Origin of the sequence: Arthrobacter sp. MYb214 (assembly GCF_002979865.1) — a bacterium.
In the GTDB taxonomy this organism is placed as follows: domain Bacteria; phylum Actinomycetota; class Actinomycetes; order Actinomycetales; family Micrococcaceae; genus Glutamicibacter.
In genome coordinates, this window is record NZ_PCPZ01000002.1 from 1 (window position 1) to 57,553 (window position 57,553).

At 60.2% G+C, this 57,553-nt stretch carries 51 protein-coding genes, 3 tRNA genes, 1 rRNA gene and 3 riboswitches (1 of these 58 cut by a window edge); of the genes, 32 read left to right on the top strand and 23 right to left on the bottom strand.

What is annotated here, in order from left to right; translation table 11 throughout:
- Positions 1-305: 305 nt before the first annotated feature.
- Both CQ012_RS05810 and rrf read left to right on the top strand, forming a co-directional pair.
- The gene (locus CQ012_RS05810; RefSeq protein ID WP_105659108.1) at positions 306-1,088 is read left to right on the top strand and encodes an SDR family oxidoreductase; all 783 of its coding nucleotides are present in this window, start codon (positions 306-308) and stop codon (positions 1,086-1,088) included.
- A 144-nt stretch (positions 1,089-1,232) separates the two neighbouring features.
- Positions 1,233-1,349: ribosomal RNA gene (gene rrf / locus CQ012_RS05815) — 5S ribosomal RNA — on the top strand.
- A gap of 128 nt (positions 1,350-1,477) precedes the next feature.
- Here the strand turns inward: rrf and CQ012_RS05820 are convergent.
- The 3 genes from CQ012_RS05820 to CQ012_RS05830 all read right to left on the bottom strand — a co-directional run bounded on the left by CQ012_RS05820 (position 1,478) and on the right by CQ012_RS05830 (position 4,895).
- Positions 1,478-2,545, bottom strand: coding sequence for an ABC transporter ATP-binding protein (locus CQ012_RS05820; RefSeq protein ID WP_105659109.1), 1,068 nt, complete (start codon positions 2,543-2,545; stop codon positions 1,478-1,480).
- 65 nt (positions 2,546-2,610) lie between these two features.
- Positions 2,611-3,390: a trehalose-phosphatase gene (gene otsB / locus CQ012_RS05825; RefSeq protein ID WP_146112911.1), complete on the bottom strand. Its 780-nt coding sequence runs from the start codon at positions 3,388-3,390 to the stop codon at positions 2,611-2,613.
- Positions 3,391-3,431: 41 nt separating this feature from the next.
- The gene (locus CQ012_RS05830; RefSeq protein WP_105661586.1) at positions 3,432-4,895 is read right to left on the bottom strand and encodes an alpha,alpha-trehalose-phosphate synthase (UDP-forming); all 1,464 of its coding nucleotides are present in this window, start codon (positions 4,893-4,895) and stop codon (positions 3,432-3,434) included.
- A 400-nt stretch (positions 4,896-5,295) separates the two neighbouring features.
- On the opposite strand from CQ012_RS05830, the gene CQ012_RS05835 reads away from it, so the two are divergent.
- The 5 genes from CQ012_RS05835 (at position 5,296) to CQ012_RS05855 (ending at position 10,208) form a co-directional block, all read left to right on the top strand.
- Positions 5,296-6,162 carry a DsbA family protein gene (locus CQ012_RS05835; protein ID WP_105659112.1) on the top strand — a complete coding sequence of 289 codons (867 nt, stop codon included), beginning with the start codon at positions 5,296-5,298 and terminating at the stop codon, positions 6,160-6,162.
- A gap of 171 nt (positions 6,163-6,333) precedes the next feature.
- A tRNA-Thr gene (locus CQ012_RS05840) sits at positions 6,334-6,407 on the top strand.
- Between the two features lie 164 nt (positions 6,408-6,571).
- Entirely contained in the window at positions 6,572-7,522 is a 951-nt protein-coding gene (locus tag CQ012_RS05845; protein WP_105661587.1) for a DUF808 domain-containing protein, read from the top strand.
- A 122-nt stretch (positions 7,523-7,644) separates the two neighbouring features.
- Complete coding sequence (locus CQ012_RS05850) at positions 7,645-9,279, top strand: HsdM family class I SAM-dependent methyltransferase (protein WP_105661588.1); 1,635 nt, start codon at positions 7,645-7,647, stop codon at positions 9,277-9,279.
- Positions 9,276-10,208 (top strand): hypothetical protein, encoded by a 933-nt coding sequence (locus tag CQ012_RS05855; RefSeq protein ID WP_105661589.1) that lies wholly within the window; start codon positions 9,276-9,278, stop codon positions 10,206-10,208. Before CQ012_RS05850 ends, CQ012_RS05855 begins: the two co-directional genes overlap by 4 nt.
- Positions 10,209-10,212: 4 nt before the next feature.
- On the opposite strand, the gene CQ012_RS05860 is transcribed toward CQ012_RS05855, so the two are convergent.
- Positions 10,213-10,830, bottom strand: coding sequence for a GNAT family N-acetyltransferase (locus CQ012_RS05860; RefSeq protein WP_105661590.1), 618 nt, complete (start codon positions 10,828-10,830; stop codon positions 10,213-10,215).
- 409 nt (positions 10,831-11,239) lie between these two features.
- Here CQ012_RS05860 and CQ012_RS05865 point away from each other — a divergent pair.
- A tRNA-Val gene (locus CQ012_RS05865) sits at positions 11,240-11,316 on the top strand.
- A 56-nt stretch (positions 11,317-11,372) separates the two neighbouring features.
- On the opposite strand, the gene CQ012_RS05870 is transcribed toward CQ012_RS05865, so the two are convergent.
- Positions 11,373-12,419, bottom strand: a complete 1,047-nt coding sequence (locus CQ012_RS05870) for an LLM class flavin-dependent oxidoreductase (RefSeq protein WP_105661591.1) — start codon at positions 12,417-12,419, stop codon at positions 11,373-11,375.
- Positions 12,420-12,620: 201 nt separating this feature from the next.
- On the opposite strand from CQ012_RS05870, the gene CQ012_RS05875 reads away from it, so the two are divergent.
- Positions 12,621-14,291 carry a threonine/serine exporter family protein gene (locus tag CQ012_RS05875; protein WP_105659118.1) on the top strand — a complete coding sequence of 557 codons (1,671 nt, stop codon included), beginning with the start codon at positions 12,621-12,623 and terminating at the stop codon, positions 14,289-14,291.
- Here the strand turns inward: CQ012_RS05875 and CQ012_RS05880 are convergent.
- Positions 14,288-15,061 (bottom strand): uracil-DNA glycosylase, encoded by a 774-nt coding sequence (locus CQ012_RS05880; RefSeq protein ID WP_105661592.1) that lies wholly within the window; start codon positions 15,059-15,061, stop codon positions 14,288-14,290. The two genes, CQ012_RS05875 and CQ012_RS05880, sit on opposite strands and share 4 nt — an antisense overlap.
- Before the next feature lie 156 nt (positions 15,062-15,217).
- Between CQ012_RS05880 and CQ012_RS05885 the strand changes: the two genes are divergently transcribed.
- From CQ012_RS05885 to groL, 3 genes are all read left to right on the top strand, one after another.
- Positions 15,218-15,508 (top strand): DUF3263 domain-containing protein, encoded by a 291-nt coding sequence (locus CQ012_RS05885; protein WP_105659120.1) that lies wholly within the window; start codon positions 15,218-15,220, stop codon positions 15,506-15,508.
- Between the two features lie 42 nt (positions 15,509-15,550).
- On the top strand, positions 15,551-16,156 hold the full coding sequence (locus CQ012_RS05890) for a LytR C-terminal domain-containing protein (protein WP_105659121.1): 606 nt from the start codon (positions 15,551-15,553) through the stop codon (positions 16,154-16,156).
- 296 nt (positions 16,157-16,452) lie between these two features.
- Entirely contained in the window at positions 16,453-18,090 is a 1,638-nt protein-coding gene (groL, locus tag CQ012_RS05895) for a chaperonin GroEL (protein WP_105659122.1), read from the top strand.
- Positions 18,091-18,189: 99 nt separating this feature from the next.
- On the opposite strand, the gene CQ012_RS05900 is transcribed toward groL, so the two are convergent.
- From CQ012_RS05900 to CQ012_RS05920, 5 genes are all read right to left on the bottom strand, one after another.
- On the bottom strand, positions 18,190-19,080 hold the full coding sequence (locus tag CQ012_RS05900) for a DUF4031 domain-containing protein (protein WP_105661593.1): 891 nt from the start codon (positions 19,078-19,080) through the stop codon (positions 18,190-18,192).
- A gap of 43 nt (positions 19,081-19,123) precedes the next feature.
- Entirely contained in the window at positions 19,124-19,414 is a 291-nt protein-coding gene (locus CQ012_RS05905; RefSeq protein WP_038990044.1) for a WXG100 family type VII secretion target, read from the bottom strand.
- 111 nt (positions 19,415-19,525) lie between these two features.
- Positions 19,526-21,064, bottom strand: coding sequence for a sensor histidine kinase (locus tag CQ012_RS05910; RefSeq protein WP_105659124.1), 1,539 nt, complete (start codon positions 21,062-21,064; stop codon positions 19,526-19,528).
- Positions 21,065-21,116: 52 nt separating this feature from the next.
- Positions 21,117-21,824: a response regulator transcription factor gene (locus tag CQ012_RS05915; RefSeq protein ID WP_105659125.1), complete on the bottom strand. Its 708-nt coding sequence runs from the start codon at positions 21,822-21,824 to the stop codon at positions 21,117-21,119.
- A gap of 58 nt (positions 21,825-21,882) precedes the next feature.
- A complete protein-coding gene (locus CQ012_RS05920) occupies positions 21,883-22,101 on the bottom strand; it encodes a hypothetical protein (protein ID WP_105661594.1) in 219 nt (72 codons plus the stop codon).
- Between the two features lie 254 nt (positions 22,102-22,355).
- Here CQ012_RS05920 and CQ012_RS05925 point away from each other — a divergent pair, with 254 nt between their 5' ends.
- Complete coding sequence (locus CQ012_RS05925; protein WP_038990235.1) at positions 22,356-22,739, top strand: cold-shock protein; 384 nt, start codon at positions 22,356-22,358, stop codon at positions 22,737-22,739.
- A gap of 3 nt (positions 22,740-22,742) precedes the next feature.
- The gene (locus CQ012_RS05930) at positions 22,743-23,351 is read left to right on the top strand and encodes a DUF3027 domain-containing protein (RefSeq protein ID WP_105661595.1); all 609 of its coding nucleotides are present in this window, start codon (positions 22,743-22,745) and stop codon (positions 23,349-23,351) included.
- A 74-nt stretch (positions 23,352-23,425) separates the two neighbouring features.
- Here the strand turns inward: CQ012_RS05930 and serC are convergent, their stop codons facing one another.
- Positions 23,426-24,547, bottom strand: coding sequence for a phosphoserine transaminase (gene serC, locus CQ012_RS05935; RefSeq protein ID WP_105661596.1), 1,122 nt, complete (start codon positions 24,545-24,547; stop codon positions 23,426-23,428).
- Positions 24,548-24,807: 260 nt separating this feature from the next.
- Between serC and CQ012_RS05940 the strand changes: the two genes are divergently transcribed.
- The 4 genes from CQ012_RS05940 to CQ012_RS05955 all read left to right on the top strand — a co-directional run bounded on the left by CQ012_RS05940 (position 24,808) and on the right by CQ012_RS05955 (position 28,663).
- The gene (locus CQ012_RS05940) at positions 24,808-25,506 is read left to right on the top strand and encodes an iron-dependent transcriptional repressor DtxR (protein WP_105659129.1); all 699 of its coding nucleotides are present in this window, start codon (positions 24,808-24,810) and stop codon (positions 25,504-25,506) included.
- Positions 25,507-25,610: 104 nt separating this feature from the next.
- Positions 25,611-25,761: riboswitch (cyclic di-AMP (ydaO/yuaA leader) on the top strand.
- Between the two features lie 4 nt (positions 25,762-25,765).
- Entirely contained in the window at positions 25,766-26,812 is a 1,047-nt protein-coding gene (locus CQ012_RS05945) for a M23 family metallopeptidase (RefSeq protein ID WP_105661597.1), read from the top strand.
- 123 nt (positions 26,813-26,935) lie between these two features.
- Positions 26,936-27,106: riboswitch (cyclic di-AMP (ydaO/yuaA leader) on the top strand.
- A gap of 3 nt (positions 27,107-27,109) precedes the next feature.
- Positions 27,110-27,937: a C40 family peptidase gene (locus tag CQ012_RS05950; RefSeq protein WP_105661598.1), complete on the top strand. Its 828-nt coding sequence runs from the start codon at positions 27,110-27,112 to the stop codon at positions 27,935-27,937.
- 231 nt (positions 27,938-28,168) lie between these two features.
- Positions 28,169-28,663, top strand: coding sequence for an HNH endonuclease (locus CQ012_RS05955; RefSeq protein WP_105659132.1), 495 nt, complete (start codon positions 28,169-28,171; stop codon positions 28,661-28,663).
- 38 nt (positions 28,664-28,701) lie between these two features.
- Here CQ012_RS05955 and CQ012_RS05960 read toward each other — a convergent pair whose 3' ends face one another.
- Complete coding sequence (locus CQ012_RS05960; protein WP_105659133.1) at positions 28,702-29,112, bottom strand: NUDIX hydrolase; 411 nt, start codon at positions 29,110-29,112, stop codon at positions 28,702-28,704.
- A gap of 187 nt (positions 29,113-29,299) precedes the next feature.
- Between CQ012_RS05960 and CQ012_RS05965 the strand changes: the two genes are divergently transcribed.
- Positions 29,300-30,529: an ROK family transcriptional regulator gene (locus tag CQ012_RS05965; protein ID WP_105661599.1), complete on the top strand. Its 1,230-nt coding sequence runs from the start codon at positions 29,300-29,302 to the stop codon at positions 30,527-30,529.
- A gap of 121 nt (positions 30,530-30,650) precedes the next feature.
- Here CQ012_RS05965 and CQ012_RS05970 read toward each other — a convergent pair.
- Together CQ012_RS05970 and CQ012_RS05975 are read right to left on the bottom strand one after the other, a co-directional pair.
- A tRNA-Arg gene (locus CQ012_RS05970) sits at positions 30,651-30,724 on the bottom strand.
- Positions 30,725-30,791: 67 nt separating this feature from the next.
- A complete protein-coding gene (locus tag CQ012_RS05975; protein ID WP_105659135.1) occupies positions 30,792-31,454 on the bottom strand; it encodes a hypothetical protein in 663 nt (220 codons plus the stop codon).
- An 83-nt stretch (positions 31,455-31,537) separates the two neighbouring features.
- On the opposite strand from CQ012_RS05975, the gene pcrA reads away from it, so the two are divergent.
- From pcrA to CQ012_RS05995, 4 genes are all read left to right on the top strand, one after another.
- Positions 31,538-33,916 carry a DNA helicase PcrA gene (gene pcrA / locus CQ012_RS05980; protein ID WP_105661600.1) on the top strand — a complete coding sequence of 793 codons (2,379 nt, stop codon included), beginning with the start codon at positions 31,538-31,540 and terminating at the stop codon, positions 33,914-33,916.
- Positions 33,917-34,158: 242 nt separating this feature from the next.
- A complete protein-coding gene (gene sucC, locus CQ012_RS05985; RefSeq protein ID WP_105659137.1) occupies positions 34,159-35,331 on the top strand; it encodes an ADP-forming succinate--CoA ligase subunit beta in 1,173 nt (390 codons plus the stop codon).
- Between the two features lie 16 nt (positions 35,332-35,347).
- Positions 35,348-36,250, top strand: a complete 903-nt coding sequence (sucD, locus tag CQ012_RS05990) for a succinate--CoA ligase subunit alpha (RefSeq protein WP_105659138.1) — start codon at positions 35,348-35,350, stop codon at positions 36,248-36,250.
- 394 nt (positions 36,251-36,644) lie between these two features.
- Positions 36,645-37,034, top strand: coding sequence for a hypothetical protein (locus CQ012_RS05995; RefSeq protein ID WP_146112345.1), 390 nt, complete (start codon positions 36,645-36,647; stop codon positions 37,032-37,034).
- A 78-nt stretch (positions 37,035-37,112) separates the two neighbouring features.
- Here CQ012_RS05995 and CQ012_RS06000 read toward each other — a convergent pair whose 3' ends face one another.
- From CQ012_RS06000 to CQ012_RS06010, 3 genes are all read right to left on the bottom strand, one after another.
- Positions 37,113-38,654: an MFS transporter gene (locus CQ012_RS06000; RefSeq protein ID WP_105661601.1), complete on the bottom strand. Its 1,542-nt coding sequence runs from the start codon at positions 38,652-38,654 to the stop codon at positions 37,113-37,115.
- 575 nt (positions 38,655-39,229) lie between these two features.
- Positions 39,230-39,514 carry a hypothetical protein gene (locus CQ012_RS06005; RefSeq protein WP_146112257.1) on the bottom strand — a complete coding sequence of 95 codons (285 nt, stop codon included), beginning with the start codon at positions 39,512-39,514 and terminating at the stop codon, positions 39,230-39,232.
- 162 nt (positions 39,515-39,676) lie between these two features.
- Positions 39,677-43,024, bottom strand: coding sequence for a DEAD/DEAH box helicase (locus CQ012_RS06010; protein ID WP_105661603.1), 3,348 nt, complete (start codon positions 43,022-43,024; stop codon positions 39,677-39,679).
- An 86-nt stretch (positions 43,025-43,110) separates the two neighbouring features.
- Here CQ012_RS06010 and CQ012_RS06015 point away from each other — a divergent pair, with 86 nt between their 5' ends.
- Positions 43,111-44,301, top strand: coding sequence for an LOG family protein (locus CQ012_RS06015; RefSeq protein ID WP_105661604.1), 1,191 nt, complete (start codon positions 43,111-43,113; stop codon positions 44,299-44,301).
- Positions 44,302-44,364: 63 nt separating this feature from the next.
- Here the strand turns inward: CQ012_RS06015 and CQ012_RS06020 are convergent, their stop codons facing one another.
- From CQ012_RS06020 to CQ012_RS06030, 3 genes are all read right to left on the bottom strand, one after another.
- Positions 44,365-45,468, bottom strand: coding sequence for a VIT1/CCC1 transporter family protein (locus CQ012_RS06020; RefSeq protein ID WP_105657316.1), 1,104 nt, complete (start codon positions 45,466-45,468; stop codon positions 44,365-44,367).
- Between the two features lie 54 nt (positions 45,469-45,522).
- Positions 45,523-45,789, bottom strand: coding sequence for a hypothetical protein (locus CQ012_RS06025; protein ID WP_105661605.1), 267 nt, complete (start codon positions 45,787-45,789; stop codon positions 45,523-45,525).
- 15 nt (positions 45,790-45,804) lie between these two features.
- Positions 45,805-45,918, bottom strand: a riboswitch (SAM riboswitch).
- A 67-nt stretch (positions 45,919-45,985) separates the two neighbouring features.
- Positions 45,986-46,573 carry a DinB family protein gene (locus CQ012_RS06030; RefSeq protein WP_105661606.1) on the bottom strand — a complete coding sequence of 196 codons (588 nt, stop codon included), beginning with the start codon at positions 46,571-46,573 and terminating at the stop codon, positions 45,986-45,988.
- Between the two features lie 133 nt (positions 46,574-46,706).
- On the opposite strand from CQ012_RS06030, the gene CQ012_RS06035 reads away from it, so the two are divergent.
- The 3 genes from CQ012_RS06035 to CQ012_RS06045 all read left to right on the top strand — a co-directional run bounded on the left by CQ012_RS06035 (position 46,707) and on the right by CQ012_RS06045 (position 49,462).
- Positions 46,707-47,273 carry a cupin domain-containing protein gene (locus tag CQ012_RS06035; protein WP_105661607.1) on the top strand — a complete coding sequence of 189 codons (567 nt, stop codon included), beginning with the start codon at positions 46,707-46,709 and terminating at the stop codon, positions 47,271-47,273.
- A 136-nt stretch (positions 47,274-47,409) separates the two neighbouring features.
- The gene (locus CQ012_RS06040; protein ID WP_146112912.1) at positions 47,410-47,826 is read left to right on the top strand and encodes a hypothetical protein; all 417 of its coding nucleotides are present in this window, start codon (positions 47,410-47,412) and stop codon (positions 47,824-47,826) included.
- Between the two features lie 106 nt (positions 47,827-47,932).
- Entirely contained in the window at positions 47,933-49,462 is a 1,530-nt protein-coding gene (locus CQ012_RS06045) for an APC family permease (protein ID WP_105661900.1), read from the top strand.
- 55 nt (positions 49,463-49,517) lie between these two features.
- Here the strand turns inward: CQ012_RS06045 and CQ012_RS06050 are convergent, their stop codons facing one another.
- A complete protein-coding gene (locus tag CQ012_RS06050; protein WP_105661608.1) occupies positions 49,518-51,053 on the bottom strand; it encodes a PucR family transcriptional regulator in 1,536 nt (511 codons plus the stop codon).
- An 81-nt stretch (positions 51,054-51,134) separates the two neighbouring features.
- On the opposite strand from CQ012_RS06050, the gene CQ012_RS06055 reads away from it, so the two are divergent.
- From CQ012_RS06055 to CQ012_RS06065, 3 genes are all read left to right on the top strand, one after another.
- Positions 51,135-52,493: an aminotransferase class III-fold pyridoxal phosphate-dependent enzyme gene (locus tag CQ012_RS06055; protein ID WP_105657322.1), complete on the top strand. Its 1,359-nt coding sequence runs from the start codon at positions 51,135-51,137 to the stop codon at positions 52,491-52,493.
- Positions 52,494-52,689: 196 nt separating this feature from the next.
- Positions 52,690-53,676, top strand: coding sequence for an agmatinase (gene speB, locus CQ012_RS06060; protein ID WP_105657323.1), 987 nt, complete (start codon positions 52,690-52,692; stop codon positions 53,674-53,676).
- On the top strand, positions 53,676-55,319 hold the full coding sequence (locus CQ012_RS06065; RefSeq protein WP_105657324.1) for a thiamine pyrophosphate-binding protein: 1,644 nt from the start codon (positions 53,676-53,678) through the stop codon (positions 55,317-55,319). Before speB ends, CQ012_RS06065 begins: the two co-directional genes overlap by 1 nt.
- A 381-nt stretch (positions 55,320-55,700) precedes the next feature.
- Here the strand turns inward: CQ012_RS06065 and CQ012_RS06070 are convergent, their stop codons facing one another.
- A complete protein-coding gene (locus CQ012_RS06070) occupies positions 55,701-56,561 on the bottom strand; it encodes an inositol monophosphatase family protein (protein ID WP_105661609.1) in 861 nt (286 codons plus the stop codon).
- A 100-nt stretch (positions 56,562-56,661) separates the two neighbouring features.
- Here CQ012_RS06070 and CQ012_RS06075 point away from each other — a divergent pair, with 100 nt between their 5' ends.
- Together CQ012_RS06075 and CQ012_RS06080 are read left to right on the top strand one after the other, a co-directional pair.
- Positions 56,662-57,168, top strand: a complete 507-nt coding sequence (locus tag CQ012_RS06075; RefSeq protein WP_105661610.1) for a MarR family winged helix-turn-helix transcriptional regulator — start codon at positions 56,662-56,664, stop codon at positions 57,166-57,168.
- Positions 57,161-57,553 carry the start of an MFS transporter gene (locus tag CQ012_RS06080; RefSeq protein WP_105661611.1) on the top strand. 1,167 nt of this gene lie beyond the right edge of the window, so the window shows 393 of its 1,560 coding nt (coding positions 1-393); its start codon is at positions 57,161-57,163; its stop codon lies beyond the right edge, outside the window. Before CQ012_RS06075 ends, CQ012_RS06080 begins: the two co-directional genes overlap by 8 nt.

Consider the following 57,553-nt stretch of genomic DNA (forward strand, 5'->3'; position numbering starts at 1 on the left):
GGTCACCGCCGGACTTAACTTGAGTAGATGGTTTGAGGCCCTGGTACCGTTTGGTGCCGGGGCCTCACCTGTTTAACGGGAAGGGGAGGGGGAATTGGGCAGCTGGTGCAGCCTGGTTCCCCCTCCCCTCCTGCTCTAACCTCGATAGCTGCTAAGCGACTAAGGCAACCACAAACACTTGACTTAGGCATCATTGTTCAAGGGGCCACTCGAAATGGGCATAGTGTGGGATATGAGCGAGGCTGCGACTGACTCATCGACGGTGACTCGACTCGTCTTCCAATTGCGAAAGAGGGAAACCGAACGTGAGAACTTATGTCGTTACTGGCGCTGCTTCCGGTATTGGCGCGGCCACTGCAGGATTGCTTCGAGAACGTGGGCACAAGGTCATTGGAGTTGATCTACGCGATGCTGAGGTCACTGCTGACCTATCGACGCAGGCGGGCCGGCTAAGCGCCATCAGCCAGACCCTAGAGCATTCCGAAGGCAAGATTGACGCGGTCATCGCGGCCGCAGGCATCTCGGCTCCTAAGGCGATTACCGTCTCGGTAAACTACTTCGGCGTAACCAGGTATCTGGAAGGCCTGCTGCCTGCATTGGGACTCTCGCAGTCACCACGCGTGGCCGTGGTTTCCTCGATGGCCTCGATCCAGCAGAATTCCGCTGAACTCGTTGATGCATTGCTTGCAGGCGACGAGGAAGCAGCTCTGGCCATTGGTGCAGCCTTGGAAGCCGCTGGCCCGCAATCCGGTTACCTGAATTACCCGTCCTCCAAGCGTGCGCTGAGCCGCTGGGTTCGCCGCGAGTGCATCTCGGAGAAGTGGGCCGGCGCAGGGATCCCATTGAACGCTGTGGCTCCTGGCACCGTGATCACCAACATGACTCGGGACCTATTGGCGACAGAAGAAGGCAAATCGATGGTTGACCAGAATGTGCCGATGCCATTGAACTACCACTCTGAAGCCGTGGTAATTGCCAAGCTACTGCTGTGGCTAACGAGTGCAGAAAATACTCACGTCACCGGGCAAACGATTTACTGCGATGGCGGTGCCGAGGCTACGCTCCGCGGGGACGATATCTGGAGCTAGCCCAATTAGCCGGGTATGGCGAAGGACACTATTGGTAACGCGTTCTGAAGTGGCGCATCCACTGCGTGCTTGATATAGTTATGGAGTTGTCGCAATCGCGAATGACACCGTAGTTTTCCCATGGCTAGCCATGAGGTATAGAGTTACGGCGATCATAGCGTGGGGGAAACGCCCAGATCCATACCGAACCTGGAAGCTAAGACCCACAGCGCCGATGGTACTGCACTCGGGAGGGTGTGGGAGAGTAGGTCATCGCCGGGCATAATTTGCCGAAGGCCCCGAACTTATGTTCGGGGCCTTCGATGTTTAACCGGACTCTCGCGCAGCGGACTTAAAGCCAATGGCGGCTTGGAGTTCAATTTCCAAGCCGCCATTGGCGCTAGCCAGTATTAGGCGTTGTCCAAGCGCAGACCGCTTTCCGTATCAAACAGGTGCGCGTGCTGCAGATTTGGTGCAATATTGATGCGCTGTCCACGTGCGGGAGGCGTACGGCCGTCAACACGAACCACGACTATCTGAGTTTCGCCGCCTAGCTCTGCCGAACCGTAGATGTAGGCATCTGCGCCGAGCTCTTCAACAACGTCGACAACAATCTCCACGCCTTCGCCGGCACCGACAATCTCGATGTCCTCTGGACGGAAGCCCAATGTGACTCCACCCTGTGCTCCAGGCGCATCGATAACAGCTGAACCGAAAGCAACCTGTCCATTGGCAGACTGTAACTGCACCAGGTTCATGGCAGGGGACCCGATGAAGCCTGCGACGAAGACATTGCGTGGGCGATCGTAGAGCTCACGAGGAGTGCCTACCTGCTGCAACTCGCCGTCCTTGAGTACAGCAACGCGGTCACCCATAGTCAAGGCTTCCACCTGGTCGTGGGTCACGTACACGGTCGTGACACCGAGTCGGCGGGTCAGCGACGCAATCTGGGTACGGGTCTGCACGCGCAGCTTTGCATCGAGGTTGGACAGCGGCTCGTCCATCAAGAACACCTGGGGTGAACGAACGATGGCGCGACCCATGGCCACACGCTGACGCTGGCCGCCAGACAAGGCCTTGGGCTTGCGGTCCAAGTACTTCTCCAGATCGAGAAGCTTGGCTGCTTCCAGCACGCGCTTCTTGCGTTCCTCCTTGTCGACGCCGGCGATCTTCAAGGCAAAGCCCATATTCTCGGCAACGGTCATGTGGGGGTACAGCGCGTAGTTCTGGAAGACCATGGCGATGTCGCGGTCCTTAGGCGGAACGTTGGTCACATCCTTATCGCCAATGAGAATACGACCGGAGTTTACTTCTTCCAAGCCCGCGAGCATGCGCAGGGTGGTGGACTTGCCGCAACCCGAGGGGCCGACCAGGACAAGGAATTCTCCATCTTGGATTTCCAAGTCGATAGCGTCGACGGAAGGCACAAGTGCGCCCGGGTAGATGCGGGTGGCCTTTTCAAAGGTCACAGTTGCCATGATGACAATCCTTTCACGGGCAGGTACGTGCCCGACGATCCGTAGTGAAAGTGAGTTGGGACACTTCAGTGTCGCATGGAAATCAGACTTTTCAAAAGGTGTGGTAATTCACTTGGCGAAAGGATATTATGCGCGGCCGCAGTTGGTCCAGGTCCCACCTTGATGCCCAGATCCGCTGCGCCAAGAACCTTGAATCCGTTCTCGTCGGTCACGTCATCACCGACAAAAAGGACCGCTTGGACGTCGAGTACTTCACGCAACCACTGCAGGCTCTGGCCCTTATCGCCGTGATGCACGGTGGCCTCTAGCACCGCTTTGCCTTCAAGCAGTTTGATGCCGTCCAAATCACGTAGCGCCTGCCGCGCCTGTGCCAGGGCCTTGGCGGCAACTTCAGGTGTTGCCTGGCGGACGTGCAGGACCGTGGCCGACGGTTTGTACTCCACGCTGGCGTTCGCGTGCATCGCAGCAACTCGTTCCAGGCGCTTGGTAATTTGCCCGAGCAGCTCGGACTGCCTAGCGGTCAGCGGCTCATCGTGCCAGATCGCGCCCAGCTGTGGCGGAACCAAGCGCTCGGCACCGTGCGAACCAATGCGAATCTCTGGACGAGGTTCAGGATAGACCTCGCTCAAGGACTGCAGGTTACGCCCCGACACCACCGCGGTGTATACCCCGGGACTGGAAGCCAGCTGCTCGAAGGCAGCAGCAGACTCTTCCAGCGGCCGGGCCTCTTGGGGCCGGTCAACCAGCGGGGACATCGTTCCATCAAAGTCCAAAGCAACTAGTACCCGCTGATGGGCAGCAAATTCAGCGAGCGCGGCCTGCAGGGCAGGGTCAAGGTCAGGCAATGGTATTCCTCATCGGAGATCAGGATTCCTGTCGGAATCTTCTAGCGAACGATTTCGTGCACGGAGGTGGCCGCGTTGATCTCGGCCAGCTCGGCTAGGAAATCCTCGGACCACTTCGAGACGTCGTTGAGCGCCAAGTGGCGGTTCATGCGTTTCATCCGGCGTTCCTGCTCTGCCTCATTCATCTGAACCGCTTCAACGATCTTGGCCTTCATCCCGTCGATGTCGTGCGGGTTGACCAGGACAGCCTGGGTCAGCTGATCGGCAGCGCCGGTGTACTCCGAGAGCACCAGTACACCGCGACCATCCTGGTGCGCAGCGACGAACTCCTTGGCCACCAGATTCATCCCATCGCGCAGGGCCGTGACCAGCAGGACATCGGCTGCCAGATACATGGCGATCATTTCGCGCAGCGGATAGGACTGGTGCAGGTAGCGCAGGGTGGTGTGGCTCAGGGTGTCATGCTGGCCGGTGATCTGCCCGACCATGAGCTCCACCTGGTCACGCAGCTCGATGTAGCTGTCCACGTTTTCCCGGCTGGGGCTGGCTACCTGGATCAGGCAGACATCACCGGCGCGCAGAGTCTGGTCGGAGAGCAGCTCGCCATAGGCCTTCAGGCGGTGGCGAATGCCCTTGGTGTAGTCCAAGCGGTCCACGCCCAGCATGATGGTTTTCGGATTGCCCAGCTCATGGCGGATCTGGGCGGCACGGGCAATGATTTGCGGATCGCGTGCGAGCTTGGCGATTTGCTCGGTATCGATGGAAATCGGATGCGCATTGGCACGGCAGAGATTCTGCATGTCGTTACCGGCTGGGGGCGAAGCCACATCGCCCTTGGTGGAGTAGTCGGTGAAACGGCGCAAGCAGCGCAGGAAATTGCTCGCATCGGTTTCGCGCTGGAACCCGACCAAGTCCGCGCCGACCAGTCCCTGCAAGATCTGGGTGCGCCAGGGCAGCTGCGAAAACAGGCTGGCCGCCGGGAACGGTATGTGCAGGAAGAAGCCGATTTTCAGATCGGGTCGCGCCAGCCGCAGCATCTGCGGAACCAGCTGCAGCTGGTAGTCGTGGACCCACACGGTAGCGTGCGGAGCAGCGATTTCCAGTACGGCATCGGCGAATCGCTGGTTGATCCTCTTATAGCGGTCCCACCAGGTGCGGTGGTACTCCGGTGGCACGATGACGTCGTGGTAGAGCGGCCAAAGCGTCGAGTTGGAGAAGCCCTCGTAGTAGAGGGTCAGGTCATCCTCATCCAGGGGGACCGGAACCAGATGGATGTCATCCTTGTCGAAGCTCTCCAGTTTCTCGCCGATACCGCCATGCCAACCCACCCAGGCACCTTCGGACGCAGCCATGACCGGTTCCAAGGCGGTAACCAAACCACCGGGCGAACGCTGGAATCCTTGCGATCCGTCAGGATTGGTGATGCGATCCACCGGAAGGCGGTTGGCTACTACCACAAAATCGTAGGAATTTTCGGTCTTTGTACTCGGCGCTGGGTTACCCACTGCAAACCTCCTGGTTTGTTCAATCTGGTTCACCGGCGTGGTGCAGATTCGTCGGTTCTGAGTGAATGACTTCTCGTCAAATTTCCTCGCTCTTGCTATTTAGCCTAGTGAAAACTGACTGCTAAGGGAACGAAGGGACGGATTTCTCCGTCATATGGGCTACTTCTGCGCATGTGCCGCGTGGTCAGCTAAGGACCGGCAGCAAAGAAACGATATCCGCCGATGACTTGGTTTAACGCTCAACTTAAGGTTTTCGAAGCACTTTGGGTGCTGTATGCGAAAGATATGTGAGTCCTGTGAAGGTGGGGGAATCTTGAGTTTTCAAGGATATTGGCGCTCGGAGTTGGCTAAGCTTGACTCCAGATGATAGTTGTCCGCTGACCAAGGAACCGCCAAATTTATGTCTACAAATAACCCGCGCCCATCGAAGGCAGAGCGAACCGCGAGTGCCCGAGAGAAGGCGGCGCAGATGCGTGCCGCTCAAGATGCCGCTCAGAAGCGCAAGTCGCTTTTCGTGAAGCTGGGCGTATTGGCCGCAGTCATTGTGGTCATCGCACTGGTAGTTACCTTGATCGTGCAGAACAACAACGCAAAGGTGGCAGACTCCGGCGCCGTGCCGCAGGGCGCTACCGCAGCCGGTGGCATCATGGTCACCTCGCCGGACACTGTCGCAGAGAAGTCCATCGAGAATGTGGATATCAAGACGCTCGAAGCACCTGCCGAGGCGCCATCGCCTGCTACCCCACGCGACCTGACGGTGGCTGAAAAGGGCGAACCGATCAACATCGCCATGTACGTTGACGCCAACTGCGTTCACTGTGCAGACTTCGAGGCTACCTACGGGGACCAGATCGAGGAATGGCTGGCCAACGGCGACGTCACCGTTGAATACCGCAACGTCGGCTACCTTGACCGTGGTTCAGCAACCAACTTCTCCTCGCGCGGCGCCAACGCATTGGCTTGCGTCGCCGACGAAAGCCCAGAAGCCTACATGGGCTTCGTCAAGGCACTGTGGGGCCACTACCCAGAGGGCGAGATGAAGAACGCCGAGCTGGCCGATCTGGCGATCCAGAATGGCGCTGCGCAGTCCGTTGAAAGCTGCATCGCAGATGACAAGTTCCGTCCATTCGTCCAGTACACCACTACTGCCGGCCAGTACGATGGCGTGGCTGGCACCCCATCGATCTTCGTCCAGGGCAAGGTAGTCGATCTGGCAAAGGAAGACTTCCCAACCGCAGTGAAGGAAGCAATCGCTGCCAACAAGTAAGTCGAACCGGTAGACTCTGGACAATTGTTCGGGATCCGGTAGTATCCTTATTGATCTCGCACCCCGACCGATGGGAAGGAAGCCAATGATGGCTTCCTTCCCATCGGCATTTAACTCGGAGCATCGCCAATTCGCAGTGCCGCAGGGTTTTCGGATATTCTTATTCGGTACGCCCCCTTAGCTCAGCTGGCCAGAGCGTCTGTCTTGTAAACTGAAGGTCACCGGTTCGAATCCGGTAGGGGGCTCTGACCTGGTCCTGGACCAGCAACGGGAACCGTGTCCATGAATCTTCGTGGCGCGGTTTCTTTTTTTAGCCCCAGGTCTTGCCCGAGCCAGCGTCGCGCCTATGGCAGGCTCAAAGATCCCGCCGGTAGAATTTTGCGCAGAACCTATATTTGAGGAGCCGACCATGGCCGGAGGCCTTGCAGCACTATTGGACGACGTGGCGGCGCTGGTGAAAGTCACCGCGGCATCGCTTGATGACATCGCGCTGGGCGCTGGCAAGGCCAGCACCAAATCGCTAGGCGTCGTCATCGACGATGCGGCAGTCACCCCGCAGTACGTGGCCGGACTCTCGCCCAAGCGCGAGCTTCCAATCATCTGGAAGATCGCCGTTGGGTCTATCCGGAACAAAATGCTGTTCATCCTTCCGGTGGCGCTGATCCTATCGCAGTTCGCTCCATGGGCGCTGACCCCGATCCTGATGATCGGTGGCGCTTATCTGGTTTTCGAAGGCGCCGAGAAGCTGCTTGAGGCGATGGGCGCGATCAAGCACCACACTCCGGGCGGCAAGGAGGGAGTGCGCGACGAGAAAGCGATCATCGGATCGGCAGTGCGCACAGACCTCGTGCTTTCCGCGGAGATCATGGTCATCTCGCTGAACGAGGTGTCCCACGAGCCATTCTTGAATCGCGCGCTGATCCTGATTGTGATCGCCATCCTGATGACCGTCGTGGTCTATGGCGCCGTGGGCTTGATCGTCAAAATGGACGACATCGGACTGCACATGGCCGCCAAGCCGCGCCAGCTCACGCAGAAGATCGGGCGCGGCCTGGTCAAGGCGATGCCCATCGTGATGTCCATCCTGAGCAAGGTCGGCGTGATCGCGATGCTCTGGGTCGGCGGGCACCTGCTGCTGGTCGGCATGGACGAACTGGGCTGGCACGCACCGTACGGCTTCGTGCACCACGTTGAACTGCTGGTCCACGACGCGACCGGTCAGGCCGGCGCCGTGCTGGGCTGGCTGGTGAACACCGCCTTCTCCTGCCTTGCCGGTTTTATCATGGGTACCGTGATTACCGTCATCATCCTGGGCATCGAGAAGCTGCGCCACATGGGCAAAGCCGAAGCAGACCACTAGGAACAGGAATCAGCCAGATGCCCGCGCACGTAGAATAGAGAAGTTGCCGCCCGGACTCGGTCTACCGGTCCAGCCCAACTGTCTGGCCTACGTGGAAAGATCGATGCGTGTTGAGTAGAGAATTGACAGATCAGGCGACCGCCCGCCATGCGCGCGGAGCCTACTTCACCCCGGAACCCGTCGCCAGCTTCATGGCGCAGTGGGCGCTGGGGGAGCAAGGATCCAAGGTCCTGGAACCCTCCTGCGGTGAAGCACAATTCCTTGCCGCTGCCCATCCGGTGCTTGCAGATGGCCGAGACCGGGTCGAGCTGGTGGGCCTGGAACTGCACGAACCATCGGTGCAGGCCGCCCGTGAGCGGATGAGCGCCGCCGGGATCGACGCGCGCATCGAGCACGCCAACTTCTTCGAGGTCACCGGCAACGCCGAGTACGACGCTGTCATCGGCAACCCTCCCTACGTGCGCTACCAGCTGCACCGCGGGGCTGACCGGCAGCTCTCGCGCGCCGCGGCCAAAGCCTCGGGCGTGGAACTGAATGAACTTGCCAGCATCTGGGCCGCTTTCGTCGTGCATGCCACCAGCTTCCTTGCCGTCGGCGGGCGCCTGGCCCTGGTGCTTCCGGCAGAGCTGATGTTCGTGAACTATGCCGGGCCTGTCCGCCAGATGCTGCTTGAACGCTTCGCCAGCGTGCACCTGGCCGTCTTTGAAGAGCGCTTGTTCGCCGACGCGCAGGAAGAAGTGGTGCTGCTGCTGGCCGAGGGCTACCGCGAAGGGGCTAGCGGTTCCTTCAACCTGCACCAATTCCGCAATGCGCTGGATCTGCAAGCCCTGGGCGAAGGCACCCGCCACACCCCGGTGCGCATGAACGAGCGCTGGACCGGTTCCCTGGTCGGCCTTGAAGCCCAGGGGATCTTGTCGGCGGCACTGGCCGCCGGCCGGATGGCGCCGCTGCAGTCCTGGGGCGAAACCTCGCTGGGCGCGGTCACCGGCAATAATAAGTGGTTCACCCTCTCGGCCCAGCAGATCCAGGACCTGGGGCTGGCCCGCGAGGACCTGATCCGGATCTCGCCTCCGGGCTCGCGCCACCTGCGCGGGCTGGAATTGAGCGAGGACGGCTGGGAAAAGCTCGCCGAGCACGGGGCAGCTGCCTACATGTTCCGCCCCGGCGCGGAACCCAGCGGTGCTGGTGCGCGCTTTGTGGCCAGCGGTGAACTGCAGAACGTCGACCAGGCCTACAAGTGCAAGGTGCGCTCGCCATGGTGGCGGGTGCCGGTGCTCTCGGTGCCGGACCTGTTCATGACCTACATGAACGCCGACACCCCGCGGTTGACCGCCAACGAGGCCGCGGTGCACCACATCAACTCGATCCATGGGGTGTACCTCGGCGCCGATGCGCGCGAGCTGGGCCGCGAGCTGCTCCCGGTGGCATCGCTCAATACCCTGACCATGCTCGGAGCCGAAATGGTGGGCCGCTCCTACGGCGGCGGCATCCTGAAGCTGGAACCGCGTGAAGCCGACCAGCTGCCGGTCCCGGCGATCGGCATGGTGCAGCGCTATGCCCGGCAATTGCGTGCCATCAAGCCGGCGGTGCGTGAACTGCTGGTGCAGGGGCGCAAGCAAGAGGCCACCGACCTGGTGGACCGCGTGGTGCTCGAGCAGCTGCTCGGCTTGGAGCCGGATGCGCTGGAGGCGGTCCGCACTGCGCGAATGAATATGCTCGAACGCCGCAAGGCCAGAAGCAAAGCCGTGAGGGGATGAACGTGGCCAATCCTGCGATCGAAAAGACCTTGGCCTTTGCCGAATTCGATACCACGTTGATGTCAGCGGCGAAGGATTCGCCCTGGCTGGGCAATGGCGCGGTAACCGAGGAATTCAACCCGTCCTTCCCGGTGCTCGAACGCCTGCTGAGCATCCCGGTCCGCAACAAGGCGGTCACCAGATCGGGCCGCTTTGCCCAGGGCGTGGACGCATGGCTGGCCCATGAATTGCGCCGTGCCGGATTCGATGCGGATCTGGTGTGGCCGCGTCCCGAGGCGCCCCGGGTCTTGTCCAGCGACATCCTGGAACTGCTGCGCAAGCTGCCGGAGCGGCTGGCCGACGAGGTGCACGAGTCCATCATGGCGGGCAAGGCGGGCAGCATCGACGCGCGCATCCTGGGCCGCGCCTACATGAAGCAAACCGACGTGGTGATGACCCATTGGTCCACCGGTCCCGAACTGCTGCTCAGCACCAAGGCGATGACCTCATCCTTCGGCAAGAACCTGGCCAACCGCTATGAAGAGGCCTATGGGGATGCGGCTAACCTGCGGGCCCGCTACCCGCTGGCAGCCGTCGGGTTCTTCTTCGTGCAGCGTGCCACGATCCTGGAATCCGAGCCGGCTGCCTTCCGCCGCACCGTGGACATGATCCGCAAGCTGCGCGACTTCGGCGACGGCTTCGGGTACACCGCCACCGGCCTGCTGCTGGTGGATTGGGATGAGAGCGCGGAGCATCCCGAAGTGAAATGCGTCCACGCTCCGGTGCCCGCGGATATTGCCGCGCCGCAGTTCCTCAACGCCATGGTCGATGCGGTCCTGAAGGTCACCCCGATCGACCTGCACGAGGCCGCTCGCGCTCGCCGGGCCGGAGAAGTTGCCCCGCTGCCGGGCCACGGCTCCGTGGACGAACAGCAGGACGCCCTGTTCTAGGCGGTCACATCACCGGCACGGCGGAGGCCGGATCATCGGATCCGAACTGCGCGGCGAATCCCTGGACCGGTGCCGGGCCGGCCATGAGGCTCGGGGCTGGCATCGCACTTTCGGGAAGGTGGATGGCCACGTGGTCCTCGGAGGCCTGCGGCAATTGCGCGGCCCACTGCCATGCGGCCTCGGTGGCCCGGTAGATGAACTTCAGCTGCCCATCGTGCTCGAAGCTGCGCTCGCGCTGCCACAGTTCCGAGCGCTCGTAGAAGGCCCAGGATGCCGGGTTCTGCGAATCGATGACGCTGATCGGAGTTTTGCCCGAACGCAGCGCGTGGGCAAGGCGCAGCGACGTCGCATGCTGGCGGATGCCCAGGCGGCGGTAGTCCGGGCGCACGGCCATGCAACCGAGCTCCACGGCGTTCATCGAAGAAGTCGGGGCAATGATGGAATCATGCACGAGGCCTGCGGCAACCAAGGTGCCCTGGTCGCGCACGGTCACAAGCAGCGAGAGCCGGTCGAACTTCTGGTTCCAACGCTGGTCGACCAGGGGGTAAAGGGTCGTTAATTCGGCGCGCTGGGCCGGCTGAACGCATAGGGATGACAAGGAAAAGTTCAGGTTTTCAAACACTGGGTACGGTCCTAAATTCTAAGAACGAACGAAAGATGAGGCTTTTGCGCGGTGGAAAAATCCACTGCGCGGTTTCGTTGGCCTTGAGGGGACCGATGCCGGCGGCTTCCGGCAACTTCCTTGTAGGGTCCAGTTTGAGCTCGATGAGCTAGAAAAATTATGGAGTCTAAAGTCCCTTTTTGACAAGTGGAAATGGGTACTTTTAGGTGAATCGCAAATAAACTATTCGGCGCTGTTTTTCTGCTCTACTCATTGCCTGATCCGCGACTGTTCGAACCTGCGCTGGAAGCGGCATTTCGGCGTGTTCCGGGGACGGATTCCGGGCGCTGGAACCGGTGGCCGATTTGGAGTGAGGTCCTCGGCCCGGTAGGATTGCTTATGCGCTTGGCTTGCAAGTCAGGGCGCAGATGGATCTTTAGCTCAGTTGGTTAGAGCGTTCGCCTCACACGCGAAAGGTCGCTGGTTCGAGTCCAGTAAGATCCACCAAGAACGAAAGCCACCGCAATGCGGTGGCTTTCGCTGTTTTCGGGACAGCCAGGATCCTAGGCGCCAAGCAGCTGGTGCACCATGGGCTTGACCTCTTCTCCGAGCAACTTGATGCTGTTCATCATCGCCTCGTGCGGCAAGGAACCGGCAGAGTACTTGATGTCAACGCGCGACAAGCCCAGCTGCTGGGCCACCTTGGCCATCTTCCGTGCCACAGTTTCCGGGCTGCCGGCCATCATGGCTCCCTCGGGCCCCATGGAAGCCTGCAAGCGCATCTTGCTGGCCGGCGGCCAGCCTCGTTCGGCGCCCAGCCGATTCATGGTGCGCTGGTAATGCGGCCAGAGGGTTTCCAGGGCCTCCTGGTCGGTGGAAGCCACCAAGCCATGGAAGTGCGCCGAGACCGGCAATTCTCCATGGCCGAACTCCTTCAGCGCACGGCGGTAGAGGGTTGCCAAGCCTTCGAAGGCCGAGGGCTGGCCGCCGATAATGGCCAAGCACAACGGCAAGCCATGCCGGGCCGCGCGGGTGACCGACTGCGGGCTGCCACCCACGCCCACCCAGGTGGTCAAGGGCTGGTCTTCCAGCAGCGGGTAGATCTGCTGGTTGCGCAAGGCGGCGCGGTGCTTTCCCTGCCAGGAAACCGGGGTGCCGTGGCGGAGCTTGGCCAGCAGATGCAGCTTCTCTTCGAACAGGTCCTCGTAGTCTTCAAGATCCAGGCCGAAGAGCGGGAAGGATTCGATGAAGGAGCCGCGGCCTGCGATGATCTCGACTCGCCCGTTGGAGATCGCGTCCAAGGTGGCAAAGCGTTCGTAGACGCGCACCGGGTCGTCGCTGGAGAGCACGGTCACCGCGGTGCCGAGCTTGATGCGCTGGGTAGTGCTGGCCAGGGCGGCCAGAACCATTTCGGGGGAGGAGATGGCATAGTCATCGCGGTGGTGCTCGCCGACACCGAAGAAATCAAGACCCGAGGCTTCGGCCTGCTGCCCCTCGGCGATGACATTGCGGATCACCTGGGCATGGCTCAGCGGGTTGCCCTGGGCATCCTCGGTGATGTCGCCGAAGGTCTCGGCTCCGATTTCTGGCAATGGGAACTGCGTATTCATTGGATCCTCCGGATTATATGCAAACACATCTAACTTCTGCATGGTGCAACCAACTGCCGAGCGCCGGTATTCCAGTGGCCGAAAATACCCTTAAATGTGTTCGGCGATACCTCCCGAATTCGCCACGTTCCCGACAACTTTTCATGCACGGGTTGTATGGTGAATCCCATGGGAAAAACTTTGGATGAGGGGGCATGATTCGTGGCGCATCGATCTAGCGAGGAACAGGCCGCCTCGTCGAATGCCGTAGGCGAGGATCCGGCTCCGCTAGCTGGCGTCTTGCCCCGCATTGCCACTAGTGAGATCAACATGGGCTTCCATCCGGCAGAGCCCGCCGAAGAGCCGGCAACGGCATCTGAACTACCGCTCAATACGGCGGTCAGCGCCAACGTGGCGGCTGCCGATGTCTCGGATATCGAGTGGCGCACCGGCCAGGTCCACACCACCGATGAGGGCATTACCCTCATGCCTACCCGCGCCAACCCGGTGGCCCGTCGGCTGCTGGCGAAAATGTGGATCTCGGATACCCCTCCCACCGAGGCGCTGAACATCGTTGAGCGCCTGCAGGGCACCCCCTACGCCAACCCCAAGGTCAATGTGGACCAGGACGCGTCCAACCGGCGCACCATGGAGTTCGCGCTGGATTTGGGCGAGACCTTGATCCGCTACGGCGCAGGCGCCTTGGAAGTGGAAACCAGCGTGATCGCGGTGACCGCGGCACTGGGCTTGAGCCACTTGGATGTGGACATCACCAACCAGTCCCTGCATTTGAACTACAGCCCGCCGGACGCCGAAAGCTACTCGGTGCTGCGTGTGGTCCGCTCCTACACCTCGAACTACGCCGGCATGGTGCTGGTGCACGAACTCGTCTCGGATATCATTGCCGGCGGCGTATCGCGATCCGTTTCAGCGAAGCGGCTGAAGGACATCACGCGGCAGCCCAAGCCGTTCCCGCGCTGGATCGTCGCCTGCGGCCGGGCCGTGTTCGCGGCCGCGTTCGTGCTCTTCATTGGCGGCTCGTGGGCTGGTGCGCTGGTGGCGATGCTGTCCTCGAGCCTCGTGACGCAGATCGGCCGATACGGCTCGCGCTGGAGAGTGCCCGAGTTCTTCACTATCGCGGCCTCGACATTGGTGGTCACCGGCATTGCCTTGCTGGGGCATCAATTCCACGCTCCGCTGGATCCGGCGCTGGTGGTCTCTGGCGGCATCTTGCTGCTGCTTCCGTCGGGCAGATTCGTTTCGGCATTGCAGGATGCCATCAACGGCTTCCCGGTGACAGCGGTAGGCCGGTTGTTCTCGGCCAGCCTGATCTACGGGGCGATCCTCTGCGGAATTGCTACGGCCCTGGTGATCTCGGATCTGCTCGGGGGAGAGAAGGTCGACGTTCACCAGATCGTCCAAACCGACTATCCGGCCTGGCTGCTGGTGGTCTTGGTGGGCGTGGCCATTGTCGCCGGTGCGGTCACCGAGCAGAGCGCGCTGCGCCTGCTGCTGCCTACCGCCGGCATTGCGGTCGGCGGCTACCTGGTGCAGCTGCTGGCCGAAAGCATTGGACTCGGAGACCGGGCTACCCCGGCGCTGGTCGCCACGGTGATCGGTTTCGCCGCGCGGCTGGCGGCGGACAAACTCCGCTCCCCGCAGCTGGTGCTAGCGGCTCCTGCGGTCATGTTCCTGCTTCCGGGCCTGATGATCTTCCGCGCAATGTACGGCATCGTCATCAACGTCAATGACACCGCCACGGGACTGGTGGAGATGTTCAACGCCATGGCGATCATGCTCTCCATCGCTGGCGGCGTCGTCTTCGGCGATACGCTGTGCCGTCCATTGACCTCCAGCGCCCGGCGTGAGCGCCGGCGGATCCGCCGACGCTAGGCTTTCGGCAACGACCAGTCAATCGGCTTCTGTCCGCTGTCGGACAGGAGCCGATTGATGCTTGAGAAGGGCTTGGAGCCGAAGAACCCGCGCGAGGCTGAGAGCGGCGAGGGGTGGGCGCTTTGCAGCTGCACGGCGTTGGACAGGGACTCGGAGAGTTTCTGCGCATGCTTGCCCCAGAGCAAAGCCGCCGGAGGCCGCGGACGGTCATTGAGCGCGGTGAGGATGGCATGCAGAATTGGCGCCCAACCCAGCTTCTGATGCGAGCCGGCATTGCCAGCGGCTACGGAGAGCACCTGGTTCAGCAGCAAGACGCCTTCGGAAAGCCATGGACTGAGATCCGGATGCGCGACCGGCTCCAGTCCCAGATCGGAGTGCAATTCCTTGTAGATATTGGCCAAGGAGCGCGGCAGCGGACGCACCTGCTTGTTGGCCGCGAAGGCCAAACCGTTTGCGTGGCCGGGTGTCGGATATGGGTCTTGGCCAACAATTAGGACCTTGACTTCGGACAATGGCAGGCTCAGTGCGCGGAACGTCACCTCCGGTGCCGGCAGGATCTGTTCACCGGCCGCCGAACGGGCCGCCAAATCGGTGGCCAGGGAACGCAGCAACGAGTCCTGCTCGCAGAGTGCCGGTACCCAGTCTGCAGCGATAAACCCGTGGTCGGCCATGGATTGGGCACCATGGTAGAACGGGAAATCAGCCGCTTCGTACACTGGTGTCCGAGCTGGCTGGGGTGCATCGAAAAGTGCTGGCTGCAAATCGTCCATAGGGGTAATTGTGCCGTTTTTCTGGCGTGCCTGTGCTCGGCCACACGGTGTTAGGCAAGCAGATTGGTTAGAATATCGGTGGTATGTCTACCGATGGTGGATTACATGCATAGCCGAAACCCGAGAAAACTGGTCCAATGACAGAGGTGAGAACGTATGGCTGAGAATGAATTGCTGGTGGATTTCGTCATGAACCCGGATTCGGAATTGGATGAGCGTTCGCAACAGATCCTCAACCTGGAAAAGTTGTGGTGGAAGTATGCCGGGGCCAAGGAACAAGCCATTACCAAGCAGTTTTCGATGTCGCCGACGAATTACTACCAGCTGCTGAACCAGCTGATTGAAACCGACGCGGCACTGGCCTACGACCCGATGTTGGTCAAGCGCCTGCGCAGAGCACGTTCCACAAAACGTCGCGTGGGCGGTAAGGTCGGCACGGGACGATAACCCTGCCTGCCGTGACCAATCAGACCTCGAGCAAGGACAAGAATGACCAACTACCCGCGTGACGAATTTGATCGCGTTCCGGAGTTCAGCACCCGTGTGGGTTCGCACCACGCCCACGGATGGGCGCAGTCCGCCGCGTCGAAGTCAACCGGTGGGAAATTGCGCTGGGTAGTGCTGACCGCTGTACTCGTGCTGGTGATCGGTGCCTTGTCCTTCATCTTCGGCCCTCAGCTCAAGGAGACCCTCGCGACTTCCACGGGAAGCGACACCTCGCAAACCCAGGAAGTCACCGCCGAGCCCTCCGTGGAACCCACACCTAGTGAATCCGCATCGCCAACGAGCACCATCGATGACGAAGACGTGCTCTACGGCCAGCTGATTGGCGTGTACAACGCGGCAAGTGTTGCCGGTCTGGCTAATGAAGGCGAAGACGCCATGGCCGAAGCCGGGTTCACCAGCATTGTGGCCGACAACTGGACCAGGCCCGCAGAAGTCTCCACGGTTTATTACATGTCCGAGTCCTACCGCACTACCGCTGAAAAAGCTGCAGAAATCCTGAATATCGACGAAGTTCTGCAGACCAGCAACATTCCGAACCGGGTCACCGTGGTTCTGGGCTCCGATGACACCCTGGGGCTAAACGAATAATTCGTTCATAATTCCATTCGCTCAGAGCCGATCGGCTTGCACTCGCCATGCGAGAGTGCCAATATTTGTATTAGCACTCATGCGTTGCGACTGCTAACGCCGGTCGGCTTTTGCGTTCTCCAAGAACTTCATGAAGCACCGGACAGCGGATGCAGGGCGTGGGAGTGGAAAATACCTCAGATAGCGAGAGCTGAAACGGTTGCTGGCCCGATGCCGCACCGGTCCACTCGTCCGTCGCGGGCGCTGTCTGTCGGTTGCATTTTCGCAAAATCGTCCCGAAAGGACCGTACGCCACAATGGCTAAGATGATTGCATTTGACGAGGAAGCACGCCGCGGACTTGAGCGCGGCCTGAACACCCTTGCTGACGCGGTGAAGGTCACCCTGGGCCCACGCGGCCGCAACGTTGTTCTGGAAAAGAAGTGGGGCGCTCCTACTATCACCAACGACGGCGTGTCCATCGCTAAGGAAATCGACCTCGAAGAGCCTTACGAGAAGATCGGCGCAGAGCTGGTCAAGGAAGTTGCCAAGAAGACCGACGACGTCGCTGGAGACGGTACCACCACCGCAACCGTGCTGGCACAGGCACTGGTCAAGGAAGGCCTGCGCAACGTTGCCGCAGGTGCTGACCCAATCGCACTGCGCCGCGGTATCGACAAGGCCGTAGAAGCTGTTACCGCTGAACTGTTCGCCGCTGCGAAGAAGGTCGAATCCAAGGAGCAGATCGCTGCTACCGCTTCGATCTCTGCTGGCGATCCGGAAATCGGCGCACTGATTGCTGAAGCTCTCGACAAGGTCGGCGAGCAGGGCGTTATCACCGTTGAAGAATCCAACACCTTCGGCCTGGAGCTGGAGCTGGCAGAGGGCATGCGCTTCGACAAGGGCTACATCTCCGCTTACTTCGTCACCGACGCTGAGCGCCAGGAAACCGTTCTCGAGGACCCTTACGTCCTCATCGTGAACTCGAAGATCTCCTCGGTCAAGGACATGGTGACCTTGCTGGAGAAGGTCATGCAGTCGAACAAGTCGCTGCTGATCATCGCCGAAGATGTCGAGGGCGAAGCCCTGGCTACCCTGATCCTGAACAAGATCCGCGGCCTGTTCAAGTCCGTTGCTGTCAAGGCTCCGGGCTTCGGCGACCGTCGCAAGGCCATGCTGACCGACATCGCTATCCTCACCGGCGGCCAGGTTGTTTCCGAGGAAATCGGCCTGTCCCTGGACAACGTAGGCCTGGAAGTCCTCGGTACCGCCCGCAAGGTCGTTATCACCAAGGACGAGACCACCATCGTTGAAGGTGGCGGCGAAGCCGACGCCATCGAGGGGCGCAAGGCCCAGATCGCAGCCGAGATCAAGAACACCGACTCGGACTACGACCGCGAGAAGCTGCAGGAGCGCCACGCAAAGCTCTCCGGCGGTGTCGCTGTGCTGAAGGCCGGCGCTGCTACCGAGGTAGAGCTCAAGGAGCGCAAGCACCGCATCGAAGATGCCGTGCGCAACGCCAAGGCAGCTGTTGAAGAAGGCATCGTCGCCGGTGGTGGCGTTGCACTGATCCAGGCTGGCGCTGCAGCATTCGAGAAGCTGGTTCTGGAAGGCGACGAAGCTACCGGTGCGAACATCGTCCGCGTTGGCATCGAAGCCCCGCTGAAGCAGATTGCCCTGAACGCTGGCATGGAGCCAGGCGTTGTCGCTGACAAGGTCAAGGGCCTGCCAGCAGGCCACGGCCTGAACGCTGCAACCGGCGAATACGTCAACCTGCTTGAAGCTGGTGTCAACGACCCAGTGAAGGTGACCCGTTCGGCACTGCAGAACGCGGCATCGATCGCTGGCCTGTTCCTGACCACCGAAGCTGTTGTCGCAGATAAGCCAGCTCCTGCTGGCGCTGCCCCAGCCGGTGGCGATGACATGGGTGGCATGGGCGGAATGGGCGGCTTCTAAGCTTCCCGCACGCACTAAGCACGCAGTAATCGCGCCGATGGCCCGGATCCTTTCGAGGGATCCGGGCCATCGGCCGTTTAACGTGGGACAAGCGTTGCACTATAGCCAGCTGTGCAACAGCTCCAGCTCGGTGCCCAAATTATTCCGCGCGCGCTGCTCCCAGCGCCGGGATCCGGCTTGGGTGCCGTAGATCAGTTCTTTCTCCAACAGGCCGCTGAGTATCTTGCTGCGCCCGGCAGCAAGCACATGGCGGGGAAGATGCCCGTACTCCTTGTAGATGGCCTCGGCATAGCGCTGGTAGGCCGGAGCGGGGCGGGCCAGGACCTCCAGATCGGCATCGCAGAGGATATGGCCCAGGCGATCGGTTTCTGCCGGGGCATGCTTGGCGGTGAGCATGACCAGCCCGCTGACCTTCGAGACGGCACCAGGGGAGAGGACTCCCCATAGCCGTTCACGGGCCAAGGTGGCCGATTTGAACTCGTCTTCGCTGGTTCCTGCGTAGACGGCGTCGTGGAACCACGCAGCGAGTTGGAGCAGCATGAGTTCTTCGGGATCGGCCTGGCCTTCAGCCAGCCAGTCGATGGCTTCGAGCACCGAGAGCAGATGCACCCGGTCGTGGTAGTGGCGATGGCTCTCGGACCAATAGCCCAACAGCTCGGTTCCGAGCTGAGGCTCGGTGGGCAAGGTGCGGGACCAACGCCGGGTGAGGACGGTGCCCAGCTTCTCCGGACGGTATTTGGCTGGTATCCGAATCCCGGACTTGACCAGTGCGCGGACCAGCTCGGATCCGGAGACTTCAAGGGCGCCAGCTGCCACGAGCCGATCGTAGCGTTCGCGAGGCACATCGTAGTGATCCCGGTCGAAAGCGCGGCGGGAGATTTCTTGCTGCCCGGCGAACTCATGGAGTTCAGCCAATGAAGTATCCGACACCAAGTGGGCAAAGAGCGTGCCGTGGGCAGGCCAGCGCGGCGGGTCGATCAGAATGCTCATAAGGCTAAGCCTACTGATCAACCGGCCGTCGCGTCTGCGGTTTTCAGTAACGGAACAGCGAGGTGTTGACCTGCTCGACCTCTTCGTACTGCATGGAGGCATGGTTCAAGGCCGTGGCAATGCTGCTCAGCGCCTCTTCGATCTGCACATGGGTTGAGCGCCATTCGGCCACGATCGACTGGAAGGAGGCCGCGGCGGAACCCTGCCAGGTGCTTTGCAACTGGTCCAAGTTCATTTGCATGGTCGAGACCTCATTGCGTAGCCGGTCAATGGTGTTCATGACGGCCTGGGATTTAACCTGCATCTCGCCGGTGTTGGTGGAGAACGTACTCACTGGAATCGTCCTTTCTGGAATGAGCGGTTTGATCACTGATGCACTCACCTTAGAAACACCACACCCCGTGCCGGGCAAAACCGGCACGGGGTGTGGAGAAAGCCATCGGCGCTAGTCTTCCGTATCGTCGACTTCCGGTGCTTTCGGTTCGCGCAGCGGCACGTAGGGCATGGAGATGGACATCGTGGCGCCACCGCCAGGGGTATCTGCCAACGCCACCGAACCTCCGTGCTGCTGGACGATGGCCGCAACAATGGCCAAGCCCAGGCCGGAACCGCCGGTCTCGCGTTGGCGCGAGCTATCGGAGCGGTAGAAGCGTTCAAAAATGCGCTTGGAATCCTCGGCCGGGATGCCCGGGCCGTGGTCGCGGATTTCAACGACCGCGTCCAGCGTTCCAGCCACCAATGAACGCACGCCGACGGCAATTTCCAAGGGGGAACCTTCCGGGGTGTAGCGCAGCGCGTTGGTGAGCAGGTTGGCGATGATCTGCCGGATGCGGGCATCATCACCGACGGTGCTCGCTGGGCTGGGGCGTTCGGACACGAGCCCCACAAGTTTGACGGTACGGTCCGGTGCACGGACCTTGGTGTCTTCCACCGCGTCCTGGCCCAGGACCAGCAAATCCACTGGCTGCTTTTCCATGGGGCGTTGCTCGTCCAGGCGGGCGAGCATCAAGAGGTCCTCAACCAGGCGGGCCATGCGCTTGGATTCGCTTTCGATGCGGCCCATCGCCGAGTCCATGGCCTCCGGATCCGCCAGCCCGCCGTAGCGGTAGAACTCCGAATAGCCCTGGATGGTGACCAGCGGGGTACGCAGCTCATGCGAGGCGTCCTGGATAAAGCGGCGCATCTTCTGTTCGGAAGCCTCGCGGTCGTTGAACGCCTTTTCAATTTGGGCCAGCATGGCGTTGAGCGAGCGCGAGAGCCTGCCCACTTCGGTCTCAGCGGGATAGTCCTTCACGCGCTGGGACAGATCGCCATCGGCGATCATCGACGCGGTGCGCTCCACATTGATCAGCGGCTTGAGCGAACGCCCGGTGAGCCCGTAGGCGATCATCGACATCAGCAGGGCCGCAAGCGTGCCGGTGGAGAGCACCAGCACCGCAGTTTGGCTGACGGTACGGTTCACATTATCCAGCGGCATGGACAAGAACAGGTTCAGCTCGCTGCTCTTCAACGGGATCATCACCGTACGCCAACCAGCGGAGGTGGGGAAGGCGCCGGGGACCGTGGCAGGGGAGTTCGGGTGGGCTGCCAGCTGCTGGATCTGTTCCATATTAAGCAGCGGCAGATCCGTGCCGTTGGAAGGACCGACCCGCGAACGCGGCATCACGTAGACGATCTCGCCGTCCTGGTCGCGAATGTCAGCGTAGGCGCTGCTGAGCCCGAGCAGCGTGGCATCGACATCCAAGGCGTCATGGCTGCCGTTGTCCTCGTTCAAGGAGTAGAGGTAGGCCTTGTTCAGCCCGTAGGCCATCGTCGACTTGGACACGTTCAGCTGCTTGTCGATCTGGCTGGTCATCGCGATCCTCAGCGTATGCGCCGAACCGATAGCGGTAGCGAAGATCGCGACGATCATCAGTCCAAACATGACCGCGACCAGTTTGGTCCGCAACGAGGTGCGACGCCACTGGGCTCGAAATGACTTCATATGCTGACTTTACAAGGCCTTCAATTATTGGCGCGGACCGTTACGTGTGCCGTTAGCGGCGGTCTGGGGTGCGCATCAGGTAGCCCACGCCGCGCTTGGTCTGGATCAGTGCAGGCCATTCCGGGCGGTCCACCTTGCGACGCAGGTAGGAAATGTAGGATTCCACGATCGAGGCATCGCCGTTGAAGTCGTATTCCCAGACATGGTCCAAGATCTGCGACTTGGACAGTACGCGGTTCGGGTTCATCATCAGGTAGCGCAGCAGCTTGAACTCGGTGGGGGACAGGTCAATGATCTCCCCGGCACGGCGCACCTCGTGGGCGTCGTCATCCAGCTCAAGGTCGGCCACGATGATGGTCGCGTTCTCGTCCTCGCCATTGGCGGTACGGCGCAGGACGGCACGGATGCGGGCGACGACTTCATCCAGGCTGAATGGCTTGGTGACGTAGTCGTCGCCGCCGACGGTCAAGCCGGTGACCTTGTCGCTGGTGTCGTCGCGCGCGGTCAGGAACAGCACCGGGAAGTGGCGGCCAGCGGCGCGCAGTTTACGGGTGATGGTGAAACCGTCCATGTCCGGAAGCATGACGTCCAGGACGGCCAGGTCCGGTTCTTCGGCTTCAACGGCTGCGAGGGCTTCGCGTCCGTTGGCAGCAGCGACAACTTCGAAGCCTGCAAAGCGCAGGGAAGTGGAGAGCAGTTCGCGGATATTCGGCTCGTCATCGACAACGAGAAGTTTTGCCTCAGCAGTTTTTGGACTCATGAATTACAGTGTGCCGAAGAAGTCTGGGAGTCCGCTGAGTGAATGCTGAAGCGAGTGGCTAGCTTTTTCGGCGCCTGGCGACGTTTCCGAAGACCACGATGGCGGCCAGGATGAATGCCGTTGGCAAGCCCAAGCGCGCAAAGAGCATCAGCAGCGGCGGGATGGCCATCTCCTGGAAGTAGAAGACGAGGGTTCCGACCAGCGCCAAGGCGGAAAGGATGGCGATGATGATCGCCAATCGGGAAAGTGCAGTCATGGTTTTGGATGAATCGCTCACGCTACCAAGTTTAGCCCCGGAGCCATGGGCGACAGGCGGAATGCGAAGATTGCCGGGCAAAGATGAATTCACCGCACGAGAGATGACATAATCTTAGATAAAGGACTTGAAGCGATCCAGCAGATTGAGCACCCGGCAAGAAGCAGAGAAGAATTCCGGCAGTGGCTCCGCTGGATCGCACATATGAATATGCATGGCGCTGAGCAGGCCTCGGCTATGCAGCTTAGCTACAAGAACGAACGAGGTAAATGATCATGCCTAGCGGCAAGGTTAAGTGGTACGAAAAGGCCAAGGGCTTCGGCTTCATCACCGCCGAAGATGGCAAAGAGATCTACGTCAATGCCGCGGCATTGCCCGAAGGCGTGCATGACCTGCGCCCCGGAACCCGCCTGGAATTCGGCGTTGCCGAAGGCCGCCGCGGCCCACAGGCACTGAGCCTGCGCTTGCTCGAAGCCGCCCCATCGGTCGCACGTGCCAAGCGCAAGAAGCCCGAAGACGAGGCAGTGCTGATCGAAGATCTTATTAAGCTGCTCGACAACGTTTCCAATAGCTTGCGCAATGGGCGTTATCCTGAACAGGCATATGGCAAGAAGGTTGCTACTGTACTTCGTGCGGTAGCCGACGATCTGGACGCATAAATAATGGCCCGTAAACCCAAGTTGGACACCATCCTCGCCGAGGCAGTGGATACTGCTCGCGGTGCGCTCGCAGAAATTGCCGGTGCGTCAGAAATCGGCGAACACCTAGGCGTCACGGCGGAAGGTGAGCGACTTGTCACCCATCGTTTTGCCTCCCATAAGTCGGGATATCAAGGATGGACCTGGTTCGCCACGCTTGCGCGGGTTTCACGGGCAAAATCCAAGGACCTGACGGTTTGCGAAGTAGGCATTATTGCAGGGGAGCAGTCATTGCTCGCTCCGGCATGGGTGCCATGGGCCGACCGCCTGGCAAAGGAAGAGATTGAAGCGGCCAAGGCCGCCGAAGCCGCAGAGGACTTGGCCGGGACCGGCGGGGAAGCCGACGGTCCTGAAGCCACGGAGCCAGCGAAGGAGCAGGATCCATCGGATCCAGGCGCCGAGGCCCAGGATCCGCAGACCGAAGTCGAAGCGGACGGCGCCGAAAATGACGATGACGCTGTGCAGCAGCATAAGTCGCCGGCACGTCGCCAGGTACGCCGCCGTCGCACGGCGCAGCGCACCGCAGCCCGTCGCCGGGCAGCGCAGCGTAATCGCACGCGCAAGGAAAACTAGGCAATAGCGGCAGAGACCTTCGCACAACGATGATGAATCGTTGTGCGAAGGTCTTTGGCTTTAATCGAGGGTTCTTAGAGCTGCTCGATCACGTAGTCGATGCACTTGAGCAGTGCTTCGACGTCGCTTGGCTCGATCGCAACGAAGGTGGCGATCCGCAGCTGGTTGCGGCCCAGCTTGCGGTATGGTTCCACGTCGACAACGCCGTTAGCGCGCAGTGCCTTGGCAATTGCCGAGGCATCGACCGAGTCATCGAAGTCAATGGTGGAGATGACGTTCGAGCGGTGCGCTGGGTCGGCCACATAAGGGGAAGCGATTTCGGAAGCCTCGGCCCAAGCCCGGATCATCCCTGCGGACTGTGCCGTGCGCGCTGCCGCCCACTTCAGGCCGCCGTTGGCATTGATCCACTTGATCTGCGCATCCAGGCCCACAAGAGTGGTCAGCGATGGCGTGTTGTAGGTCTGGTTCTTCAAGGAGTTATCCAGCGCGGTCGCCAGGTTCAAGAAGTCGGGGATCCAGCGGTCGGTTGCTGCAATTTCCTCGATGCGGGCAATCGCGGCGGGAGAAACGAAAGCCAGCCACAGGCCGCCGTCGGAAGCGAAGTTCTTCTGCGGAGCGAAGTAGTACACGTCGGTCTCGGACAGATCCACGTCCAGGCCTCCGGCGGCGCTGGTGGCGTCAATGACTACCAGTGCATCGTCGTTGGCGCCAGCAACGCGCTTGATCGGCGCCGCGGCACCGGTTGAGGTCTCATTGTGCGGCCACGCGTAGAGGTCTACGTCGGCTTCGGCTACGGGTTCAGGTACGGTGCCCGGCTCGCCGACAATGATGGAGGAAGGTTCCAGGAATGGAGCCTTGTCGGTGGCTTTGGCGAACTTCGAGCCGAATTCGCCGAAGGACAGGTGCTGCGCCTTGGAACGGACCAGGCTGAATGCAGCGGCATCCCAGAACGCGGTGGATCCACCCACGCCGAGAAGAACTTCGTAACCCTCTGGTGCGTTGAACATTTCCTTCAGGCCGTCCTGAACCGAAGCTACGAGGTTCTTGACCGGAGCCTGGCGGTGGGAGGTGCCCAGCAGTTCGGCGCCGGCATCGACGATGGCCTGGATCTGTTCCGCGCGAACCTTGGAAGGTCCTGCACCGAATCGACCATCGGCGGGCAGAAGGTTTTCTGGAATGTTGATATCCGTGCTCATCGCGCTCCTCTTGTAGCGATAGATTGAAGTGCCATAACGGCCACCATTACCCATGGTTTGGAATATTGACAGATAGCCTTGGCGTTTCAATAGATATCTTCGCAAATAGCGGGGTGTCGTGAGAAAAGCGCGTCGGTCGGTTACGCCGAGGGCTTGGCGGGTTACAGGGCTTTCTGCAGCTCCGACCAAGTAGAGTGGGATATCGACGCCACGTAAATTTCGAGCGAACTTAATTGTTGTGACTTCCAGGAGCGACTGCCGTGTCTGATCTTATCGATACAACCGAGATGTATCTGCGTACCATTCTTGAGCTTCAAGAAGAGGAAATCGTGGCATTGCGCGCCCGAATTGCAGAGCGTCTTGGCCACTCGGGCCCAACCGTGTCGCAGACGGTTGCTCGCATGGAACGAGACGGCCTGGTTATCGTATCGACCGATCGCCACCTTGCTTTGACCGAAAAAGGTCACGAGCTGGCTACGGGCGTGATGCGCAAGCACCGCTTGGCGGAGCGCCTGTTGTCGGACATCATCGGGTTGGACTGGGAGTACGTGCACGATGAAGCGTGCCGCTGGGAACACGTGATGAGCGAACGCGTCGAGCGTCGGCTCTTTGATCTTCTGGGCAAGCCAACAGTGTCGCCCTACGGCAACCCAATTCCGGGCCTGGAAGTCCTCGGTGGCCCCAATGTGGGCGAAATCTCACATGAAGTAGAGAACTTGGATGATGCTCTGCTGTCCGGAAACATCGGCCCGGTGGCAATTGAGCGCCTGGCCGAACCTATCCAAACGGACCCAATCCTGCTCGGACAACTGAACGAAGGTGGAATCCGCCCGGGTGCGATTGTCACCTTGGAGCGCGCCGACGACTACGTTGTAGTGCGCGTGGACGGCATCGAAGGCGCCCTGGAGCTGCCGGTCGAGGTCAGCGCACACGTATTTGTAAAGTCTCAGAAAAGATAACGAAATTGTAACTTTCGGCGTTGACAGGTAGCGTTAAGCCTTGGAGCTAGCGATCTAGTTAGCTCTATCCATTTTTGGTGCGACCGCCTAGTGTTGCCCTGCGCCAGAAACGGTCACCAAATCTTGAGGGCAATAACGGGGGACCCACTTTCCGGCGTGCAAACGCCTTGGGGTGAAGTTCTGCGACAAGCAGGCCGGCTGATTCTCAATAGCCGAACCCGACAGCTAACTTCGTAGGCGCAACAGTGAGAGGAATGTTTTGGTAGAAACCAAGACTGCGGGACGTCGCCGCGCTGCCGGCGTCGAAGTAGATGTGATTGCAGAAGTCACCGCTTCGACTGCTGAGCGTAACGGCGGGCGCCGAGCAGCACGTGCCGCTGCCACCGTCCCGATGATTGCACCGGTCAAGCCGGTACATGAAGATTTCGTTGGTCGACGATTCGACTCGATGCAGCGCTACGGTGTTGCTCCTAACCAGACCCTGCTGGCCGGCAAGGATACCGCGAGCAACGTCGTTGCATTGCCAGGAGCTGTTCAAGCCCCTGCCAGCAAGCCTGCCCCGATCGAAGCAGCAGGCAATGTCGAGTTCATTTCTAGCCTCAAGTCCAAGGTTCAGAAATCCACCCACCGTGGATTCGCCCACAAGGTGGCAGCCGTAGCCGCCGTTTCGGGTTTGGCGCTTGCCGCCGTAACTCCACAGCTCTCCGGCAGCGCGGAGGAGAACAAGGCCGTTGAGGTCGCAGCTCAGCGCACCGCCACTTCCGCAGTTGTAGATGTAACTGCACCTACCGGCAATGCGGAACTGTCCGTGGAGCGTGCAGCTTTGACCTCCGAGCTGAACACCGAAGTTGCCAAGGAAGAGAAGTTCGCCGAGATCATGACCGCTTCGGGCGGTAGCGTCACGGCCATCAAGGACACCTCGGGATTGCTCGGCGCACCGGTCACCACGAAGCGCATCACCTCCACGTTCGGGCACCGCAAGAATCCAACCGGTCCAGGTTTCATGATCCACAGCGGCACCGACTACGGTGTGCCAAGCGGTACCAAGGTCTACGCGGCAGCTGACGGTGTTGTGACTGTCTCGGGTTGGGCTGGGCACTCCGGCAACCGCATCACCCTTGACCACGGCAACGGCCTGGAGACCGGTTACAGCCACAACAGCCAGCTGGTTGTGAAGGTTGGCCAGAAAGTTAAGCGCGGTGACGTTGTTGCGTTGGCCGGCAGCACTGGCAACTCAACCGGTCCTCACGTGCACTTCGAAGTGATCGTTGACGGTCAGTTCAAAGACCCAGCAGGTTGGTTATAACGACGTTCGTCACCATTCCGTGATCAAAACGTGACATTTCAAAAAACTTCCTATAGTCTTGTATGCGTGCCATGGGGATCCCTGGGCATCATTGCGTGAGAACCGAGCACTGCCAACACGCAATGAGTAGTTATACACAACTCGTACGGCAGTGGCGGGGGAACCAATATCGGGTCGTTAGTTTTGGCTAACAACCCTAGGGGTGAAGTGGATAGAGAAGGCAACTTCGAATCCACCGAGGTAACTCCACTTCGAACCCGACAGCTTACCTCGTAGGTATCAAGGAGAGGCAATATTTTGACCAAGAGTCATGCACGCGGACGTCGCCGCGCCGACGTTCCACGCACCAACTCGCTACAGGCGATTTCGCAGGCCGTAGCATCCAACGCTGGCTCGGTAGGCCGCCAGGCCGCCGTTGTAGCTGCAGCATCCGGCTTGATCGTCACTCTGGGCGTGCCTGGCCAGGCAACTGCACCACGTGACGTTTCTGCATCGCCTGTTGACACCATCAATCCAGAGCGTGTTGCAGTCAAGGCAGTAAAGGTAGCTGCTGACAAGAAGGCTGATGTCGCAATCGAGCGCGCCAGCTTCACCGCTGAAGAGAAGCCAGAGCCTGTTGTCATTGCAGTTTCGAATGACATCACCCCAACTACCCGCAGCAGCAACTCGGGTAACTCTGATTCGATGGCCCCGATGACTCGTCAGAGCCGTTCGGGTGGACAGGAATCGGCTCCGCAGCAGAAGGCTCAGCCAAAGGCTGAAACTCCTGTTCAGACCTCCAACCTTTCCGGCATCGCAGGCACCGCTGCCAAGTACGTGGGCGTTCCATACGTATGGGGTGGCAACGGTCCAAGCGGCTGGGATTGCTCCGGCTTCGTCAAGTACGTCTACGCGCAGCACGGCATCAACATTGCTCGAGGCACCTCGGCCATCCTCGGATCCGGCCAGTTCGTCCGCACCAGCAACCCTAAGCCAGGCGACTTGGTATTCCAGAACGGTGGCGGCCACGTCGGCATCTACCTGGGCGGCGGCCAGATGATCGGCGCGCAGAACCCAACCGTGGACACCATGATCCACTCGGTTTCGCGCAACCCGCTGTACGGCTACTACACCCTAGCTGGCTAAGCTTCAAAGCTTTTCATAGGCCATCGGATGAGAAAGACATCCGATGGCCTATGTTCGTTTAACCAGTTGAACTCCGGGCAACAGAACGATGAAAAGAAGACAATTTCTTGGTTAGGTACCCACCAATAATCCGAAGCATCGCATAGGCTAGCGCTTAGAGACACTCCGAGCAGAACGCGAGCTCCATCAATGCCAGATGGTGGCCATCGGTTCATGAAGGTAGTACGAGCAATGCGAACTTTGGTATTAAACGCAGGATACGAACCACTAGCAGTTGTGACGTTCCGTCGAGCACTAGTGCTAGTCATGACCGAAAAAGCGAGCATCGTTCTCCAAGATGATCTCGCCCCCATCCGCAGTTCTCATGGAGATCTACCTCGGCCAACTGTCATCGTTCTGAAACGCTATGTACGACGCCCCTACAGGGACATGCAACATGTCACTCGTAGGGGCGTTCTGCGTAGAGACGCTTTTACCTGCGCGTATTGCGGCAAAGCTGCCAATACGATTGACCACGTGATTCCCCGCAGCAGGGGAGGCCAGAACACCTGGGAGAACCTCGTGGCCGCTTGCCTGCTATGCAATAGCCGCAAAGCGGACAAGATGCTCTCGCAACTGGGCTGGCAACTGCGTATTACACCTCATCGTCCACGCGTTGCTGGCCATCTGGTTTCGGGACTGCAGCACGTTGATGCGGCATGGGACGAATACTTGCACGCAAGCTAGCCGCTGGCCTGATGCTGCTGGGAGGAACCCAGCGGCGCCTATTTCTTGCTGCGTTCAATGGCTAGCGGCAGGACGCGGTCGCGAAGCAACGGAGCTAGATCGTCGCGTTCCAGGGCCACCTGCGGGTCGATCCACAGCAGCTCCTCCAATTCCGCTAACGGGACGAGTTCGCCATCGAAGGCTGCGCTGTATAAAGAGGCGCGGATCATCGTCTCCGCCTCGTTGGCAGCCGGTCCGATCCATTCGCCGTCGTATTGCAGCTCGTCAGCGGTGAAGCTGAGGCCCAATTCTTCACGAATTTCTCGAATGATAGTTTGTAACGCTGTTTCCCCGGCTTCGGGTTTGCCGCCAGGTTGCATGAACTTCGTCGTTCCACGCTTGCGAACCAGGAGAATTTCTCCTTGGTTGTTGATTAAACACGCCGCTGAGATCGTCAAATTTTTCTTCACTAAAACACAATATCGCGTGTTTACAGGAGTTAGAGATGGTAACGTGCTTAATTGGATCTCCAACGGTTTTAGTTCTAGTTCACCATGGTTACTTTACTCGCAGTATCTAACCGAAGTATTGATGACTACCGAAAACGTTGGAATTGAAAGATCGATCCATCAACTTTACAGATCTATGGAGCAATAAATGCGACGGGGTACAAATCTAGGACGCTTGGGAGACTTCAACCAAGCCGTAATTCTTGAGTCAATTCGACGGGCACCAGAGGGAATTAGCCGCGTTGAACTGGCCGGTTCGACTGGTCTGTCGCCACAGACCATTTCCAACGTTGTCCGCCGTTTGCTGGACGACGGAATCGTCCGAGAAGACCGCACGATCGTCTCCGGACCAGGCAAGCCTCGCACCGTTCTGGAGCTCGAAGGCAACCGTCTTGTTTCCATTGGCATCCACCTAGACCCCAGCGTGCTGACCTTCGTCGCAATGAACCTGCGCGGCGAGGTCCTGCGCGAACGCCGCATCGAAGTTCCCAACCTCGAAGTAGCTACCGAAACTGTCCAGCTCATGGCAACTACCGTTAAGGAACTCATTGCCGAGATCCGCGTGCCGAAGAAGCACATCGTCGGTGTCGGCATTGCTGTTCCGGGTCCAGTAAACGTCGAAGAAGGAGTGGTGCTGAACCCGCCACTGCTCGATGGCTGGGCAGATGTTGAACTGGTGAACCCGCTGCGCAAGCTCTTGCGCCTGCAAGTCATCATCGAAAAGGACACCATCGCTTCAGCAGTTGGCGAACTGTGGCAGTCCAAGGAAGAGAAGAACAACGACTTCGTCTTCATTTACTGCGGTCACGGCTTCGGCGCTGGCCTGGTATTCAACGGCGATGTCCACCACGGTGCAAGCAACAACGCTGGCGAAATCGGCCACTACTCAACCGGTTACAAATCTGTGGCCTGCGAACAATGCGGTGCGGAGGATTGCCTCGCTTCCGGCACCTCCTACGAATTCATCGCTGCGCAGGCCAAGGAACGCGGGCTGGAACTGCCAAGCTACGAAATCGTTGGCCCGGAACAGCGGGCTGCCGGAATGAACCGCCTCTACGAGCTGGCTCACGAAGGAAACAAGGTCGCCAAGGAACTGGTCACCGAAGCCATGATCAAGGTTGGCGAAGTTGCCGGCCAGCTTGCCAACTCGCTGGACGTTCGCGAAGTCGTCTTCGGCGGTCCACAGTGGGAAAAGGTATCCGAACTGGTCGACGATCAAGTCCGCGACGCCATTGGCCGCCGCTTCGCCCTGCGCGGAGTGCATGAAATCGAAACCCGCACCTCCGAGCTCGGCTCCAACGTCGGCGCCATCGGTGGCGCTTGCGTGGTCATGGACGCTTCGCTGTCGCCAAAGGCGACCGCATTGCTGCTGCGTTAAGCGAGACTCATACTAAGCACTGCGGGTACGTTCCAGATGGAACGTACCCGCAGTGCTTAACGCCGTAGTAACGACAAGAGCCTTGTTTCCCGTCCGAGGACTGGAAACAAGGCTCTAGTTGTGCCCCTGGCCGGAATCGAACCGACGGCCTACCCTTTAGGAGAGGGTCGCTCTATCCTACTGAGCTACAGGGGCATGGGCGTGAAAACACCAACAACACTATCTTACTAGGATGTCCCGGGTGTAATTCCCACGCACTGGCTTAGGCAGTACCCTCGCGAATTGCGAGCATCTTTGCCTTGAGCGCACGATTGGCACGGATAGCGCCAAGACCCACAACAAGACCCGCAGTGATGATCAGCAGTGCCCAGCGGATGGTCGTGAGGATCGATGCCAAAACGACAGCTCCTTCACTGAGGTCTCCAGTGAACAGGGCATCAATTGCGAAGTTCTCCCAAATATCGATTGCTGCGAAGCCCAGAGGGGCAACCCAAGCCAGCCAACGCGTCTGGCGGTTAGGAATCCAGCGGATGAACAACAGCATGGAGAAGACCGCCGTAAACATCGGGAAGAGGAAACCAGCGGTCTTGTGCAAGTAGTTGAGCTGGCCAACAGCATCTTCATCCATGGCGCCACGCAATGCTTCTATGTCGCTTACGGTGTAGCCGAAAATACGCTGATCGGGCATCGCCAGGGAATCGCTGAGGTCCTGCATCTGCACCATCGTGAGCAGATGGTAGTACGCGAATAGCGCAGCGCATATGATCAAGCCCACCGAGATCAGCAGCATCGGGTTCGAACTGTTCTCGTGGGAGGTGCTTTGCACCTTGCCTGGCCCCATGTTCATGCCGCGCGGCGCGTTCGGCGCCTGGGCGAACTGCTGGGGCTTGCGGTATTCCTTGGTTTTCCTGACCTTCTTTGCCATATCTCCTATTATGCCCGGCCAATAGCGTGGGCTTTCCCGCTCACACTGAAAGTGTCCGGCGCTCCACGTAGACTGGCTACATCATGGATTTCCTTTTTGACGATTTCGCCCCAGATACCGCACAGCAGGTCATGCCCACTGCTGAGGAGCTTTTGGTCGGCATGAACCCGCAGCAGGAAGAAGCAGTTCGTTATGCTGGGGGCCCGTTGCTGATCGTGGCCGGCGCTGGTTCAGGAAAGACCCGTGTGCTTACGCACCGCATTGCCTACCTCCTGGCGACCGGCCGTGCTCGGCCGCACGAAATCCTGGCGATCACCTTCACCAACAAGGCCGCTGCCGAAATGCGCGAACGAGCCGCTGAGCTTATTGGCGACGAGCAAGCGAAGAAGATGTGGATCTCTACTTTCCACTCCTCATGCGTGCGTATTTTGCGTCGCGAGGCGGCCACCATTGGAATGAAATCCAACTTCTCAATCTACGACTCCACGGATTCCTTGCGCCTGATCACCTTAGTCGCCAAATCTTTGGAGATCGACCCGAAGCGTTTCACGCCCAAGGCGATTGCCCACAAGATCTCCTCGTTGAAAAATGAGCTGATAGATGATGAAGACTACGCGGCGACGATCAATACCAATGATCCGTTCTCGCGAGCCGTTTCCGAGGTCTACCGCGGTTACACGCGCCGCCTGCGCGCTGCCAACGCCATGGACTTCGACGACCTGATTGGACAGGTCGTCTACATGTTCCGTGCGTTCCCGCGAGTGGCCGATAACTACCGCCGCCGGTTCCGCCATGTGCTCATTGACGAATACCAGGATACTAACCACGCCCAGTACTCGCTGGTGCGTGAACTCACCGGTGCCGAAGGTGATACCGTCCCAGGCGAACTGACCGTTGTCGGCGACTCCGACCAGTCGATTTACGCTTTCCGCGGTGCCGATATCCGCAACATCGTCGACTTCGAAAAGGACTATCCGAACGCGGCAACCATCAAGCTGGAACAGAACTATCGTTCCACCCAGACAATTCTGTCCGCGGCCAACGAGGTCATCAAGCGAAACCCCGACCGCAATGACAAGAAGCTGTGGACTGCCAGCGGCGACGGCGAGAAGATCACCGGTTATGTTGGGGAGTCAGAATCCGACGAAGCACGCTGGATTGCCGAAGAAATACTTCGCTTGAACGATGACGAGGATGTCCGCCCGGGCGACGTGGCGATCTTCTACCGCACTAACGCCCAATCGCGTGCACTGGAAGAACAGCTGATGCGCGTGGACCTGAAGTACCGCGTAGTCGGCGGCACCAGGTTCTACGACCGCAAGGAAATCAAGGACGCACTGGCCTACCTGCGCGCCTTGGTGAACCCGGATGATGACATCAACGTCCGCCGAATCCTCAACGAGCCCAAGCGCGGCATCGGCGACCGTGCCGAAGGCGCCGTGGCAGCGTTGGCTGAACGGGATCGCGTTTCCTTCATGGACGCATTGCGCCGTTCGGATGAAGCACCAGGCTTGGGAACCCGCGGAATCAAGATGACTGCTGCGTTTGTCTCCATGATGGATGACTTGAAGACCGTGGCGGAAGGCTCAGGGCCGGCAGAGGCCCTTGAAGCAGTGCTGGAGCAGACCGGATACCTGGAGACCCTTCGGCTCTCCTCGGATCCGCAGGATGAGTCGCGGGTGGAGAACCTCGCCGAATTAGTCGCCGTGGTCCGGGACTACGTGAACGAAGAACCGGAAGGCGGTCTCGAAGGGTTCCTGGAGCGCGTGGCGCTCGTAGCCGATGCCGACCAGATTCCAGAGGCTCCCAGCGATGATGAGGGAGCAGCAATGGCCGTGCAGGAAGGCGTGGTCACCTTGATGACCCTGCATACTGCCAAGGGCTTGGAATTCCCGGTGGTCTTCCTGACGGGCATGGAGCACGGTGTCTTCCCGCACCAGCGTTCCATGACCGACGAAAAGGAACTGGCCGAGGAACGCCGCCTGGCCTATGTCGGACTGACCCGTGCCCGTGAACGCCTGTACCTGACCCGTGCCGAACAGCGCAGCCTCTGGGGGCAGGCCCAGTACAACCCTGCGAGCCAGTTCCTGGAAGAGGTTCCGGGCGAGCTGATCGACTGGAAGAGCGAGGGCTCTGGCGGTGGAATGGGCTTCGGTTTCGGTAACGCAGCGGTGAATTTCGCCACGAGCAGATATGAACGTGGCAGCCACTGGGGTGCAGGTTCGGCATCGGCGCAACCGGTGCGAGGGCACAACGCCGCCCCTATTTCCAAGACGCGAGTTGTGCAGAATAAGGACATTACCATCCCTGAAGTCGGGCAGAATGTTAAGCATTCCTCGTTTGGCTTGGGCACTGTTATTGCTTTAGAGGGCGCAGGCGACAAGACGGTGGCCAAGGTGCAGTTCCCGGACTCCGAGAAGAGGCTATTGCTGCGCTATGCACCGCTAGAAATCGTGGACTAGCCGACGGGCCCTCCGTGTTTCCTGCGTCACATTCGGCTGCTTTGATGCAGGACCCGCGAGTTTCTCTACGTGTTGTAAAAGTGGGAAGTTTGCGAAAGTCGGGATAGTCTGAGAGGTGCGCACGGGCTACGGCGCCTAACGACGTCCCGGTAGTTGCGGTGCGCTCTCTTTGGCATGGCATGGATTTCGGTCTGTGGCCGTGCCGCGAGTCAGCATGAACTTCGAACGAAGGACACAAACCCGTGGACCTGTATGAGTACCAGGCGCGCGATCTATTCGAGGCACACGGCGTTCCCGTGCTTGCCGGTATCGTCGCTTACACCCCGGAAGAAGCAAAAGCCGCAGCTGAGAAGATCGGCGGCGTTGTTGTAGTAAAGGCACAGGTCAAGGTTGGTGGCCGTGGCAAGGCTGGCGGCGTCAAGGTCGCTAAGACCGCCGACGAAGCTTTCGAGCACGCTTCCAACATCCTCGGTATGGACATCAAGGGCCACACCGTAAACAAGGTCATGATCGCTCAGGGCGCCGACATTGCTGAGGAATTCTACTTCTCCGTACTGCTGGACCGTGCAAACCGCAACTACCTGGCCATGTGCTCGGTAGAAGGTGGCATGGAGATCGAGGTGCTCGCAGTTGAGCGCCCGGATGCTCTGGCGAAGGTTGCCGTTGACCCAATCGTCGGCATTGATGCCGCGAAGGCCGCTGAAATCGTTGAGGCAGCTAACTTCCCTGAAGAGCTGCGCGCAAAGGTTGCAGACACCATCCAGAAGCTCTGGGTTGTATTCAAGGAAGAAGACGCCACCCTCGTAGAGGTAAACCCACTGGTGAAGACCGGTGCCGGTGACATCGTTGCACTGGATGGCAAGGTTTCCCTGGACGACAACGCATCTGAGGTTCGCCACCCGGCTCACGAAGAGCTCGAGGACAAGGGCGCAGCCGATCCGCTGGAAGCCAAGGCAAAGGCCGCTGGCCTGAACTACGTCAAGCTGGACGGCGAAGTAGGCATCATCGGCAACGGTGCTGGCCTGGTCATGTCGACCCTGGACGTTGTTGCCTACGCTGGCGAGAACCACGGTTCGGTCAAGCCTGCTAACTTCCTTGACATTGGCGGTGGCGCATCGGCTGAGGTCATGGCTAACGGCCTTGACGTCATCCTGAATGACCCACAGGTCAAGTCGGTCTTCGTCAACGTCTTCGGTGGCATCACCGCATGTGACGCTGTCGCAAACGGCATCGTTGGCGCGCTGAACACCCTGGGTGACGCAGCGAACAAGCCACTGGTTGTCCGCCTGGACGGCAACAACGTTGAAGAGGGTCGCGCCATCTTGGCCGAGGCCAACCACCCGTTGGTCACCCTGGCAGCAACCATGGATGAGGGCGCCGACAAGGCTGCCGAGCTCGCCAACGCAGCGAAGTAAGAGGGATAAGCGAACAATGAGCATTTACCTGAACAAGGACTCCAAGGTCATCGTCCAGGGCATCACCGGCGGCGAAGGCACCAAGCACACCGCCCTGATGCTCAAGGCTGGCACCAACATTGTTGGCGGCGTTAACGCCCGCAAGGCCGGCACCACCGTGACCCACGGTGACCAGGACATCAAGGTGTACGGCACCGTGGCTGAGGCCAAGGCCGAGACAGGCGCAGACGTATCGATCGTCTTCGTCCCACCTAAGTTCACCAAGGACGCAGTCGTTGAGGCTATCGAGGCCGAAGTTGGCCTCGTTGTAGTCATCACCGAAGGTGTTCCAGTACAGGACTCCGCTGAGTTCTGGGCTCTGGCACAGTCGAAGGTTGACGCCGACGGCAACCAGATCACCCGCATCATCGGCCCTAACTGCCCAGGCATCATCACCCCAGGTGAAGCACTGGTTGGTATCACCCCGAACAACATCACCGGCAAGGGCCCAATCGGCTTGGTTTCCAAGTCAGGTACCCTGACCTACCAGATGATGTACGAACTGCGCGACTTGGGCTTCTCGACCGCAATCGGCATCGGCGGCGACCCAGTCATCGGCACCACCCACATCGATGCCCTGGCTGCTTTCGAAGCTGATCCAGAAACCAAAGCCATCGTCATGATCGGTGAAATCGGTGGCGACGCTGAAGAGCGCGCTGCTGATTACATCAAGGCCAACGTCACCAAGCCAGTTGTTGGCTACGTGGCTGGCTTCACCGCTCCTGAGGGCAAGACCATGGGCCACGCAGGCGCCATCGTTTCCGGTTCGGCTGGCACCGCCCAGGCGAAGAAGGAAGCACTGGAAGCTGCAGGCGTCAAGGTCGGCAAGACTCCTTCGGAGACTGCTGTGCTGCTGCGCGAAGTTTACGCAGCTCTCTAAGCTGACGCTGAACCAGGGCTGACGCCCTGGAGCATACGCCGGAAACGAACGGTCGCCGTTTCTCCTGAATCTTCAGGAAAAGCGGCGACCGTTTCGCATTTAATTGAAATCTTCTAGTCAAACCGCTGATGCACTCATAAGCTGATTAGAATATATGGTTCCAGGGTCTAATGAAAAAGGATTGCCGATGATGCGGAGAAGCTACTGGGCAACACTAGCGTGCTTATCCCTGGCATTGGCATCATGCACGAGCCCGGAGGTCGGCGAAAGTACGGGGCCGATGCCTTTGAGCCCCGAAACGGCAAGTTCCTGCGATCGACCGTACATTGCCAGTGGCGGTCAGTTGCGTGGCGCACCGCAGCTGATCCGGGTCGACCGGTTCCACGATCAGCAGATGCGCCAAACTCTGATCGACGCACCCACCGGCTCGACTATCAGCTTCAGCCCTCGTCCCAAGTGGGACAACGTCAATGAAGTGCTCATGGCAGCCAGCGCCGTCTCCGAAACCACTGTCGCCGAAGAGCCCTACGATGCCAGTGACGGGCTGGAATCGTTGATCAGAAGCTCCGACCAGTCTGCGGGGCTTCTGGGCTACTGGGCAGCGCGTCCCGTGACCTACACATATAGCGTTCAATGCCTCAACGAGCAGCAGAGCCGCTACACGCTGGTCTTCGATACCTGGTCCGACTCCGAATTCGGAATCCTTGACTGCAAGCTGAGGCTGGATGCGATGGCTCAATGGGCTGCGCAAGCAGCCTATGAATCCTACTGCCAATCCTCCTAGCCGTTGAGCCGGATACAACAATGGCGGGGCTGGTTCCGCTTGGAACCGGCTCCGCCATCGCTTAACCCTATTGCGAGGCTATCTAGCCTCGGACTGCTCCGCCTCGGCGTCTGCAATCTCCTGCTGGTAGTTCATTTCCAATTCAGGAACCTGCTCGAAGAGCGCTTCGACATCGAGGTCAGGGTTCTCGTCCTGGGTTTCAACTAGCTCAATGGCTTCCGCTTCCGACGCGACCGAAGGCAGCGAGCCGGGCAATGGCTTGCGAGCGGATTCGCGCAGGTAGCAGACCGCAACGAAACCCGCGACCGAGGTGCCCATAACCCAGAAGGCCGGAGCCAGGGAGGATTTGGTCAGGGTCACCAACGCCTGCATGATGAACGGCGCGAAGCCACCAAAGATGGCTACGGCGAAGTTGTACGAGATGCCCATGCCACCGTAACGCGAGGCGGTTGGGAACAGCGCTGGCAACGACGAAGCCAGATTGGCAACGTAGAAGACTACCGGGACTGCCAGCAGCGCAAGGCCAAGCAGGGTGGACCAGATCTGGCCATGCATCATGAACAGGAAGGCAGGGATAGCCAGGACGATGGCCGAAACCGAACCAATGAACAGGACCTTGCGACGGCCCACGCTATCGGAAAGCTTGCCCGCCAAGGGGATGCACAAGGACATGCCCACCAGGATCGGCAGGGTCAGCAGATTGCCGTGCACCGGATCGTATTCCAGCGTCTCGGTGAGGTAGGTAGGCATGTAGCTGGTCAGTGCGTAACCGGCGGTGTTGGCCGCCGATACCAGTACGAATCCGGTGAGCAATTCGCGCCAGTAGGTCTTCACCAGGTCGATGACGCCCTTCGGGGCATCGGCAGCGCTCCGTGCGTCCTCGCTAGCGCGGTTAGCGGCCTCCTGGGCTTCCTTGAAGGCTGGAGTGTCTTCGATCTTGGCGCGGAACCACAGTGCGATAACACCCAGTGGAAGGGCCACCAGGAATGGAATGCGCCATGCGAAGCCTTCCATGACGTCGTCGCTCAGGGTCAGCTGGAGGATGGAGACGAAGGCGGCACCCAGGGCGAAGCCCATGTAGGAACCTAGATCCAGCAGCGAGGCGAAGAATCCACGCCGCTTGTCCGGGGCGTATTCGGTAATGAACGTAGTAGCACCGGCGTACTCGCCGCCAGTGGAGAAGCCCTGGGCAAGCTTCAACACGACCAGGAGAATTGGTGCTGCTACACCCCATACCGAGTAATCCGGGAGGATTCCGATGCCAAACGTGGCCGCTGCCATCATGAGCAGGGTGAAGACCAGAATCTTCTGGCGTCCGACTCGGTCACCCAGCTGGCCCAAAATCACGCCACCAAGCGGGCGGGCGACGAAGGTGACAGCGAATACGCCTAGGCTGAACAGGGTTTGGATTGCAGGCTCGACGGTGTCGGGCATGAAGAGCTTGCCGATAATTACTGCAAGATAGCCGTAGACACCTACGTCGTACCATTCCATCAGATTGCCAACGACGGTACCGCCGATGGCTTTCTTGAGCATCGAATTATCGACGACGTTGACGTCTTCTACCTTCAGGCGGCGTTTCCTCAGGAATCGCTGCTTCCGTGTGTTTTTTGCTTCCATAGTTTCACTCCTCATATCTTTCTTGATCTTGTCCCGGTGCCGGCGACCATATTCATCCACAAGAATGAGGAGCGAAATAGCTGCTCCTTGAGCTGGTTGCGGTCGCCGTGTGACTCGTCGAAATCGATAGATTTCTACTCAAAAATCCGGCGAAAAACCGGCATTGAGCGATGAAACGCTTAAGCGGACAATCATTAAGTTTACCAAAAATTGGATTAATTCCCTGATCGAGGGGCTCTCCAGGGGCGTATGCGTGCCCATGGGAGCAGTCGAATCCTGCGTGGACCTACCGCCGAATACCCACGGAAGCATGGGGCAAACGAGCCATTGGCCAAGTTGTGGATCGAGGTGCGCGAAAAGCCGAAATTGTGTCGAAGGACTCGGAGCGTCAGGGGTTGGAAAACAGCGAACCAACGCGAAAACGGTGCCCTTGAAGGTCCTGAATCCGGTGGCAAATGAGGGCTTCCGACGGTAAAAAACGCACGCTGTTCAGGAGCGGTTGGCGCTCAGTCCACAGGGCATAAAAATGCCCCAAGATTGCTGGTGGGCAGCTTGGGGCATGTAGTCGAAGCAGGCTAGCCGCGGAGGCCGGCAGCAGCTTCAGTATCAACTCTCAGGAATGAAGAGCCGATGGCAGCGAACGCGCCCGGAATCAGGAGCATTCGGTGCTTCGGGTTATAGAAAATCTCTTCGAGCGGAGACGCCAGAACTCTGCGAATCTTTTCCAGGAGCCGGTCGTTTTCCAGGGACAGGCGTTCCTGTTCGGTTTCAATCACCACACGATCGTTGTTGATACTCACCGATGCACTCATCCAGTCATCATCGGGGGTACTGAGAGTCTCCGATTTAATCAGGGACACGGTTATTACCGCCTTTGTCGTTCGTATCGCCCGGACGAGGATCCGTCTGGGCGCTTGTCCGATGAACGCACTATGTGTGGCGTAGCGCACATCATCGGTCACTTCGAATATACAGGGTTTTACTGAGCGCCGCCTGCTAATACGGCGGATTTAATCAACCTGTTACTCAAGCAGTCCTCGGATATCTTGGGCGGTCAAGGCCTTGGAGAATCCATCGGCTTCATCCATCACTGTCGAGATCAGCTTGCGTTTGCTTTCCTGCAGCGCCACAACCTTCTCTTCGATGGTGCCCTGCGAAATCATTCGGTACACCATCACCTGTCGCGTCTGGCCGATGCGGTGCGTACGGTCGATAGCCTGGGCTTCCACGGCTGGGTTCCACCATGGATCCAGCAAGAAGCAGTAGTCCGCTTCGGTCAGGTTCAGGCCGAAGCCGCCGGCCTTCAAGGAGATCAAGAACAGCGGCGCTTCGCCTTCCTTGAACTGCTCGATGACCTTGGCGCGGTTGCGGGTATTGCCGTCCAGGTAAACGAACTTCACGCCACGCTCGGTCAGCTTGTCGGCAAGCACTTTCAGATACGAGGTGAACTGGCTGAAGATCAGCGCACGGTGGCCTTCGCCCACCACATCATCGAGCTGGTCGAAGAGTGCTTCCAGCTTTGAACCAGGTACGTCCGACAGCGCTGGATCCACTAATGAAGGCTCCAGGGCCAGCATGCGCAGATGGGTCAGCGACTGGAAAATGGTGAAGCGGTTGCGATCCAGATCTTCAACCAGGTGCAAGATTTTCTGGCGTTCGCGGTTCAGGTGGGTGTCGTAGACATGCTGGTGCTCTTCGGAAAGGCGCACCAGAAGCTGTTGCTCCTGCTTGGCCGGAAGATCCAGCACCACGGATTCCTTGGTGCGGCGCAGCATGAATGGCTTGATGCGACGCTGCAGCAATGCAAGGGTGTCCTTGTCGCCCAGCACTTCGATGGGGCGGGCGAATTGGCGATTAAAGCGTGTTGTGTTCAGGAACAATGCCGGAGCAACCAGCGACAGCAAAGCACCGAGCTCGGAAAGGTTGTTTTCCATCGGGGTGCCAGTGACGGCCAATTTGAAATTGGTCTGCAGGTTCACCGCGGTGCGGTGGGCCTTGGTGGATTTGTTCTTCACGAACTGCGCCTCATCGAGGATCAAGCCGGCAAAGCGCTGCGCCTCGTAAATCTCGTCGTTCAGACGCAACAGGGTATAGGTCGTGAGAATGACATCGTAATTCTCGGCCAGTTCCCTCAGCTGCCGTGGCGAAGGCAAGGTGCCCTCGACGCTGACTACCCGCAAGGATGGGGCGAACTTGTTGATTTCCATTTCCCAGTTGGAAACCACCGAGCTCGGGGCGACAACCAAGAACGGCAGACGGGTGCGCTGGGTTGCGGGCAGCTGAGCACATGCCTGCGGATCGGCCCAGAGCTTGTGGGCATGGAGAATCAGGGCAATCGTTTGCAAGGTCTTGCCCAAGCCCATGTCATCGGCGAGGATTCCGCCGAATCCGCCTTCGTACAGGCGAGAGAGCCAGTGGAACCCTTCAACCTGGTAAGGGCGCAATTGGGCGTTCAGCGTGTTCGGCACCTGCGCGTGGTGGGCTTCAGCGACCTTGAGCAGTGAACGCATGCGTGCGATAAACAAGTCCGCGCCGTCAATGCCTTCAGCCATCTCATCAAGTTCTTCGAACAATGAGATTTGGAAGACCGTAAGCTTCAGGTCTCCCTCCTTCGGCTTGTCATTCATTGCCTGCGCCTCGTCAACGAGCGCCTTGAGCTTGGCGAACATGGGGTGGTTCAACGAGAACCAAGTGTTATCCGGCAGGCGCAGCTTCATCTGGCCATTGCTCATGGCCTCGACGATCTGCGAGAAAGGAACCTCGTGGTTGCCCACGGTGATCAGCAAGCCAAGGTCCAGCCAGTCGGTCCGTTCATGATTCACGGCATTGATCTTCAGCTGAGGAAGTTCACGCAGCTGACGGAATTTCGGCCGGGTGCCCTTCTCAACCAGCTTGACTTCAGGAATGCGTTCCAGCGCGGGGAGGATCTCGGTGACGAAATCGATGGTGTCATCGCGGGCGTAGAACTTCGGCGACAAGTTGGGATTGCCGCTTTCTTCATGGACCAGGAAAACTTCATGCACTGCGGCCTGAAGCAGTTCCTCGGCCTCAAGGTCATACACTTCCTGGTCGCCAGGGATCCCCGGGTAGAGGATCTGGAAGTCCAGCGCGGCGGTGTCGTTCGGTTCGTTATTCTCGTTGAATTCGCGCTTGTAGACCACGGTCGCCTGCACATAGGGCGGTTTCAAAGCAGGCAATTCCAGCTCGTCGCTAACGCTACGCAGCTCGAAACGGCGGGCCAAACGCGGGTAGGAGGATTCAAAGAAATCGTTGATCTCCGGCCTAGGCACGGTGACCGGACGGCGGTCAACATACCAGCGGCGGTGCGCGTCAGGAATCGGCTCAACACTTGGCGCGAGCCAAATCTCATCAGGCTGAGCCAACTGGGCATAGAAACCATGCTCGGCGATGACACCGCTTGGTGCCTCCGGATCGAGAATGAGATCCTGGTTTGCAATGTGCAGGACACCGTCCAATTGCAGCCGTTGCTCATCCAGGGAGGCCTGCATGCTGAAGCTGGCTGGAGCAACGATGCGCACGCGCTGCTCGGATCGGGTCGTGATCAGCGGAATTCCCAGCTCATCAGCTTGGTCAAGCAGTGGCCAGAGCAGCTCGGAAGCGTACTCGTCCAGGAACAGCCAGTCTTCATCCACCTTGAACTGCAGCTGGCTGTCGCTGCGCGCCATGGAGGCAAAGCGGGTAAACCAGTGGTGCTGCGCCCGCAGCAGGTTCCAGCCGTAGGTCTTGAAGCCCAGGGTGGTCCAGCGAAGCTGGCCACGAACCCAACGGCCTTCGGTGTTGCGAACCATTGGGCGCACTCCCAAGCGGAAGCGCTTATTGCGGGTCGGGTGCGGGATGGTTCCGGTCGGCATCCATTGTTGCTGCTGGGTGGCGTCCTTCGAATCGAAGAGCAGGAACTGAAGCGCCATCGGCACTACCGGATCGTGCTGCGAACCAAGCAGGCCATCGGCCGCGCCCGGCTCGGACTCTTCAAACCATGAATCGATTTGCTGCGACCAAACTGTGTTCGGCTTCTCTTCCCGGGCAGGCACGGGGCGTGGCTGGGAAGCGATCTTGTTGGAGACAATAGCCAGTGCCGCGATGTGCGAGCAGATGCCCGGTGCGTCGCAGGTGCACTCGCACGATTCGATCTTCCACTCTCCACCGTCCATGAGGACCTGGATCATCGGGGAGTATTCTTCGCCAGAATCGGTGACGGTGCCTTCGATCTGGTGGGTGCTTTCGTCGAATTCCACGTCAACCACGGAATTTGCTTCTGCAGCCAGGTTCTTTCCATAGAAGAAAGGAACGTTGCCCAGAAAAGCCAATAAGTGGCGGGCATCAATGGTTGGTGGAACAGATTCAATCATCCTCTCATCGTTTCACGTTCCGGGCCTTCGCGAAAGTTGAAGGGCCTTTCTGTGAATAATCACTATCTATGACGTAGCGTTGACGCATGTCCCAAGTGTGGCCCTACCTTCCAGCACGCGCAGTGAACATAACGACGCTCGTTGAATTCGACCGTCTCGCAGCCGAAGCGCTGGCTTCCCACCGCGCACGCGGAAAAGGCTGGCGAGTGCACCGTGTTGATCTGCGCGAACGGGATACCGTGCTGGAATCCTTGGATCTTTCCGAAGCGCTATTCATCGATTGCCAGTATTCCGCGCAAGGAGCGCAGATCGTGCAAGCCACTGGCGGGCTGTGCATGAGCTCGGGGGAGGAGCTTCCCTTCGAGACGGTGGCTCGCGGCTTGTATTCGCCGCATGAGTTGTACTCGGGGATCCGGACGCAGACCTACGAGCAAGTGCCTGATGCGAAGATCTACGCGTACTCCCAGCAGCATGCAGCGGTGAATTCCGATAGCGATAGCAATGCGCTGGCAAGAACCCTGCATGATCACCACATTGGCCAGGCGCTGGTCTCGGCGGTGTACGAGGGCACGTTCAAGGAAACCCCGATTATCGGGGTGATGGGCGGGCATGCGATGAGCCGGGGCACTGCGCAGTATGCGCAAGCTTTGGAGCTTGGGCGCATGATTACCCGGGCCGGCTACGCGGTCGCCACCGGTGGAGGCCCCGGCGCAATGGAAGCCGCCAACGCCGGTGCGTGGCTGGCCGATTACGGACCAGAAGATGTCGCTACGGCATTGCAGATGCTGGCCGAAGCGCCAGATGCGATCCATCAGCGCACCGGCTGGGCGAGAACTGCGTTGATGGTCAAGGAGCGTTTCCCGAGCCAGCGGCAGTCCCTGGGCGTGCCAACCTGGTTCTACGGCCATGAGCCGCCGAATCTGTTTGCCACCCAGATTGCCAAGTTCTTCACCAATTCCATTCGTGAAGCGATTCTGCTGGAGCAGTCCAACGGCGGGCTGGTAGTTCTGCCCGGGGCCGCTGGCACGGTGCAGGAAATCTTCCAGGATGCCTGCGAAAACTACTACGCTACCGGTGCTCGCGTGGTGCCGATGGTGCTGATCGGCAAGGACTATTGGACGAGGGATCTGCCTGCTTGGCCGCTGCTTCAGGCCCTGGCCAAGGACCGTGTCATGGAACAGAAGATTGCTCTGGTGGAAACCGCCGAAGAAGCGATGGAGTTCATCCAGAGCATGCAAACCCTGCGCCGGCGTACCCGGCGGCCGGAGAACAGCTAGAGCACGGCATGGAAAATGCCGGTAGAGCCAAAGCTGTACCGGCATTCGAATCGCAGCAGGCTGCTATCCGATGCTGACGTCGAAGATCAGGCCCAAGCAGTAGGTGATGGCCGCTGCGCCCCAGCCGATGGCTAGCTGGCGCAGGCCGCGCTTGAGCGGGGAGGCACCGGAAAGCAGTCCCACGATCCCTCCGGTGATCATCAGGGCCACGCCTACCAGGACTACCGAGACGAGGATCGCGGTCATGCCGGAGAGCCCAAGGATATAAGGCAGGATCGGCACGACCGCGCCGGAAGCGAAAAGGATGAACGAGGTGGCCGCCGCGCCGGTGGCCGACCCCAGTTCCTGGTGCTCCTTCTCGAGTTCTTCGCCGCGGCCTTCCGGGTTCAACGAGAAGTCGGGGTTGCAATCGCAGGTGAACAGGCCCATGCGTTCTGCGGCCCGGTGCGCTGCATCTTCATCGCTCATTCCGCGGGCCTTGTAGATCAGCACCAGCTCGTTGGCGTCCAGATCGAGGTTCGGGGCGGCGGTCAGCGTGACCTGGGTTGGTCGCGAGGCGGTCAGCAGCTCGCGCTGGGAACGCACCGAGACGTACTCGCCAGCTGCCATGGACAGTGCGCCGGCCAGCAAACCGGCAACACCGGAGAACAGCACGAAGGTCGCTGAAACACCGGTCGCACCGATACCCATGATCAACGCCAGGTTGGAAACCAGCCCGTCGTTGGCGCCGAAGACCGCAGCGCGGAAGTTGCCCGAAAGGCGCGCACGGCCTGCTGTAGCCAGCGCCCGGACGACCTCTTCGTGGACCTGTTCGTCGGCCGCCATCTGCGCGGTGGCGTCCTTGTCGTCGCGGTAGGGCGAACTGCTTTCGGAGCGCTGGGCCATGGCCAGCACGAAGACCGAACCGAAATGCAATGCCAGGAAACGCAGCATGGTGCGTCGCAGCGACGGGCGGACTTCCTTGAAATGCTCGCCGAGCAGGACGCGCCAGTGGGATTCGTGGCGGGCTTCCGCCTCTGCAAGGCCCAGCAGGATTTGCCGTTCTTGACCGGTTTTCTTTTCCGCGAGGGCCCTGTAGATGGAGCCTTCGGCGACTTCATCTGCGAGATACTTGCGCCATCGCTGGATCTGCGCTTTGGTAGGTTCGGTTTCTGGGTGCTGTGGCATCGCGACGATGACTCTCCTGGAACATGGATTTTCCAATGAAACCCGTGGATCGGATCAACCACCCAGTTTAGTCAGGGCTCCTGCACTTGGGAATTTGGCAAGGCTAAAAGCAATTCTCTTGCCCGCGGGATTTCCGGATACCGGCAGCACCAGCTGCAATTCAGAAGTGGCCGGATCATAGGTCGGCCTGCGGGCGCAACGGGCAATGAGCCGTTCAAGCCTGAGCGGATCTGCAACGTAGCGGGTGCGCCAGCGCCCCTCGGCCTTGAATTGCACTTGGCCGGTCTGGCGGTCGATGACGGGCAGAATCGGATATGCCATGGAGGTCAACTCTCTTGCGAGCTCTTGCCCGTGCACCTGTTGGTGCGCGGACCGCTTCCTCATCCGAACCACCCATGAACTTGGGGTTGGTGCGCGGCCAGTCGGAGCTTGGCGCCGCGTCTCGTGAAGCAACATTTCCGATGGTACCGCCGGTGGCAGGGCGCGGTGAAGTCCGAATGCGTAATATGACTGCGGCTCAGCTGCCCGGGGCAAAGGCATTGGCCAGTTGCTGCAGCTTCTCGCGTTGTTCGGCCCATTGTCCCGCGGTGTAGCCGGGCAGCAGATCCAGCTGCGCGGTCCAGCCAGCACGGCCATCGAGCTGCTCGCGAATAATATCCAGATGCCCTGCATGCCGGGAGGTCTCGGCGAGCGCATGGATGAGCAGGTGATCCAAGGTGGTTTTGCCAGCTGGCCCCCACCACGGTACCTCTACGGGGCAGTCCAGGGGCAGGTCGCTGATGGCTTCATCGGCGAAGGCGATGGCTTTCCGATACAGGCCGATCAGCTGTTGCGCATCCATATCTGCTGGCGGGAGGAAATCCGCGTCGGGATCATGCGGCGCAATGAATTCGCGAACGTAGCGGTCATCGGCCCTGCGCTTGAGGCAGGTGCCGAAATATTCGTATTCATTGATCGCCAAATGGTGCAGCACTCCCAGGATATGGGTGCCTGTGGGGGTGAGCGGAGTGCGTGCCAGGTGTTCGGCGAGGCCTTCTGCCTTGTAGATTGCATTCTCGCGCGCGTTGTTCAGGTACCCGCAGAGCTTGTCCTTGGTGCTGTCCATGAACAGAGTCTAGTGAGCGCTGCAGCCTCGCGGTAGAGGGCGCGGTGTGTTTACCATTGGTAAACTTGCCCCGCAGGCCTTGAAGCCAAAGTGGTTGCGGTTGTTGCTGCAGAAAACGTCGAGGAGCCAAACGATGAAAACCTTGCCAGTTGAACCAACCGGTGCTGCGATCAATATCGGTGCGAGGCTGCGCGGGGTGCGGCAGACCCAGCGTATGACCATTGACCAGGTCGCCGAGCTATCCGGACTGACCAAGGGTTTCCTCTCGCGTGTGGAGCGCGACCTGACCAGCCCTTCGGTTTCGACTCTTTTGCGGTTGTGCGAAGTGCTGGGCATGGAGGTCGGTACCCTCTTCGAGGTTCCTGAAACGAAACTGGTCCGACTGGAGCAGGCGCCCCGTGTTTCCCTGGGCGGTGACGGCATCACGGAGCAGCTGGTCACGCCGCGCAGCGAGAAGCGGGTGCAGATGATTCGCGCCGAGATTGCGCCCAAGGGCACCGGTGAAGCGGAACTGTATTCGGTGGATTGCGAGCTGGAAGTGCTGCACGTGATCGCTGGAAAATTCATCCTGGTATTGCCTGATCAGCGGGTAGAACTCGAAGCAGGCGATACGATCACCTTCCCCGGGCGTGAACCGCATAGCTGGGAAAACGATTCTGATGAGGTTGCCGTGGTTACCTGGACGCTGATCCTCTCATGACGCCAATCCCTTGCGCTTGCTGCCATGGCACGGCATGCGCAGTGCGGCTGCGCGTTCGTCTGCGGGGAGATGAACCGCGTATTCTAGGAAAGATGCGTTGTTCCGGGCGCTCGGGACAATCAGTGATGGGAGAGGCGTGAGGACAGGCGAAACAACCGCTGCGCAAGATCAACTGCGCAGTATCAGCTGGTGGGCTTCGATACTTTTCGGCGTTCTTATTGGCACCACCTTGACCTGGATCCGCACCCAACGCAATTTCTTCTTCATTGGCGCCGCGATTCTGGCCGTCGTCATTGTCACCATTGGCGTGCGGACGATTCGCCGACGGGCACGCTTCCCGGTGATGGCGCAGGCACGCACCTCGTGGGCGTATGTGCTGTGGACAGGTGTCCTGCTGGTCCTGGCCGGACCGATCCAGCTGGTGTACGTAGCTGATGACCTTTCCGAACTGACTATCAAATCGCTGGTCATGTCCGCAGGCTTCTGCCTGGGCATTCACGAGGTCGACCGCGCGCTGGTGAAAGCCAGCAAGAAGCGCTCCGGCGAGGCCTAGCCTCCCGATTTGGGCAAAATAGCCTGAAATGTAGTCAAAACATCCAATACCCTTTGGCGCGATTTTGCATAGTGTGATCCTGATCAACTTTCCAGAAGGGGTTGCCATGTCAGGAAAAACCGCGAAGAACCACACCGCAGAACCAGGCCTCAAGAAGGTCCTCGGCCGCTGGGATGCCTTGGCCATAGGCGTTGGCGCGATGATCGGCTTTGGCTGGGTCGTGCTCACCGGCGACTGGATTACCACCGCCGGCCCGTTCGGAGCCACGCTGGCTATGCTGGTTGGCGGTGGCATCATGGCGGTAGTTGGCCTGACCTATGCCGAACTCGTTGCGGCCATGCCGAAAGCAGGCGGTGAGCACAACTACTTGCTGCGCGCCATGGGCGCCCGCTGGTCTTTTGCCGGTTCGTGGGCCATCGTCGGCGGCTACATTGCGATCGTGGCCTTTGAAGCAGTGGCACTGCCCAAATCCGTGCTCTATCTCTTCCCGGAGCTTTCGCAGATCAGATTATGGGAGATCGCTGGCTCAGAGGTCTACTTGACTTGGGCGCTGGTCGGTGTCGCCGGTGCGATAGCGATCACCTGGATTAACATCCGGGGTATCAAGACCGCCGGTGTAGTGCAGGCCTTCGTGGTGCTCTTCCTCTTCGTCATCGGCGCAATGCTGCTTGCTGGCGCATTCACCGGGGGCGAGAGCAGGAATATGGAACCATTCTTCGAAAACGGGGTGGCCGGCTTCTTCGGCGTGATGATCGTGGTGCCGTTCATGTTCGTCGGCTTCGACGTGATCCCGCAGTCCGCCGAGGAATGCGACATCGCCCCGCGAAAAATTGGCAAGTACGTGGTGATTTCGGTGCTGATCGCCACCGCCTGGTATGTGGGGATCATCCTGGCCACCGCCTCGGGAATGGGCGCTTCGGCGCTCTCCGGATCCGAACTTGCCACTGCCGACGCGATGGGGGCACTGTTCAATTCCGAAATCATGTCAAAGGTGCTGATCGCCGGCGGCATTGCCGGCATCCTCACCTCGTGGAATTCGTTGCTGATGGGTGCTTCGCGACTGATGTACGCGATGGCCAGTTCCGGGATGCTGCCACGCTGGTTTGCCTACCTGCATCCGAAGCACCGCACACCGAGCCATGCACTGCTGTTCATTGGTGGCCTCTCCATTCTGGCTCCATTCTTCGGCACCGCCATGCTCGGATGGCTGGTGGATTCCGGTTCGCCGTCGATCGTGATCGCCTACCTGCTGGTGGGCGTGGCGTTCTTGATTCTGCGCCAGCGCGAACCGCAGATGCAACGCCCGCTGTGCGTGGGCGGTGCGGGAAACGGCGGCAAGGTCATCGGCGTACTGTCGGTGGTCTTCTGCGCCGGCCTGATTTCGCTGTATCTTCCGGGAATGCCGGCGGCCATCGGGTGGCAGCCGTGGCTGCTCTTCGCCGCTTGGTGGATCCTGGGCATGGCCTTCTTGCTGCGGGTGCCACGCGGGATTGCGCCGGGCGAATTCGCGGAAGAGGAATTGCTGCAGAAGCTGAGCATCCGCCAGCAAGCCAAGCTCGGTGCCACCGGCCCGGACGCCGCAGCAACGCGACGCGCCAGTGCGCCGCACGATAGCCGGACTCGGCTCAAGGGCTGACGGCTGTACCTAGGGCACGCCGCGGGATCTGGCTATTGCAGAGACTGCGGCGTGCCTATTTCTGTGCCCGGCGAAGGGCCAGCCAGAGCGAGGCGGCGGCATCCGGATCATCGAGATTGGCGCCAAGCAATTCCTGGGCCACGGTGATGCGGTGGCGCAAGGAATTTCGGTGGATGCCCAATTCGCGGGAGGCTTCTTCCCAATGGCCGCGATGGCGCAGGTAGGAGGTGACCGCGGAGAGCAGATCGGCGCGCGCGTACGCTGCGAGGGCCTTGACCCAGGTCTCTGCGCTGGCATCGAAGCCCGGGGCGCCGCAGGCCATGGTCCCGAACGGGACAGCGTCCAGCGCTTGGCGCAGGGCAGGCAAATTGGCAGGGATCTCGGCCAAGTTCAATGGTTGGGAGAGCACGGCGTGGACTTCGGGTGCGGGGGAATCGAATCGCCCGCACGCCATCGGGCCCGTTGCGGTTGCAGCCTGCGGTGCCACTGCCTCGCCATTGCCGGAACTGTCTGCGGGTTCGGGAAGTATCAAATAATGTTCGACGCCGTCCTCATAGTGAAGCTGGCACTCGCGTACCGCTGCGGCGACATCGGGCAATGCGGCGGGGCGCGCCAGCGAGGGCAGCGCATGAAGTGCGGTTGCTGCATCGGTATCGGCACCTGCCCGGTACAGCAGGATTCGCACACGAACAGGTATTCTGCCCAATCCGGCTTCTTCCCCGACCAGGCGTGCCGCCTCGGGCTGGCCATGCAGCAACAATTTTGCGGTGGCCGAGCTGAGCGCGTTATTCGTGCTGGCAGCCAATTCCCGTTGCCTGGCGCGCAAGGAGAGCAACGTGTAGGCCGTCATGATGATCTGCCGGTCGGCCTTGGTCGGCCTGCGCCCGGCGGCAACTCCGAGATATCCGTGGATCGTGGTTCCGGACAGGATGGGATAGAGCGCAACTTCGTGGCCCTGGACCTCGAAGGTGGACGCCGAGGGCATGCCATTGCGCCGAAAGCGCATGGACTCGTGGCGGAGTTCGCCCAGGAACGCTTCGGCGGATGCCGGGTAGCAGGCCGCCGGCCGGGAATCGACGGAAAGATAGGCGGCCCAGCCGTTCACTGCCTCAGCCAAGCCCCGCACGACTGCATTGATGGCATCCGGGCGTACGGCGGCACGCGCCAAGGCAGTCTGCGTGCCCAAGGAACCCATCAGGTTCGAAGCCTGATCACGTGAGGCCAGGCGCCAGTATGCCCGTGAAATGTTCTGGAAGGGCACCTGGTCCGGGACGATCCCCAGCTCTATGCCGGCAGCGTCGCAGGCGGCGATGACGTGCTCGGGCACCGTGCGAAGCCATGGACCCAGCCCCAGCCCCAGGGCGCAGACCTTTTTGTCCTGCAGCCGGCGCATGTATGCGCGGGAAGCTTCCTCGCTCGCGGCGAATGGCATGCCGGTGGTCAGCAGCAGCTCGCCGCCGTCCAGATAGGTGGTGGGATCTTCCAACTCAGAGACATGCACCCCGCTGACCGGCTGGGCGCGGAAGGTTCCGGCGCTGGCAGGGAAGAACTCGGTGCCCAACTCCGTGCCCAGCTGCAAAAGCGTGATCATTGGGTAAATTATCCAAGAAAGATGCTGGACTTGGATGCAATGACCAATGACGCGTGTCACGGGGATTTCTAGGCTTGAGCCATGACTGAAACCCTTGCATCCACCGACGCCCCAACCTTGTCCCAGACCAGGCACCTTGCCACCAGCATCCCCGGCCCGCGCTCTGCGGCCCTCCATGAGCAGCGGGTGCAACAGGTCAGTAGCGGTTTTGGCGTCACCTTGCCGGTCTTTGTCAGCCGCGCCGATGGCGGGATTATCGAAGACGTCGACGGAAATCGCCTGATCGACTTCGCCTCGGGGATTGCCGTGACTTCACTGGGTGCCGCCAACCGCCGCGTGGCCGAACGCGTGGCCAAGCAGCTGGCGGACTTCACCCATACCTGCTTCATGGTCACCGAGTACGAATCCTTCACCCAGGTGTGCAGCTGGTTGAACCAGCACACCCCCGGCGAGTTCGAGAAGCGCACAGCGCTGTTCTCCACCGGGGCCGAGGCCGTGGAGAACGCGGTCAAGATCGCCCGTGCTGCCACGGGACGCGCTAACGTGCTGGTCTTCGACGAGGCCTACCACGGCCGTTCGCTGCTGACCATGGGCATGACTGCCAAGATCAATCCGTACAAGATGAATTTCGGCCCGATGCCCGAGCATATCGTGCGCGCCGCCTCGGCCAACCCGTTGCGGCCCTCTGGGGGAGCGGCCACCGTCGAAGCGGTCCTGGCGTCCGTCGAGCAGACCTTGATGGACTACGGCCCCCAGACTTTCGCCGCGATGGTGATCGAGCCGATTCAGGGCGAAGGAGGTTTCGTTGTCCCGATGGCCGGGTTCATCCCGGGACTGCGCAAGTTGGCCGACAAGCACGGTATTGTGCTGGTCATCGACGAGATCCAGGCCGGCATGGGGCGCACCGGGAAGCTATTCGCTTCGGAGCACGAGGGCGTGGCAGGTGACCTGATCCTCACGGCCAAGGCCCTGGCCAACGGAGTTCCGCTGTCCGCGGTGACTGGGCGCGCCGAGCTGATGAATGCCCCTCACGCTGGCGGCCTGGGCGGCACCTATGCTGGCAACCCGCTGGCTTGCGAAGCGGCGCTGGCTGTATTCGAGCAGTTCGAGGATGGGACGCTTCTGGATAACGCCCAGCTCATCGAGCGGGTGTCCCGCGAGGTTCTTGAACCACTGATGCAGCAGAGCCCGGTGGTTGCCGAGGTCCGCGGCCGCGGAGCCATGCTGGCTATCGAGTTCGCCGACCGGGGCAGCTTGGCGCCGCGCGCCGATGCAGCCGCGGTGGTTTCCAAGGCCTGCCATCGAGCCGGGGTGCTGACCCTGACCTGCGGTACGCACGGCAATGTGCTGCGCCTGCTGCCGCCGCTGGTGATCGGCGAAGCACTGCTGCGCGATGGATTAGAGGTGCTTGCCCAGCAGATTCGCAGCGTCGCCAGCTGATCGCCCTGCTGCAGTTTCGGCCCATGCCGCAGCCCGTTCGCGGGTTGTGGCATGGGCTATTTCTGCCTGGATTCCCGGGCTGTGCGACAACTGAATCTTGACGTGACCCAGCAGACAAAATAGCATAATGGAAAACTGAAGTTTCATATTAGACAACTTGGACTTTCGTTCTTGGATGTCTGGGGAGGAAGTTGCGATGAAGGAAATCCGCATCGAGGAAAACGGGCATCTGGGACCCATTAATGCCGCGGTGATTCCACGCTATGCAGGTGGTGGCACCTATGCCCGGCTGCCGCGACTGGATCAGGTGGCGAAGGCCGACATCAAGATTGTTGGCGTGCCTTTCGACACCGGTGTCTCCTACCGGCCCGGCGCCCGCTTTGGCGCCAACCACGTGCGCGAATCCTCGCGCCTGATCCGCCCCTACAACCCCGCCACCGACACCTCGCCGTTTGCGCAGAGCCAGGTGGCCGACGCGGGGGACATGGCGGTCAACCCGTTCAACATCAACGAGGCTATCGAGACCATCGAGCACAACGCACTGGAGCTGACCAGTGACGGCTCCACTCTGGTCACCGTGGGCGGAGACCATACCATCGCGCTGCCATTGCTGCGTGCCGCCTCGCAACGAGCCGGTGCTCCGGTAGCGATGCTGCACTTCGACGCGCACCTGGACACCTGGGACACCTACTTCGGTGCCGAATACACCCACGGCACCCCGTTCCGCCGTGCGGTCGAGGAGGGAATCCTGGATACCGAGGCGATCTGCCACGTCGGCACCCGCGGTCCGCTCTATGGCAAGAAGGACCTGGAAGACGACCAGCGCTTCGGTTTCGGCATCGTCACCAGCTCGGATGTCTACTACCAGGGCGTCCGCGAAATCGTGCACAAGCTGCGCGACCGCATCGGCAACCGCCCGCTGTACATCTCGGTGGACATCGACGTGCTGGACCCAGCCCACGCCCCGGGTACCGGAACCCCGGAGGCCGGGGGTATCACCAGCCGTGAACTGCTTGAAATCCTGCGCGGTTTGCGCGGGTTGAACATCATCGGCGCGGATATTGTCGAAGTCGCGCCCGCCTACGACCATGCGGAGCTGACCGGCGTGGCCGCCTCGCATGTCACCTATGATTTGATCAGCCTGATCAGCGACTTCCGCGCCAGCAAGGGGATGAATAGCTAATGAACGAGCAACCGCAACGCAACGGCGGCGATCTGGTCATCGAGACCCTCACCGCGCTCGGTGCCAAGACCGTGTTCGGGATCCCCGGACAGCACGCCCTGGGACTCTTCGACGCGCTCTCGCGCTCAAGCTTGGAGTTCATCTCCTCACGCGTGGAGAACAACTCCGCCTTCGCCGCCGATGGCTACTCCCGCGCTACCGGAGAAGTGGGCGTGCTGTTCCTCTCCACCGGCCCGGGCGCGCTGACATCGCTAGCGGGTCTGCAGGAGGCCTACGCCACCGGCGTGCCCATGGTCGTGGTGGCCAGCCAGATTCCGCTGGACGGCCTGGGAGCCCGCCGCAAGGGCATGCTGCATCAGCTCGATGACCAGAAGGCCTCGGCCGCCAACGTCACCAAGTTCCAGCAGACCGTGCATCATGCATCGGGCATCCCCTCGGCGATCCAGGACGCGTGGGCCCGGGCCATTACCGTGCCGATGGGGCCGGTGTGGGTTGAGGTGCCGCAGGATGTCCTGCTCGCCCCGGTGATGGTGCCCCCGGTACAGGATGCCCTGGCCGAAGCCTACGAGCATCCCCCGCGCGAAGAGCTGATTCGCGAAGCCATGCGCTGGCTGGCCGAAGCCAAGCGCCCGGCCATCATCGCCGGCGGCGGTGTGCGCCGGGCCGGGGCGCAGGCTGAATTGCTGGCCGTAGCCGAAAAACTGCAGGCCCCGGTGCTGTGCAGCCCCGGCGGCAACGGAGCCTTTGGCTGGAACCATGAGCTGTCCTTGCAGTCGTGGGCGGAAGACCGCTATGTCTCGGACGTCATGGAAGATGCCGACGTGCTGGTGGTGATCGGTTCGGCCCTGGGCGAGGTCACCAGCAACTACTTCACGCTCGAACCCCGCGGCAAGATGATCCAGATTGATGCCGAGCCGCGCGTGCTCGAGTCCAACACCCCGGCCCTGGGTATCCGCGCCGATGCTCGTGAAGCCTTGAAATTCCTGGACGAAGAAATGCGCGAGACGGGCTTCAAGGCCCAGGCATCATGGCACGGAAGCACCCCGCAACAGGTGGTGGCCCAGACCCTGGCAAAGGTGCAGGCGCGCCTGGATGCCCAGGACCTTGGCAAGGAACGGAAGTTCATGGCGGATATACGCGCCGCAGTCCCGGCAGGCATGCAGACCTTCTGGGATATGACCATCGCTGCCTACTGGGGCTGGAGCTGCTGGGACGCCAAGGAGGGCGAATTCCATTCCGCGCAGGGTGCAGGCGGCCTCGGCTTCGGCTTCCCCGCCGCGATCGGTGGCGCCATCGGCTCCAAGCAGCGCGTGCTGGCAGTCAGCGGCGACGGTTCATCGATGTACTCCATTGCCGAACTGGCCACCGCCAAGCAGCACCATGCGCCGGTCACCTGGTTGATCGTCGACGACGGGGGATATGGCATCCTGCGCGAATACATGGAGGGAGCCTTCGGAAAAGCCACCGCCACCGAACTGGCCCGGCCGGACTTCGTGGCCCTTGCGCATTCCTTTGGCATCCCCGCCCAAGCGGTCGATCCCGAAGGCATCGGTTCGGCGCTCGCCGACGCCTTGGAAGCAGATGGCCCAAATGTCATTGTGGTCCGCACCCTGCTGAAGATGTTTGCGCCTACCCACCTGTAAAGCACCCGAACGCACGCACGGCCTCGGACCTGTTGCTCCCACGAGCGATGGATCCGGGGCCGTTGCGATTAGTGGATGAGGAAAAGTGCGGATCAGTGGGTGAAATGGAACACCACACCGAAAAGCACTGTCGAGATGCCCAAGCTAATGCCGATGAGCAGTGGCTCCCAATCCAGGGATTGAGCTGCCAACATCACTGCGAAGGAAGCGAAAAGCAGAATTGCTCCGATTCCTCCCAGGATCACACCTCCGCCTCCATGGTGCCGCGCGGCGGAATGCGCGGTCCGTTGAAATCGTGGTTCCATGCCGCCATGGTACGTCCGAAAGCGGCCAAAGCCGAGGGGCAGGGCCAACTACTTCGATATTGTCAGATTTGTTGGCTCAGCGGCCCGTGCGCAGCTGATGGATCCGCTCGGCAGCGGTTGCCAAGGAAGGATAATCGGCGCCGGGCCCTTGCGCGATGAAACCGGGGCAGTAGTGGTCGGCGAGTCCTGCCTGTCCGTAGGACAAGCCGCGGAACGTGCCCTGGGCCATGCGCACCAGATGCGCTCCGGCAGCCACATCCCACACCTTGGTATCGAACCCGATGGTGGCGTCGCACCAGCCTGCGGCAACATGGGCTAAGGCCAGCGCCGCGCAGACCTTGCGGCGTACCGTGGCGAAGTCCTGGATCCACTGGCCAAAGAGTTCCAAGGACAGATCCCCGTCCTTGAGCATGGATTCTGCTCCCGGGTAATCCGTCATCAGGTTGGCGCGGGACTGCTCGGGACGGGCACTGGGCTCAAGGACCTGCCCGTTGAGGAACGCGGCAGTCGAATTGGCGCTGAATTCATCACCAGAAACCGGATCGAGGATTGCGGCGGCCACCAGTTCTCCGTCGATGGCTGCGGCAATCGAGATGCAGAAGAATGCCACGCCATGGACGAAGTTGCTGGTGCCGTCAATCGGATCGACAATCCACTGCACTTTCCCGGCGGCCTGCCGTCCTTGATCGCCAGAGACCTGCTCTTCGCCGAGAACCCAGGAATCCGGGTGGGCCGATAGCAGTGAGGCAGTGATGAGCCGCTGGCTCTGCCGGTCGATATCGGTGACCAGATCATGGGTGTTGGTTTTATGCTCGGCTACCACGTTGCCGCGGAAGGAAGCGCGCAGCAGCTCGGCGGACTGGCGAGCTGCCTTCAGCGCGGAAAGACGTAATTCTTCGGCGTATTGCGTGCTGGCTTGGACTCGCTGATCATTCACAACACCAGCTTACCGCCGTGGCAACAGGCAAAAACGTTGACTGGAGCAACGATTCGAACTTACATTGGTGGAAACACAATAGATAGGCAGCCGATAGATCGTGGACAAGTCTCCAGATAGCCCTTCGGATTCTGAACTCAAAATCCTGCTCGACGAGTTGGCCCGCAGTTCCAGGATCCTTCGCGTGTTTTCGCATATGGATCAGACTGACCCCGAGGTATCAAACGCCTCCCATCACGTGCTCAAGACGTTGAAAACCCGTGAACCCACGCATGCTGCCGACCTTGCGCAGTCCTTGGGTATCGGCACCGCGGCGATGAGCCGGCATTTGGCGGAACTGGAGCAAATGGGCCTGGTAGCCAAGCAGCCCAGCAAGATCGACGCCCGCCGCCACGTACTCTGGGTGACCGAGGCGGGGTGCGAGCGGCTTGAATTCCGCGACCGCTTGCGCCTGGAGCGAATGCGGGATGTCCTTCCGGACTGGGATGCCGAGCGCTTGGCCAGCGTCGCGCATGCGCTGAGCGAATTGAACGCGACGATGATCCGCGGCATCCAATCCCAACGGACCGAGCAGTTCGGCAATGCGGAGAATTCCGACCTTGGATAAGAGCATGCCGGAAAAGGAACGTCCCACTGACCTCACCGAGGCAGCGGCAGACCAGCCGCAGATGAATCAACGCGAGGTGCTCAAATCCATCGCTGGCGTCCTGGCATCCTTCTTCGCTGCCATGCTGGCGGCGACCATTGTGTCTATTGCACTGCCGACCATCATGGATGTCCTGGGCGGCTCGCAAACCGACTTCAACTGGGTTCTGAGCACCACGCTGCTGGCTAATGCCGCCACCACTCCCATCTGGGGGAAAATGGCGGATCTCTTCGACAAGAAGAAGCTGCTGCAAGCCGGAATTCTGGTGTTCGTGCTCGGCTCGTTGCTGGCCGGACTCGCCTGGTCCATACCCGTTCTGCTGTTCGCCCGGGTCATCCAGGGCATC

Excerpts from the sequence above, each read along its gene's own strand:
- CQ012_RS05965 (WP_105661599.1), top strand. The coding sequence starts at position 29,300 with ATGCGACGGGGTACAAATCTAGGACGCTTGGGAGACTTCAACCAAGCC.
- sucD (WP_105659138.1), top strand. The coding sequence starts at position 35,348 with ATGAGCATTTACCTGAACAAGGACTCCAAGGTCATCGTCCAGGGCATC.
- CQ012_RS05915 (WP_105659125.1), bottom strand. The coding sequence starts at position 21,824 with ATGAGTCCAAAAACTGCTGAGGCAAAACTTCTCGTTGTCGATGACGAG.
- CQ012_RS06015 (WP_105661604.1), top strand. The coding sequence starts at position 43,111 with ATGTCCCAAGTGTGGCCCTACCTTCCAGCACGCGCAGTGAACATAACG.
- CQ012_RS06000 (WP_105661601.1), bottom strand. The coding sequence starts at position 38,654 with ATGGAAGCAAAAAACACACGGAAGCAGCGATTCCTGAGGAAACGCCGC.
- CQ012_RS05910 (WP_105659124.1), bottom strand. The coding sequence starts at position 21,064 with ATGAAGTCATTTCGAGCCCAGTGGCGTCGCACCTCGTTGCGGACCAAA.
- CQ012_RS06045 (WP_105661900.1), top strand. The coding sequence starts at position 47,933 with ATGTCAGGAAAAACCGCGAAGAACCACACCGCAGAACCAGGCCTCAAG.
- serC (WP_105661596.1), bottom strand. The coding sequence starts at position 24,547 with ATGAGCACGGATATCAACATTCCAGAAAACCTTCTGCCCGCCGATGGT.
- CQ012_RS06035 (WP_105661607.1), top strand. The coding sequence starts at position 46,707 with ATGAAAACCTTGCCAGTTGAACCAACCGGTGCTGCGATCAATATCGGT.
- CQ012_RS05880 (WP_105661592.1), bottom strand. The coding sequence starts at position 15,061 with ATGGACGATTTGCAGCCAGCACTTTTCGATGCACCCCAGCCAGCTCGG.
- CQ012_RS05855 (WP_105661589.1), top strand. The coding sequence starts at position 9,276 with ATGAACGTGGCCAATCCTGCGATCGAAAAGACCTTGGCCTTTGCCGAA.
- pcrA (WP_105661600.1), top strand. The coding sequence starts at position 31,538 with ATGGATTTCCTTTTTGACGATTTCGCCCCAGATACCGCACAGCAGGTC.
- CQ012_RS06020 (WP_105657316.1), bottom strand. The coding sequence starts at position 45,468 with ATGCCACAGCACCCAGAAACCGAACCTACCAAAGCGCAGATCCAGCGA.
- CQ012_RS05890 (WP_105659121.1), top strand. The coding sequence starts at position 15,551 with ATGACCAACTACCCGCGTGACGAATTTGATCGCGTTCCGGAGTTCAGC.
- CQ012_RS05925 (WP_038990235.1), top strand. The coding sequence starts at position 22,356 with ATGCCTAGCGGCAAGGTTAAGTGGTACGAAAAGGCCAAGGGCTTCGGC.
- speB (WP_105657323.1), top strand. The coding sequence starts at position 52,690 with ATGAAGGAAATCCGCATCGAGGAAAACGGGCATCTGGGACCCATTAAT.
- CQ012_RS05820 (WP_105659109.1), bottom strand. The coding sequence starts at position 2,545 with ATGGCAACTGTGACCTTTGAAAAGGCCACCCGCATCTACCCGGGCGCA.
- CQ012_RS05955 (WP_105659132.1), top strand. The coding sequence starts at position 28,169 with ATGCGAACTTTGGTATTAAACGCAGGATACGAACCACTAGCAGTTGTG.
- CQ012_RS05900 (WP_105661593.1), bottom strand. The coding sequence starts at position 19,080 with ATGAGCATTCTGATCGACCCGCCGCGCTGGCCTGCCCACGGCACGCTC.
- CQ012_RS05845 (WP_105661587.1), top strand. The coding sequence starts at position 6,572 with ATGGCCGGAGGCCTTGCAGCACTATTGGACGACGTGGCGGCGCTGGTG.
- CQ012_RS06010 (WP_105661603.1), bottom strand. The coding sequence starts at position 43,024 with ATGATTGAATCTGTTCCACCAACCATTGATGCCCGCCACTTATTGGCT.
- CQ012_RS06030 (WP_105661606.1), bottom strand. The coding sequence starts at position 46,573 with ATGGACAGCACCAAGGACAAGCTCTGCGGGTACCTGAACAACGCGCGC.
- CQ012_RS05835 (WP_105659112.1), top strand. The coding sequence starts at position 5,296 with ATGTCTACAAATAACCCGCGCCCATCGAAGGCAGAGCGAACCGCGAGT.
- CQ012_RS05975 (WP_105659135.1), bottom strand. The coding sequence starts at position 31,454 with ATGGCAAAGAAGGTCAGGAAAACCAAGGAATACCGCAAGCCCCAGCAG.
- CQ012_RS06025 (WP_105661605.1), bottom strand. The coding sequence starts at position 45,789 with ATGGCATATCCGATTCTGCCCGTCATCGACCGCCAGACCGGCCAAGTG.
- CQ012_RS05870 (WP_105661591.1), bottom strand. The coding sequence starts at position 12,419 with ATGAATACGCAGTTCCCATTGCCAGAAATCGGAGCCGAGACCTTCGGC.
- CQ012_RS06055 (WP_105657322.1), top strand. The coding sequence starts at position 51,135 with ATGACTGAAACCCTTGCATCCACCGACGCCCCAACCTTGTCCCAGACC.
- CQ012_RS05885 (WP_105659120.1), top strand. The coding sequence starts at position 15,218 with ATGGCTGAGAATGAATTGCTGGTGGATTTCGTCATGAACCCGGATTCG.
- CQ012_RS06065 (WP_105657324.1), top strand. The coding sequence starts at position 53,676 with ATGAACGAGCAACCGCAACGCAACGGCGGCGATCTGGTCATCGAGACC.
- groL (WP_105659122.1), top strand. The coding sequence starts at position 16,453 with ATGGCTAAGATGATTGCATTTGACGAGGAAGCACGCCGCGGACTTGAG.
- CQ012_RS05930 (WP_105661595.1), top strand. The coding sequence starts at position 22,743 with ATGGCCCGTAAACCCAAGTTGGACACCATCCTCGCCGAGGCAGTGGAT.
- CQ012_RS05995 (WP_146112345.1), top strand. The coding sequence starts at position 36,645 with ATGCGCCAAACTCTGATCGACGCACCCACCGGCTCGACTATCAGCTTC.
- CQ012_RS06050 (WP_105661608.1), bottom strand. The coding sequence starts at position 51,053 with ATGATCACGCTTTTGCAGCTGGGCACGGAGTTGGGCACCGAGTTCTTC.